This is a genomic window from Nostoc sp. JL31 (genome assembly GCF_017114965.1).
In the GTDB taxonomy this organism is placed as follows: domain Bacteria; phylum Cyanobacteriota; class Cyanobacteriia; order Cyanobacteriales; family Nostocaceae; genus Nostoc; species Nostoc punctiforme_A.
Window position 1 is genome coordinate 1 of record NZ_JABXKO010000110.1, and the last position, 57,195, is coordinate 57,195.

A 57,195-nucleotide genomic window follows, 5' to 3' on the forward strand; every position below is an offset into this window, starting at 1 on the left:
GGATTAGTTATTTCCGGACTGATTACCGTGATTCACTAATCAACGAATCGCACTTCCTCTTTGAATTAGAGGGAGCAGAGGTGATTGCAGCGGCTTCAGCAGACGAGGCTCTAAAAATAATGTCATCTTTTAAACCAGACATCCTAATTAGTGACATTTGCTTACCCGATGAAGATGGCTACTCACTGCTCTTGAAAGTCAGAAATTTGGAAGCAAAGCGGGGTAGAAAGATTCCAGCGATCGCTCTGACGGCATCTATTTTCGAGGACGATCGTAAACGTGCATTATCAGTAGGTTATGATGTACACCAACGCAAGCCGATAGACTTAGAAGAGTTAACTTCTATGGTTGCTACTTTAACTAGAACCGAACAATACGTTTGACATATTTAGATGCAATAAAAGACAAGCCACTAAGCAACAATACTTTAACTAAATTTTATTTATTTTCAAAATGCGATGTCTACGACGAGCTAACCTGTCTTAGACATCGCATTTTTGACGAATGTTTTGACTAATTTTATTTTTTCTTAATTTCGCTATCAATAAAAAATTTTTAAAACACAGTGATATAAAATATACTAAGAATAAATACAGAGAACGATCAAGTAATTCTCTGCGAGTACTCATTTTTTTATATCAAGGAGTGCATTATGGAATATCTTGCTTATTCCCAGATGTTTATTGCTCAAGAAGAAGCATCTGGAAACATTAAGTATCATCTTCCTCAACCTCAATTCAATTGGAAAAAACTGCTTAAATCTTCGGCTTGGTTAGCTTTAGCTGGTGTCGGTGTATTATTTGCTGCTGTAACCCAAATTCAAGTGAGTTCGGCTGCGTATGTAAAGACTAACGGCAGTTGTTTACGTGTCCGTTCTGGCCCAAGCAGCAACTACTCGTATGTGGACTGTGTACCAAATGGCGCAACACTTCCAGCCATTGAACGATATGAAAACGGTTTTGCCAGACTTTCTACAGGTAGATACGTTTTTGCGCGATGGATTGGTGATAGACCTAATAATCGTCCTGTAACTAGACCCGGTGGTGTTGGTGGTTCAGTGATTCTTACCCCCGGTTCTAAAGGTCAGCTCGTCAGAGACCTGCAAACAGCTTTAGGTAATCTCAGGGTTGATGGAATTTACGGTCAAGAAACTGTTAGCCGAGTCCGAAGCTTTCAGGAAAGTAAAGGTCTACTGGTAGATGGTGTTGTAGGCCCCGAAACTCGAGCAGCTCTGGGTATTTAGCCAGAAGCCACCCTTAAAAAATCTCGTGGTTTGGTAAATATTGTCAAACTAGTTTTGAGGGTTTGTAGTAAGCACTTTAGTGCTTGAGAAATAAGGACTAAAGTCCTTACTACGAACTTTTTTACCCATAAATGTAATTTTGGACAATCTGCAAAATGCGCTCTGCTGCATGACCATCCCCAAAGGGATTGATTGCGTTTGCCATCGCTTCATAAGCATCTGAGTCACTGAGTAACTCAGCAGCGGCTGCAAAAATGTTCTCAGTCGTAGTGCCGACAAGTTTGGCTGTACCAGCTACAACAGCCTCTGGTCTTTCGGTGGTATCTCTCAAAACTAGTACTGGTTTTCCCAAGCTAGGGGCTTCTTCTTGCAAGCCACCAGAGTCAGTGAGCAAAAGATGCGATCGTCCAATTGCTGCAACCAATTCGCCATAATCTAGAGGATCTGTCAAGAAAATTCGGGGATGATTCCCTAAAAGTTCCTGCAACGGGACTCGCACTGTCGGATTGCGATGCAATGGTAAGAGCAAAGCTGTATCAGGAAACTTGTCTAAGATTTGTAAAAAGCCCTGAGCGATCGCTAACAGAGGTTCTCCCCAATTCTCCCGACGATGAACTGTTGCTAACAAAACCCGATATGATTCCCAGTCTAAGCCTGGGACATCGCAAACTACTTGGGTTGCAGCGACATTTAACAATGCATCAATTACAGTGTTACCCGTCATGTGAATTTCACCCAAAACACCAGAACGATGCAAATTTTCCACAGCCCAAGGAGTCGGCGCAAAGTGCAACTGAGTAATTTGAGAAATCAACCGCCTATTAGCCTCTTCTGGGTAAGGATTGAAGATATCATCAGTTCTTAACCCTGCTTCTACATGACCAATAGGAATTTTTTGATAAAAAGCTGCCAAAGCTGCGGCAAAAGCAGTGGTAGTATCTCCCTGCACAATTACGAAATCTGGCTTTTCCGCCTTGAATAATGCCTCTAATCCTTGTAAACTACGGCAAGTAATGTCATTTAGAGATTGCTGAACCTGCATAATTTCCAAGTTATAATCAGCCTTGATATTAAACAGTTGCATAACTTGCTCAACCATCTCCCGATGCTGTCCAGTTAGAATTACTTGCAACTGAAATTTTGAAGACTTCTGGAAAACCTGAATAACTGGAGCGAGTTTAATCGCTTCCGGGCGAGTACCTAAGATAATGCAAACGCGTTTTTGATTAGTCATTAGTCAACTGTAATTTGCCATCTATAGTCAATCCTCTATAGTCAATGGTCTATGGTCAATAGTCGGCGGTCAATCCTTACATAAACCATAAATATTAATGGATAAATCACACAAGATATAAAAAAACCCGGCTTAACCGGGCAGACGCACTGTTTGTCTAATTAACCTGTAATGACTATTTAAAAGTTCACATTATAAAACCCATGAAAAAACCCGGCTTAACCGGGCAGACGCACTGTTTGTCTAATTAACCTGTAATAACTATTTAATCTCACAAGTTAGAGGGCAAGCAGCGTAAACAGTAGCCTGCATTTGGTCTGCCTCTCCATGCAGCCAGCTTAACCATTTAACTTCACTAGGATGAACTCCCTTAACAGTTAGCACACCCGCAGCCAATACAACTGCCATGACATTAAACATTATTAGAGCGCCTGCTACAAGCAAAACCGCACTAACAGGCATCACAGATTGCAAGATAATCGACAACAGACATCCGACCGTAGCCATCAAGACAACTAGTGGAAAACCCACAACCAACAAACATACTGCTAATGTAAAAGTCCATATTAAAAAGCTTTTAATCATCAACAAGGAGTAGGTCTTTCCTTGATTAGAGCTTTGAGCAGAAACCATGACTTTTCCTCCCAAAATACACAACAAATTTTAATTTCAGTCATTTCTCGCTTTTCACGAGTAAACTGAATTGTTCTTCAGTGAAATTCAGTATATAAAAACTAATTGAGAAAATGAGCATTTGTTTACTAAAGTTTACAGTTAATTTTTCGTAATTATGAATATAAACTCAACTTTCTATCTATTAAAAAAACTTGTTTACTGCATCTACCTTCAGGTATATAACCTAAAAGGTACGAGCTTTTAACTTTGATCCCCACGATATTACTCCTCTTCAACTTAACATTTCTTATAAAAACTAGTAGTCTTTCTCATAATTCCTAGACGGGCTGAATAAATGAACTGCCTAGTATTTGTACTGTTAATTGCTAGCAATTCGTGCCCATGCCTGAGATAAATTTCTCATCTAAGTTATGAGAATATTTACCTTGAAATAAAAGCATTAAAAAATACTTCTTAACCAATGTGTATTTACTGAGGCGTTTTGACTCCTTACGTGTGTTAAACCAGTTTAGATAGGTTAAATAATCTATCTAAATATTCTGAGTAGTCAAATCTTAGGAAATAAAAGATACCAATTGAGGTGGATGAAATAGATTGACCGTGGTTCTAGAGTTTCAATCGCTTTCTATCACCGCTAAGGCTTGTAGACAAGCATTCTCCAAAAGTCATCAAAGCAAGTGACTTTACTTCTCGTTAATTCAACTTTATTAACTGCCAAATGTGAAGATATATGACAGAATCACAATCTCCATTAAATTCTAACTCTGCTGCCGTACGTAATTTGCCACCGCCACCACCGCCAACGCCAACCTTTAGTACGCAGCGGCAGATGACACAAACACTCGATATGTCAATGGATAGGGGCACTAATCCACCTGTTGCAGGTCATCGTCCAGGTAGTCCACCGCCAATACCTAATTCAGTTCGCCCTCAAAACAGCAGTCCAGAAGTCACTTTAGAGAAGTTAATCAGAGAAGCTTACGATCAGGGATATTCTGACTTGCACTTGGGTGTAGGAGAATCACCCCGCTTCCGCAGCCGAGGAGAAATTCAATCAGGAGATTATCCAGAAACAGATAAAGAAACTTTTATGAGTTGGTTGCGGGAGGTAATGAGTGAGGGAGAAATTCAGCGCTTTGAAGAATCCTTAGAATTTGACGGAGCAACTCAATACGAATTTGCTCGCGTGCGGATTAATGTTTTTGGCTCCCTTAAAGGGCCTGCAATGGTGTTGCGGTTGATTCCGCTAAAAATCTTAACTATGGAACAGTTGAGATTACCTCCGATTTTTCGGGATATTTGTCATCACCATAAAGGTTTAATTTTGGTGACGGGACCCACTGGTTCTGGTAAGTCCACCACAATGGCAGCGATGATTGACTACATCAATAAGGAAATGGCCAAACATATCATCACCATTGAAGACCCGATAGAATTTGTCCATCAAAGCCGCAAGTCTTTAGTCAAACAGCGGGAAGTGGGAATGCATACCCGGAAATTTGACAACGCTTTGAAAGCAGCTTTGCGGGAAGACCCAGATTTGATTCTGGTAGGGGAAATGCGGGACAAGGAAACAGTTAACACCGCCTTAAAAGCCGCTCAGACTGGTCACTTAGTCATGGGAACCCTGCACACCAATAGCGCGGTCAAAACCATTGAGCGGATTCTTAACCTCTATTCTGGTGAAGAACAGGATGCAATGCGGGTAGCGATTTCTGAGTCTTTAGTCGCAGTAATTGCTCAAGGCTTGTGTCGCACAACTGACGGTAAGCGGGCTGCTTTCCACGATGTGCTGATCAATACTGAGGCGATTAAAGAATGGATCAAAGACGGTAAGTATGATGAAATTGGCGAGCTGATGAAACAAGCCGGCTTTGACGGCATGATTACGATGAATCAGTCATTGCTCAATCTCTATCAAGACGGACGAATCACTGAAGAAACTGCTTTGGAAATGTCACCAACTCCTAACGAAATGGCACAGTTTCTCCGAGGTCGAGTTTAGGATTGGGATTGGGGATGGAGAAGAGGCAGAGGAGCAGGGTGTGCGGGGCAGAGGGGAAAACTCTTCTCCCCTGCTCCCCAATCTCAAATATCTTTGCGATCCTGGTTGAGGTTATAGCTAAGGTAAAAGGTAAAAGAGAGAATTTTTACTTTTAGTTCCCTAACCTAACCTCTGTGAATAACTTGACAACAAACAAACTATCTACACCCCAGCTGTTTAAAGGCATTGCGCTATTTACGCCTGGAGGAGATTTAATTTACTGCATCGACCCTAGCAAGCAAGGTCGATGGCATTTGCATTTGTGCTCGGCTTTGCAAGAAATTCTAGATTTACCAGAGCCACCGCACTTTTTAGTGCCTTGTTATACTGCAACTATTGACAATTGGTTAGATCCGCGCACTCAACAAGTGCGAACTTTTGCTGAAGCTTATCCGGCTGTAATTAGACACCAAACTTTGCTTAATGCTGTTTTTGGCACAGGGGAATTAGTATGGCAAGCAGCTCCTTGGCAAGAAGGATTGTGCGATCGCATGGTGTTAACAACCTATCGTTCATCATTTGGGCAGCTTTGGGAAGATCACGATTTAATTGTCCGTCTAGACCTTTCTGAACCTGTGCCAAAATATCACCAACCAGTAATTGTACAAAAAAAAGAAGCCATTACCCAAGGCTATGTTCTCCGGTTGTTTGTTGCCGGACATAGCAGTTCTACTGAACGCATTCTGCAAAATTTACACGAATTGTTAGAGCGATCGCTCGGACATCCTTATACTCTGAAGGTGATTGATGTTTTAAGTCATCCAGAACAAGCAGAACTAAATCAGGTTTCTGCAACTCCTACCCTTGTCAAGGTTTGGCCTCACCCAATTCGGCGAATCGTTGGAGAGTTGGATCATGTAGAAAAGATTTTACAGATGTTAGCTGCTAAGGAAAAATTTTAGGTAATCAGACTAGTTTTTTGCCAAGTGCGCGGTAAGCGTTCAGGGGGTAGCAGGGCGATCGTAAAAAACTGCAACCAGAATCTGGTAGTGTGAAGTCACAAGTGGTTATGGAGTAAGAGTAGTAGCACTTGTCGCATTGCTGAGTGGAGTGTATCGCAATAGTCAAAGGATGGTACAAAGTGCAATGCAAGAAGTGTTTGGGATAGCAATATCACTGGGAACCGTAAACAAACTCAGGTTTGAAGCTAGCGATGCAGTTACGACTTGTGTGGATGAAGCAAAACAATACATCCATTGCTCAAAGGTTGTAGGAGCAGATGAAACGAGCTTTAATCAAGCTAATCTCGACGGTTGTAATCCCCAACAAAGAAAGGCTTGGCTATGGGTTGCTGTCACAACGCCACATGCTTCAAGTCGGCAAAGCCGCCCAACGCAGTGGCTCCCCCTAGTCACATTTTTTGAAATTGCCCTAACTCGTTGCACCCAAGCGGCTGAAAACTTGTTGGGTGAAAACTTTGGGGGGATTTTAAATTCCGACCGTCACGGTGCATACAACTGGGTAGAACTGGAACGTCGGCAATTATGTTGGGCGCATCTACGACGGGAATTTATCAAAATCTCAGAACGTTCTGGAGTCTTTGCAGGATTAGGGATTGCGCTGATTAAACAGCAGGAGAAATTATTTGAGTTATGGCATCGAGTTAGAGATGGCACTCTGGCGCGTTATGAGTTTATTGAATTAGTCAAAGATATTAAGGAGCAAATCTTAACTTTATTGCAACGAGCCGCTGACTACGAGATTGGTTATCGGGAAAAAACACCCCTGTCCAAAACTGGAAGGAGTTCAGGTTTCATCTAAAACAGATTTATTAAAAAACTTAAATAAAAATTTTGTAAAAATTAAAGATTATTTATGGGAAGATGGTACTTTATATTTAGAATAGATATTACTTTCATTACCATAATTTTGGTAATATTATCCCGTATTCCTAGTTTAATCAAGACGACCCCTGATTTTTGATTTGTTTAGATGTAGCTTCCATAAAGTCGATAAAAACTTTTATGAGCTTATGAATTCCCTCGCTACCTCCTGCAATTAAACCTCCTGTCAGCAGTGCATCTAAACAACGGAAAATAACTATTTGTATGGGATTATCTAAATCAATAACTACAAGTGGTTCAATTGAGCGAACACCTATTGCACTCATTAAAAGACCGAATAAAAGGGATGTCCATAGAGCAATTGTCCGTGTATCAGATTTATAGGCTGTTCTTTGGCGCTCTTTTTCATTTATATCATCCATTTGTGGCTGGAAAATTTTTAATGAATCTTGTTGATTCTGTGTAAAATTTTGGATGATTTGCTGTTCTAAACTCATTCCTTCTGGTGGAAGTCCACTGATTTGATTAGATTCCAAAGAAGGAAACTGTTGCTGTTGTCCTTCCATAAATTTTATTTTCTCAGAAATTAGAGCCTTTTCTTGCTGAATACTAATATCTAGTTGTTCAACGAATGGGCCACGCCAAGTAGTTATAAAAACTTCTAAAGAACGCTCTAGCAATAAAGAAATAAATAATTGTAATGTGAGTAACTGGACAATATCATTAACTCCAAATGGTTTTAAAACGAATGGTTTAGATGATAACCAAGTTGACAAAGTTACTACTAGAAAACTAATAATGATTAATACAATAAATAAAGGAGATTCGGGAGAAAGCTTTAGCAACGTATCTATACTCCTGTTTCGCGTTACAATATCTAACACAGCCTGGAGGTGAAAACTACACCTGCTGAGTAACTTAACAACGTTAATTTGATAGAACAGTAAATAATTTATGACCCGTCCCTTTTTTCTAAAAGTGTGATGAGTCACGCCGTTGTGGGAGCAGAAAGCATTTCAGTGCTACTGTGCATGGGAGACGCTAGAGCAAGTAGCAACCGTAGCATCAACTAAAAACCCCTCCAAGGTGTTGGAGGGGTCAAAGTAATTTTTGCGAATGAGATGGTAATTAGGGGGAGACAGCAGCTTTTCCTGCTCGGTTACGCATTTTCTTGTCAAAGCAATCAGATGATAGTACAGCATTTCATAAATCCATTACGAATCTCCGCAAGTCTGTACTTAGTAAGATAAATTATTAGTACTGTCGTCTGATGTCAGGTGCGACTCGACAGCGTTTAGATAACCTTTATCATTCAAAGCTTGTGGTGGTAAATTTTTAGCGTTGACAGCGGCCTTAATCACATTTGGTCCAGTTACATTTCCTGTTTGGTATCTCAATACCAAAGCGCTACCGCTAGGAATACCCTGTGTTTTCAGATTACCTTGAGAAGCTATAAATGCAGCATCAAAAGGCTTTAGGTAGCTAACATTAGTAGAATGAGTAGAGAAATTGTTAGAATTGACAGTTATAGGTTCGCCACTATTGCTAGTAGCTATTTGAGTGCTACCTATTCCAGGCAATAAAGCAATAGAAGTAACAATGAGTACAGAATCGATCAAGATAGAGAGTTTCATAGGATTATCCTTAGTTATAGTAAAGTGCAATTAATGTTATTGAGTAATAGAGTCTTATTTTTTATCTGTCTTAACTTCCTGCACCCAGTTCACCTGAACGGTTGATTTTCTCCTCACCCATTCGGGTGATTTAATCGAGCGCATCCTACGGTTCATTCAAAGTTGCTAAGACCCCAATACGCTTGGCTTAAGGACTTCTTTCTTATCTTTGCGTCTTTTGCGTCCAACTCTTACGAGACGCTGTGCGTAGCTTCCCGAAGGGGTGGTTTATTTCCGCCGTGTTGTACTAGGATTAAGAATTTGCGCAAAATTTAGCAAGGGAAAGAGTTTCATTATTGATGCTGTGTTGGTTGATAAATTGAGAGTTAAGTTCAGGAAAAACTTGAACAGATATATATTTAACTGAGGTTATCTAAAAATTTATGCAGCAATACGCTTGGGTTAGCGCCAAAAGTCTTAAACTGTGTAGGTTGGTTGAGGAACGAAACCCAACATTTCCTGGGCTTTGTTGGGTTGCGCTTTGCTTAACTGAACTGTATTGATTTTTGCAGCCTTGTTACTCAGTTGTAGGCATAGCCCAACTGAGGCATCGTATTTCTGCACTATCCCCTTCAACAGCAGATTTATTAGTTAAGGATGATTGAATCTAACTTATCTATTCGGTTTCCCGAACACACAAATTAGAGTAAACCGTAATCTATTTTTTATGTCTAATTTAGGACGGTAATCATCAATAAATTAGTGCTAATAACCGAATTTACATCAAGCTAAATTTTACATAGTATGAATATGTAAGCACGAATTGAAGTGCAATACTGATTAAATAAAAGCTAATTACTGCGAGGAATAGTTATGACACTAATTCGTTTAAATACTTCAAATCAAATTGACACTGTACAAGATATAATTAATAGTTTATTTCAAGACACGGGATTAGCATCTGTATTGTTGGACAGAGACTTAAGCAATGTTCCTGCTGCTGAAATCCAAGAAACTGAAGATGCAATTCATCTGAAGCTAGAACTGCCAGGGCTGGAAGCTAAAGACCTGGATGTGGAAGTCACAGAAAACGCTGTTCACATTAGCGGTGAGCGAAAGTCTGAAACAAAAACAGAGGAAAAAGGTGTTACTAGAAGTGAGTTTAATTACGGTAAATTTAAACGCGTAATTCCTCTATCAGTTCGGGTTCAAAACACTAAGGTTACGGCAGATTATAAAAATGGTATCTTGAATCTAATATTGCCTAAAACTGAGCAAGAAAAGAACAAAGTTGTCAAGGTTAATTTAGAATAACCTGTTAACTAATGGTTTGCGATCGCATCGCACTACTTTACCTCCAATGATTGATTGAAATAGTTAAGAGCTTGGTCATGCGAGTGACCAGGCTTTTTTCTAAGTAATTTAGTGTTGAGAAAAAAGTACTAAAGACTTTCGAGATTTTTAAGCACCTCTGCGGCTGACTGATATCGTTGAGTGAAGTCGAAATGTACCATTTTATTTAAAATCATAACCAACTCGTCTGTAGCGTCAGTTAATTCGCGCCAATGTTGCCAAATCTGTTGATTAGCATCAGCTACACTTTGGATAATTATTTCACCAGTATTTGTGTCTCTACGAAACTCTCTGGGTTCTACCCCAGTTAAACCTTGTATTCCCATAATTCCCAACGCATAAATATCGCTGTTGAGTTTTGGCAACCCGCTCATTTGTTCAGAAGGTGCATAATTAGGAGTGCCAATTGAAATTGTTTGAGCTTCTTGCTGCTGAGGTTGAATCTGCTTAACAGCGCCAAAGTCAATTAAAACAATGTGCCAATCTGATTCTCGCCTAATTAAGTTGCTAGGTTTGATATCTCGATGGATTACGCCATAGCTATGAACAAAAACAAGCACGTTTAAAACTTCTTTGAGTATTTCCACAACTTCAGCTTGTTTTAGTTGCTTACCAGCAGTTAACTCTTTATCCATAGCGTGTCCTCGAACAAATTCTTGCACTAATGAAAATTGTCGATTTTCTTCAAAAAAAGCTAGGAGTTGAGGAATTTGTGGGTGCTTACCCAAAGTTTCTAAAATTTCTGCTTCAGCGTCGAATAGGCGTCTGACAACATTTAAATATTCTGCATCTTGGCGAGGAGGTCGCAACTGTTTAACCACACACTGCGGATTACCAGGACGCTGGATATCGTCAGCTAAATAAGTATTGCTAAATCCTCCAGAACCCAAGGGCTGAGTAATTTTGTAGCGGTTATTTAGTAGCGTGCCTAGTGCAATTTCTTGCCCGATGGAATCAACAATTACCGTTGGCGCTTCATTTGAGGCGTTGCCACGCTGCCGTAAAAGACCTTGCAATTCCACAATTAATTGTTGGTGTTCTTGAACCCGTTGGGTAATTTCTTTTTGCTCTTGCTTAGTTTGATAAGCACTATAGGCAAGGACGCTGCCGGCGGTAAATACTAGCCCCAACGCCGGAGGTATGACTGGGAACCATCCAGCTTGGGTAAAAATGACAAAATTGGCTCCAAATAATACTGCCAGGGCTGTTGCTGCTGCCAATACTAAGCCTAGCGGATGTTGAATCCGCCATACTAGCAACCCACCAACTACAGTCCATCCCCATATCCAAAAGACTTTACCCCACTCAGGCAAAAACCAAAATAGAGGCTGTTTGTTAAGAACAGCACTGAGAATTTGACTAGCGCTGTGGGCATGAATTTCAATTCCAGCCATTTTGCCAGAATCATCTGACTTACCACTAGCAAAGGGCGTATTAAAAATATCATTTAAACTATTAGCTGTTGAACCAATCAAAACGATGCGGTCTTTAACTAAATCTGGTTTAACTTGATTTGCAAGTACTTCTGTAATAGTTACCTGCTGGGCAACCTGATGACCAGAACGGTAATTAAGCAGGATTTGGTAGCCATTGGTATCTGCTTTTTCATAGCCGCCAGCGCTACTTTGCAGGGGTTTAAATATAGTATTACGTAGTCGTAGTTCCTTTTTGGGGGTAAATTCTGGTTGAATGCCTCCGACTTCTAAATATTTGAGTGCTAGTTGTAAGCTAAAAGAATAGGTACTTTGACAAGAATCGGATTCCTCTGCACTTACTAATAATAGATTGCGGCGAATTGTAGCGTCAGTATCTTCTACGACATCATTAAATCCCACTCGCTCTGCTTCAACGCCTTTTGGGGGCGCTATTCCCGGATTGTTAGAACCAGAATGTTTGCAAATAGGAATGATGATATCGCTCTGTTGTAGGCGTTGCAGTAGTTTGTCATGACCAGGCGGTACTGGTAAGTCACGAAAAATATCTAGACCAATGACTCGCGGTTGATATTCTTCAAGTTTGCCTAACAGCCGGTCTAGAAGTTCGCTAGACAGGGGCCAATTCCATTTTTGGATATCTTTTTCACTTAAAGCGACAATCAATAAACGAGTGTCTGGGCCTGAGTCGGCACGTAATTGCATCATTTGATCGTAGACTTTCATTTCTAGAGGCTCGAAAACCCCCAGTTTTTGAATTCCTATTAACAGAAGTGTTGCGATCGCACTTGAAAGAATAACTGGCTGTCTAAATAAACTTTTAAAATTTACAACCATTTTTTGAAATAGGTTTTACTTTAAAATATACGTATATTTTTAGATTAGTTTTTAATATTGAAATTATTCTACGCAATTTGCAACTTTTCAAAAAATATAGTAATCATATTTTACTTGCAAATACCAATAGGATCAGATACCCGACTTATTTAATAAGTCGAGTATCTGGTTTGTTGTTCGTGACTAATCGAGAATTGCTATATGTGTTTCAGATAATGCACAATCGCCTCTGCTGTTGACAAATTAGTAGCCAATAAAACTTGATTAATAGTGCATAATCTTAACAATGCTTCTTCATTTGCTTGACCAGGCTGAGGTTGCAGCAAATCTCGCAGGAAAATAACTGCTACAATTTCTCCGGCTCCAACCAATGAAGCAATTGTTTGATATCCTCCAGAAGTTGGTGCGGGGGTTTGTTGACTAATAGTTATCCCTGCCTGTTGGTGTAAAACTTCACTAACAGATGGCCAGGTAATTGTAAAACTCTGCGAGAAAAATTCCTGATGTTCAGAAACCAATTCAACAAGTTCTGATTTTTTGCTTTCATGAGCGATGAGTACTATATTCCTTTCAATGATTGCTTGAGGAGACTCACTAACATTTGTTTCTTCTGGAGTTTCATCAAAATTATCTTCTTCTACTTCAGGAAATTCTTCAATAGTTTGACTGATACTCTCAGCCGCTCCACTTTCTCTTGTTTCCAAAGATAGAATATCAGCTGAGTCAGAAACTTCACTTACTTGTGCAGCAACATCATCAACATGTACATTGGCTTCTTCAGTACTTGAATTGCTCAAATCAATATATTGATTGCTTAAAACTTCCGCAACGTTTTCATCAGGTGCAGTTGATGCTTCAGAAACTTCGCTTATTGTTTCATCCACCGCAGAAGTAGGTTCTAATTCGTCAACATCTGCGCTGTCTGCTGCTGTAACTGACGTATCCCAATCTATCGCTTTATCTATATCCTGTGTAACTTGGCTCAATGCTTCTTGTGGCTGAATCTCTTCGTTTTCAACAACTTCACTGACTTCTTCTACGACTGGCGTATCCAAATCTACTACTTCATCGTGAGTCGCTTCGGGAATGTTATTCTCCTCCTCAGATACAGGGTGGAAAATATCGCGCGGCTGGACGGAGGTAACTTCTGCTGCTAGTGCTGCCTGCAACTCTGCATTTTCATTGTAGGTAGCTTCGGGAGTGGCGCTTTGTACAGGAACTTCGTTGAAAATATCACGTGGCTGTACGAAGGTAACTTCTGCTTCTAATGCTGCCTCTAACTCTGCATTTTCGTTGTAGGTAGTTTCTGGAATAGCACTTATATTACGCTGTTGTACGAAAGTAGATTCTGTTGCCAATGCTGCTTCAAAATCTACAGCCTCATCGTGGTTAGCTTCTGGAAGAACACTTTCCTCTTCAGGAGTTTCAATGATGTTTTCAGGTGCAGCTATGGCGTTATCAGGTTCAGTCAAAGAAACTTCTGAGGCTTCGCTAACTTCTGGAACTTCGACTTCCTCACTATCGGCGCTGACTTCTGGTGTAACTAATGTTCGCAAATCCACAATTTCATTACGAACATCGTGTGGAACTTCGCTAACTGCTTCTGGTGGCTGAATGATGTTTTCAGGGGTGATTATCTCAGCAACTGGGATGACATCATCAGATTGAGTAGCAACAACTTTCTCAATTTCGCTGATTTCTGGGGAAGGAGCATTAATTTCAGGTGTTTCTACTTCTTGACTAATTGGCGGTGGAACTTCGCTAACTACCTCTGGGACTGGATTAACAACATTGGCAGCGCTGACATTTTCAGGCGATCGCGGCCGAGAAAACAGTGAAGGATCTATAATTCTAAAGACTGTCTCTGGTTGCTCATAAGCGGGGGCAACTGCTTCTAAAATCAAAACATAATCTGCAATCCGAATAACATCTCCATCACTCAAAGAATATGGTCGATCTTTTTCGACTTGTTTTCCATTAAATATTGAGCCATTTCTACTGCCAAGGTCAGAAAAGTAGTAATTTCCATTTTTAACAAAAAACTTAGCATGTACCCGACTGATATCAGGGCTGTCTAGGAGTAAATCAGAATCAGGAGAACGACCTATTAGCCATTCTCCTCTCGTTGGGGTTTCTGTGGTCAGGTCAACTTCATTGACTTCACTTAGATTTGGTGAGTAGCTAACTTTTACTTTCATATTAATTTTTGGTTAATTTTATTGATTTCTGCTACCCAGCGCTGACGGGTAGTGTGTTCTAAATTTAAAATATCATCTTGTGACCAGTGGAAATGATAAGCAATAAAAGCTACCTCCTCATATAAAGTATCAGAGGGGTAGCTTACGACTCCCCCGCTAGTTCTAGCTCCACTGAAAATTGAGTATTGCAGTGGGGACATTGTGTCGGAATGTGTACATTGCCTTGTTGATTGATTCGATTGTAAAATTCTCGGAGATAGGCAATGTCATGTAAGAGTAGTTCTTCAAGTAAATCAGGGCTAACAGAATTGAAACTGCCCAAGCGAGTGATAACCCTTGCAAGCATTACCAAGACACCGTAAGCCGGATTTTCCTGAACTTTGCGCTCTTGTTGCACCAAAATTTCATCTTTGGCGGTGGCTAAACGCATCACCCCATGACGATGTACTCGTTGTTCGCTATCACTCAATCCTCTAGGAAGAGTGAAGGCAAATTCTGTGCAGAGAGTATCCTTTTTACGGCGCATAGGTTATTTAATTTGGGCATTGGGCATTGGGCATTGGGCACTTGTACTGAGTTTCGACTGCGCTCAACTACCGCGAAGTCGTTGGCGCAGCCTCTCGTAGAGAAGTATTGGGCATTGGGTATTGAGAATAGGGTCATTAATTATTGGGCATGGGGCATTGGGCATTGAGAATAGGGGATGAGTCTTTTAGCTCCATTAATGAGTCTTTTAGCTCCATTAATGAGTCTTTTAGCTCTATTAATGAGTCTTTTAGCTCCATTAATGAGTCTTTTAGCTCCATTAATGAGTCTTTTATCTCCATTAATGAGGCTTTGCTCTCTGCTCTCCTGTTCCCTGCTCCCCACTCCCAATGCCCCATGCCCCATGCCCCATGTCCCATGCCCAATTCAATTATGAAGAACTGCTTCGGGAGCATTTACTGTATCTTCCGGTATGGAAGTTTCGCCTTCCAAGCCATTGATTCGACGGTAAAAATCTTGGAGGTAATTTAAATCTTGAGAAAAAAAGTTTTCCACGATTGCAGGGGTCACTTCTGATAAAGCACCCAAGTGGGTAATCACTCGTGACAAGATAATAATTGTGGCATAAACGGGATTAGCTTTAACGCGTGGGTCACGCAAGGGTGCAATCTCGTCTATCGCCGTTGATAACCGCATTACACCTTTGCGGTGGAGGTTGCCTTCAGAGTCTAGATACCCTTTTGGCAATGTAAATTCAAACTCTGTAGGAAACATACTCCTCCTAATTACTTCACGCGTTTAAATTCCTCAAAAGCAACCTCCACCTCCTCAATTTCGATGTCATGGCTGCGGGCGTTGACATCGGCAATCTTGTAACTTGCAGGCCAAGCACCGGCTAACTCAAATCTAGCTACTTCTTGATTTGCCTGATTATAAATAGACAAAGCAACAAGTCTACGTTGCTCAGACCAATTACCCTTTTCGACTTTCTCAAACCACTTCCAAAAATCCATAGAGTTGGTGGTGCCTCTACGCAGAATGAGATTACCACTCTTGGGATTGCTAGGAAGCTTGGTTCTCACCACCTGACCTTTTGATTGCCCTTTTGTACCCCAGGTTTGAGAAGTGACTTCAGTAATTTCAATAACCTCTTGTGTTCTTTTAAAGCCTTGACACTCCAAAAAGAAACAATTGGCATCGTTTTGACCTTCTAGTGTCAGTTCTAAATAGAACCGATGGGCTGTCAGAACTTCTGGAATTCGGCTTGCGGATTGTACCACTGTTAATTACTGCAAATGCTAATTATTTGATTCGTTTAATTCCTTCGTGAACCAATTCAACAGTCTCATTTGCCATATCACCACCAGAGGCTGTTAAGGTAGGCCCGGTGTATTTACAGGGATAACAATTGACAATGTTCCAGCGTGCTTTTTCAGAGCCTTGTTGGTCGTAAGCAACCACTGAACCAGTCTTACGATTCTGTGCCCACTTCCGAGGGTCTCCCATATCTTCGTTACAGTCTTGATACCATTTATAAAGGTCTATATCATCAGTGGCGATGACTTTTACTGTAATGTTGGTAAATTTAACAACAGTTGGTGTAGCTTGACGCATTAGTTTAGCGCCCTTAGATGAACCGTGAACTTCTTGCGCTGGTGTATTTTCAACGCCTAGTCCGCTAATTTCTTTAATGAATTTATCAGTAATTCCGTCAGCTTCAAAGTAAAACTTACAAGAGGTTAAAAATTCGCCTGCCATACTTTTAGACTCCTTTGTGTGTAATTAATTTTGAAATGGGCAATGGGGAGAGACGCGATTTATCGCGTCTCTACAAGAGGAGAATTCTTGGTCTATTCGCTATCTTCAATGCCATTCCATTGGCTGATGCGGAAAACAACAAATTCAGCTGGTCTGACGGGACAAACTCCAACTTCAATATATAAACGTCCTAAAATTCTGGTTTCTGGTGGGTTCAATTCTTCGTCGCACTTGACATAAAATGCTTGGGCTGGAGATGCACCAAATAAAGCACCTTCACGCCAGATACGCTCTAAGAAGTTACTGACGGTGCGGGTGACACGCGCCCATAAATCTTGGTCGTTCGGTTCAAAAACTACCCACTGAGTCCCCAGTTCTAGGGATTTTTCGATATAGCTAATTAATCTACGCACACTGATGTAACGCCACTCTGTTTTATCTGGCTCAACTAAAGTGCGTGCGCCCCAAATGCGGATACCTCGATTGGGGAAGCTGCGAATACAATTTATCCCCAAGGGGTTTAATAATTCTTGTTCGCGGAAGTTGGTGTCATAACCCAAACCAATTACGCCTCTGGGAACTTCATTTGCAGGGGCTTTGTAAACTCCTCTGGTTTCGTCGGTGCGGGCCCAAACACCCATCACATGACCACAAGGAGGTACTAAAATTGGATTACCGCGATCGCGTGGATTCGGTACTTTGATCCAAGGATAATAAAGGGCCGCAAACATCGAGCGACGGTTAAACCTATTCAACCATTCCACTACTTGTTGCGGTTTGACGGCTTCCGGTGGCGAATCAAGTACAACCATCCGGTTGGGCGGGTTGGGAATATCGCCACTGGCAGAACCTTCGCACATACTAATCATCAGTTCGATGATGCCGTGAACTTGATCTAAATTCAGTACTTGCTCTTGATAAGCCCGCATCACATCAGGACAAGCCAGCATTGTGATTTCATCAACTTCAAAGATACCGCGTACCCCGGTGCGATCGTCTCGAACCCCTTCTAAATTTTGCGAAAATCTATCGGGTGTGGCAGCAACAATGGGTGGCGCTAGTTCATATTGACCATTAACCGGACGACGAGCTAAAGGCTGTCCACTTTGAGTTATGTCTTCTACAGTGACATACATCGAATTTCTCAATGCCGCCAGCGCATAAGTTGCCGTTTGACCATTAGGCTCGCGGTTCATTGTCAAATTCTCATATTCCTCTAAAAGTTCATCTCCCCGACGAATTTGGATGGTGAAATACTCGCCCGTATTTGGAGGTGCTTCTCCTTCAGTACCTTCAGGTAGGGCACGCGGTGAACCATCTATAATAACGATATTTACTAATCCGCCTGCTGCTTGCTCAGGGCGCAAAGTAAAACGCAGGGCTGGACGATTACCTCGAGCGTTGATTCGTAAGTTAGCTGGTTCTGGAGTCGCGGGTTTGGGTGCGCCTGGTAACTGAGTCCCAATGCTTGTTACCCAGCAACGACCGCCACCATTCATAAAGTAGCCGTAGACTGAAAAGGGTAAATAGGCGTTGAAGTCGGTGAAGCCGTCAGAGTTGGGACGCGCAAAGTAGTTTAAAAATTGCGTCCAAGTGGTTACTAGCATGGGCTTGTATAACTCAGCCCCACCGCGAACGTCTTCTGTAAAGCCTACAAATCCGGCAACTGCTGTGCTAACACCTTCAATTGGTCGGCTACCCCGGTCAATTTCTTCGATATAGACACCAGGAGCAAAGTAATCAAGTCTAGCCATGAAAGTCTCTCCAAGTCAGTAAAAATCTAATTATTCAGGAGTTAGAAATATTTCTTTGAAAGTATTACTTTGGTTATCTACCAATGCATTGACGTTTTGGGGTAAATAGCCAGGATGATTCAGAGTCAAAACATAATTACCTAAATGAAGGTCTTCAAAGAAGAACAGCCCTTCTTTAGTAGTTGATATGGACTTGTCAGTTCCCCTCACAGCCACTTCTGTCGCTACCAAGGGCAGATTTGTCACCGCACTTTTGACAATACCCGCGATCGCAACTCGCCTGGTTAATACTAGACTGTCACTATCGCGAGACAATTGATTTCGCAAATTGAAAATTCGCTCCCAAACCAAAGGCACTGGAGTCGGTTGTGGCTCGAAGGGTATTGTGACTGTCAAATATAAGGCTGAACGCAACGGCACACTCAGAGCGCTCCATAAAGAGCCAATCTCAATTGGCGGCTCTAGGGCAACTGTCATGTTCAAATTACCATAGCCCCGTAATTCAGGAACCAAAAACTCCTCTTCCAAGGTGCGATGGCGCAACAGCACAGTCAACGCCTCACTAATAAAGTGATGCTCACCTAAAGCTGTTCTATCCCAGGCTGTTAATAGCAGCGAAACATCAAACCAAGCGGGTGCCCAATTTACAGTGGCAGGTTGTAGAGCGCGTGTTAGCTTGCGTTCTACTTGCCTGCCAGAATGTTGTACCTGCTTACTCTCACGTATATCAAAAATATATAAATTGAGAGTCGGGCCTGCTCCCTCTTCCCTACGATTACCAGGATGGCTAAAGTCAATTTGCTCTGTACTGGTAAGTGAGGTTCCTCCAGCTAGAATTTCGGCTAAAGTTTGAAGAACGAAGATAAGCATGAAGGTGTTCTGCTGGTAGCTAATCCAGATGCATCTACAGTATATGTATCGGGCTTCTAAAGTTAATTAGACTTTTGTCGATATTTTGAAATGGCGTATTGGGTCAAGAATCCGTAAAGCAGCAACTTCAGTTTGTAGATTAATCTGGAGCAGTTCTTAATTAGACACACTACATTTTTTCTTGTGGGGTGGGCTGAAAAGCATTAGTGTCAAGTTAAGACAGAAGCCCAAATTTCAAAGGTATATTCATCGAATTCGGGGTGTCGTTTATTAAATTCGGGCAGTCGTTCATCGAATTCGGGGTGTCGTTTATTGAATTCGGGGTGTCGTTTATTGAATTCGGGGTGTCGTTTATTATTTTTGTTCAATTTTAATTTGAGGAGGACAAAACCTAAACACAAAAAGACTTTTCATCCAGTCCCCAGTCCCTAGCTATACTAGTTGACCCCAGTGATTTCATCTTAACTTGACACTAATGGCTGAAAAGCCGACCCAAGTAGTCCATTAAGCTAACGAAAGCTTGGGTACATAGTAAGCATTTCAGTGTTTAACATCAGGACTTTAGTCCTGACTACAAACTTGTTTACACAGCAAAGTTAGCTTGATACACATGTCAATACAAACCTTAATAATTATTTGTATGAATTATCTCAAAAGAGAACTTAACAAAAAAATAAACATTCCTGAGACTGCATAATTTTATACTGGTCAGCAGAAGAGTAAAAACATTTGGTTGCAAAAAGCGAGTGAAGCTATGACACTAGGCTTTTCTGTCCAAAAACTAGACAATGGCTCGAATTATTTGAATTCCTCAGACATCCAAAGCTTTTGTCAGCTTGAGTCTGAGCAGTTAACTAGTCAGTATCCAATTTTTTTCGCTCGGATTGTCTATCATGATTCATTATTGAGAGCTAATCAAGAGGTGATAAATTATGGCCAAGACCAAGTTCCTTTTTCCTCAAAAACTTTAGCTTATTTGCGTTCAGAAGCATGGCTTACAGATTTTCCGCCTACTTTGACTTTACAGGAATTTAAACTTAAGGACTTTTCATCCATTTCTTACATTTGCCCCATATCCTATAGAAATCAAAAAACTGAATATATTCAAATCATTACTCATGAACCTCTTTCGTCGAGTTTACAACTATATGTAAAACGCTCTGCTATGCTGCTGAGTAAGTATGTAGATATTTCCTTGGACTATGACAGACAAAAAACTGAAATTAAACTCCTAGAAGATATCTTGCATCGAGTAGGTCATCAATTGCGTAACTCTCTAGGACTTATAGGATTGTATGCACATAATTTATGCTTAGGTTTAGAGGATAGCCCTTGGCAAGAGCAAGCAACAATCATCGGCGAAAGTATACAAGATTTAGATACTAACTTAAACGAACTGATTGATTGCGGTCAAAGTTCAAAGTTAAGAGTAACGTTTCAAGATTTAAGAAGTTTGGTGGCTGAAAGTATCACAAATTTACAACCTTTAATTAATCAGAAAAAACTTAAAATATCGATTCCCGATACATCGACAATACTGAAGATAGATAGATTACAAATGAAACAAGTTTTTGATAATATCCTCAGTAATGCCGCGCATTTCAGCCCTAATTCAGGAACTATTACCTGTAGCTGGCAAATTTTCCAAGATGAAGTTTTAATTAAAATCTCCGATCAAGGGCCAGGATTGTCTCAAGAAGACTTACAAAAAATATTTACCCCATTTTATTCTCGACGGAAAGGAGGTACAGGACTGGGTTTAACTATTGCTAAAAAAATTATTCTAGATCATCAAGGAAGTATCTGGGCACAAGTTTTATCAGAAAGTGGGGCACAATTTTCGATGATTTTGCCTCGTTCAAGGAGCGTGAATTAATTTATAATTCATCATAAAAATATGATTAATGATAGTAATAAACTTTCAGTTTTACTCGTAGATGACGAAGAACGCTTCCGTCAAGGATTACGTACTCTCCTAAATTTTTATAGTATTAATTCTGCGTTACCTGTAGAAGTTATTGGTGATGCAGATTCTGTTGAGCAGGTTTTAAAGTTTACAACCCAGAAGTGTCCAGATTTAATTTTGCTGGATATGCAATTGAAAGGATGTGATGGAATTACAGTTCTGGCACGTCTTAAAGAAGCTGCTTACACTGGCAAGGTTTTAGTATTGTCGGCTCATCAAGAAGATGACTGGATTTTTAGAGCGATGCAGGGAGGAGCCGCAGGTTATGTATTTAAAAATCGTGTGGCAACCCAATTATGTGAAGCTATAGATACTGTAACTAGGTCAGAAATTTATCTACCTTCAGAAGTTGCTAGTCGATTTTTCCGGTTTTTTCAAGCTTATTCAGACTCTTGTGTAAAAGCATGTCATGAGGTGCATTTAACCGAAAGAGAACAAGAGGTTTTATACTGGTTAACTCAAGGTGCTTCTAATGAAGAAATCGCTAAACATTTGTATGTAACAGTTGCTACTGTTAAGGCGCATCTCACCAGTATTTTTGAAAAATTGAAGGTTACTAGCCGGACTCAAGCGATTGTGACTGCCCTCAAGCTAGGATTAGTTCATGCTTGAGCGCGACGGAAGTAGTCGGCGCAATTCACGAAACTTTTTGTATATGGCTTCATTTGAATCTTTTTATCAAGAATACCCCTGCTCGTACAATTCTCCCTTAAGTTGCGATCGCCCTTTCCAAACGGCACAGCAAATCAAGGGTGCTAAGTTTTGCTTGGAATGTGGTTTTCCAGCAACTTTACCACAGGAGGCTGAGATTAAAGGAAGTCAGGGAACTTATCAAATAGCTAGTTTTATTGGTGTGCGGGGTTTAGGCCGCTTATATTCAGGTGTTCAACTTAAAGACAAACAACCTGTAATCATCAAAGAATACCTGCTCCCTAATCGTTCTTTTAATGAAAGTGAGACTCAAAAGCGGAAAGAGACTTTTAAACGAGTGGGTGGGGTAAGTTTAGCCGATAGTCGAATTCAAAATTTCCGTCTGGTGGAAACAAAAGAAGCGATCGCAGATGAAAAAGGAGAACGCTGTTATTTAATTACTCAAGGAATAGACTCATCCCAAACTTTAGGTAAGTATCTCATAGAAAAGGGAGCAATGACATCTCTTGAGGTGCGTGAGGTACTAAATCAAGGTTTACAAACTCTCCAGTTTCTCCACACCCAAAAGCTGCGTTTTCCCTCCAATCAAACACAACTGGGTATTACTCACGGAAATATCAATTTAGACAGTACTTTAATTAAAGTAGAAAACAATCAAAAGTTTTCTATATACTTTTGTGATTTAGCTATCTGGGAAAACTTATTTATTCCCACAATTATTCCTCAACCTGCTCCCGCCAGACCTGACCAAGATATAGAATCATTAGGATTATTAGCCTTTTATTTATGGGTAGGGCGGACAACTAATTTTTCATCTAACCAGCCTCTCGACCCTAGAGATAATCAACAATGGCCGGATACCGATAGCAATTTAAAGCACTTTATTTATCGTTTAATTGGGCTGGAAACTCCTTTTGAGAGTGCAGAAGCGGCTCGTAAAGCACTACTAGAACTTCCTCAAGAAGATCGTGCTAAAAGTTCAAATTCAGCGCGTTCGTCGAAGACGTTGGCGCAGCCATCGCCAGGTTATCAAGAAATAAAAAAGCCTTTGCCAATGCCCTTGCTTTTGCTAGTAATCCTGTTCTTATTACTACTTGGTGGCGGAATTTGGTATTGGCTTTGGGGCAGGAAAACAGATAATCCTAATCAATATATCCAATGGTCTAGACTTGTGCGAAATTTTTCAGAAGTAACCAACGTTCCTTCTGGACAATTTACCTACACAGGAGAAAAAGATAGTACATGGAGTTTTGTTTTAACGCAATTGGTGGACAATAGTCGTTTAGGAGATTTATTGACCAGACCAAAGCCAGATGCAACAGCAACCTTTGACTATAAATCTGTTTTGTCATCAAATAGAAATAATCCGATTAAAAGTATCGAAGAAGTCCAAATAAACAAAAAAGATTTTGCAATTACTAGTTTGGTAGACAACATTACAGATAAACTTGCGAAAAAAGCAGTAGCCTATGATGGGTTACTTGTTTTTGTCGCATTTAATAAAAGAGACTCAAATCTTGCCAATGCTCTTGGGGGGCAAATCAATATTGAGCAATTGCGTCAAATTTACACAGGTAAAATTACTAATTGGCAGCAGATTAATCCCAAACTTCCAAATCTGCCGGTGAAACCTTTTGCCCCAACTGAACCGGAAGCAATCAGTAAATTTCAACAAATAGTTCTGCAAAATGCCCCTCAAGACGAAGCTTTATTTGCAGCGAAAGTTACTAAACTTGATACAACAAAAACCCAAAATCTAATACGTAGTGAAACTTTAGATGGGCGAACTACTGGTATTATCAGTTTTGGGATTATCAGTAAAACTTCGAGTCAGTGTACTGGCTATCCTCTAGCGATCGCAGATGGTAAAAAGTCCGCTATTCAACCTCTGTTTCAAAAGCGCGATCGTCGCTCAATAAATCCCTCAGATGATTTGTGTCAACATGATGATTATTATGTTGATGTCACAACTTTCCAAAGCTACCCCTTGGGATACCCTATTTTTGTAGTGTACCCTAAAGACAGCAACCGCCTACCTGGTGGTTCTACATTTGCCCAGATGCTAACTACTCGTCAGGGTCAGTGTTTACTTAGTAAAGTAGGTCTTGTAGCTTTACAACCTATGCCTGATGATATAAATTCTTATGCCTGCAAATCGGTGCCCTAATCCTAGTTGCGAATATTTTAACCGCGCCCTGCCTAACAATGCTAAGGTTTGTCCCTGGTGTTCCACTCCTCTGGGTAATGTAGTTTCCCCTACACCACAACCGCCTAGTCAACCTCCGCCTATTCAACAACAACCTAGTCAACCACCTGTTCAGTATCAGCGACCGCCTACAGAGCAACCTAATTACCAAGCTCCCCAACAAGCCCCCATTGATTATTCAACAGTCTATCAACCACGAGTTTCCTATCAACCAACACCGCCTGTTTATACTCCTCCGCCTCAAAGAGCGCCAGCCTTAAAGCTGATTCATAGCACTGGCAGAGAATTTCACCTCATTGGAGAAGGCGGTTATATTGGTCGCCGCAGTCAGAGTCCAGGAATAGCGCCGCCAGAAATTGACTTAACCGGTATTCCCAGTGAGGGAATAGTCTCTCGTCGTCATGCGCGAGTCGATTGGGACTGGTCGCAAAATTCTTATATGATTGTTGATATGAGTACAAATGGTATTTATTTAAACAACAATCCTCTAACTCCCGGTATGCAGTATCGCCTGCTAAACGGCGATTCACTACGATTTGGTCAAGATAACCTAGTTAATTTCACTATATATATAGTGTAGTAAAAAGCTGATTTGGTAATCAGCATTCTCTGTTTTGGAAAGAGACGCGATTTATCGCATCTTTGGGATTATTGAGAATTAAGTCAATCAAGCGCTATACATCTTACAGTGATTTTCAATCGCGCACTTGCCTTCTATTGTTTCGCAATACTGACCTTAATTTTAATACCGTCTTCTTCTTGCAGTGCTTGGCGTAGACGATCGCGAACCTCTGTCAAATCTGGCTTTAGTCCGATCGCTCGCTGATAGTATTTGATTGCAGCCTTGATATCTCCTGATTGGTTGTGAACCTTGCCCAAATCGTAATTAAGTGCAGCATAGCGATCTCGATCCCCTGCGGATAGTTTATCTTGTGCATAGAGGACGGTTGCGATTCCTACCTCGGCTTCAAAGTAGTTGGGTCGAAGGGCTTGGGCGCTTTGGTAATGTGCGATCGCGGCTTTCCATTGATTCTGTAGAAGTATAAAAATTTTGGTTCTTCAGTAGATAGTATGCCAAATACCTCTGTAAATCGCTTGAAACCTTTGCTGGGAAATAATAGCAGTCGTTATTCTTAGCGTTTTCGGCTTGATAATGAAATTGAAGCTAAACCTGACTGTAAGTCCTGATTTTCAAGGCATTTTACGGACTTTAGACATCGTAGTGTTTTCAATTTAATTGTCAACTTAATTGCGGGTTTGACTGCTTATACTTATTTGCCTTAACAACCATTTATTGACATCTACCCCAAAGACTTACCTGCTCTACATCCTGCTATTTTTAGTTCGTCGAACTCGCATTTCTTTGTTAAATCCAAAATCCAATATTCGGTCATGAGTCATTTTCGGTTATCACGAAAGACAAAGGACAATAGACAAATGACGGTGGACAGAGGACAAAGGAAAAATGAGCAATCTATTTCGGGAATTTCTGCAAAAAGTAGGCAGTGGAAACCACACAGCCGAGAATTTAACTCGCGCCCAAGCAGCCACCGCTACTAAAATGATGCTGCTGGGTGAAGCCACACCAGCCCAAATTGGGGCGTTTTTGATTGCTCATCGAATCAAGCGTCCAACGGGAGAAGAGTTAGCCGGAATGTTGGATGCTTATGAGGAACTGGGGCCAAAACTGCAACCTATAGCCTCTGGGCGACCTGCGATCGCTCTTGGCATCCCTTATGATGGTAGGACACGTACAGCACCAATTAGTCCCGTCATAGCTTTATTACTTGCCGCAGTTGGACAACCAGTGGTAATGCATGGTGGCGATCGCCTACCCACGAAGTACGGCTTACCTCTGATAGATATTTGGCAGGGTTTAGGAGTCGATTGGACTACCTTACCCTTAGCACAAACCCAACAAGTGTTTGAGCAAACGGGAATCGGCTTTATTTATCTACCTCAGCATTTTCCCTTAACTATAAGTATTTGGGAGTACCGCGACCAACTTGGCAAACGTCCGCCCTTAGCGACAATGGAGCTAATCTGGTGTCCTTATGCTGGCGATGCTCACGTAATTGCTGGGTTTGTCCATCCGCCAACAGAAGGGATGTTTCAGATCGCGCTCGGACTACGAGGAGTGACAAAATTTACATTAGTCAAAGGATTGGAAGGTAGTTGCGACTTACCGCGCGATCGCACTGCAATCATCAGCTTATCTTCATCCGTAGCACCCCAAGAGGTAGAACGATTGCACCTCGTACCGCGCGATTACGGTTTTACTACCAAGAACGTACCCCTTGGAACTACTGAAGAACTGGTGGCAAATATTCAAGAGGTTTTGGCAGGTAAACCAGGTGAATTGATGCAAACAGCCTTGTGGAATGGCGGATTTTATCTATGGCGGAGTGGTATTTGTTCAAATATGGCAGAGGGTTTAGCTAAAGCAGAAGAATTATTAACCAATGGTGTAGTAGCAGCTAAACTCCAAGAACTGAGCCAAGTAGTAAATTCAGTGTCAGCAGATATATTTTTTAGGGTGTCAACGACTTCTCCAAAATAGATTTTTGTTCCAACCAATCTTTACCTACCTGGATACTGATATCTGAGCCAAGGTTGCCAGTGCTTTCCACGCGCACTTCTCCAAATCCCAAAGTGCTGCGAATTGATTCGGCACTGTCGCCATCTCCTTGTTGGGCGACAATGTGAGTTACGTCTAGAGGTTCACCCCATGCCTTGGCCACATAGATATTGCGATATCCAGATTTTTCCAAGGCTCTAATTAACGGTTGCAGGTTAGAGCGATCGCCACCTGTACTATCTTGAATTGCTACACGTAAAGAGCGGGGGTTAGTTGTAGTTGCCAGCTGTTCCTGTTCTGACTCCAAACCAAAGTGTTGAGCCATCAGTTTCGCAATCCCATCTTTGTTGGGCAACCAATAGCTAGCATCAAACTCGCCTTTTTCGCTAAAGCGACCTGGCAGCATTAACATTTGCATATTAGAGCGATTTGTCCGCACCCCAAAACCCATTAGCGCCACTAACTCTTCAACCGTCAAGTTAGTATCAATGTGTTCTTTTACTACATCAAGAACTTTAGGTAATTGAGCAACAGTAGCTGGGTTGAGTGTTTGCTCCATCAAAGCACGCATGACCATTTGCTGGCGCTGAATCCGACCAATATCACCGAGTTCGTCATGGCGAAAACGCAGCAATTGCAATGTCTGCTCGCCATTGAGATGCTGCTTACCAGCCTTCAAATTGATGTATAAATGCTGAGAATCATCTTGATATTTCATATCTTTAGGGACGTAGACAGTCACGCCACCCAAAGCATCAATCAGCTTGGCAACTCCCAAAACGTTAATTCGGACATAGCGATCGATTCCCGCTCCTCCTAAGAGATTACTAACAGTTCTGGCAGTCAAAGCTGGCCCGCCTTCAACGTTGGCGGAGTTAATTTTTTTCACTCCATAACCCTCTATTTGTGTGCGGGTATCTCTGGGAATGGAGAGCATATTTATTTTTTTCGTCTCTGGATCAAATTTGACCAAGAGCATCACATCGGAAAGACCATCAAAAGAGTTGACTTGGGGTAGGTATTTGAGATTTTTGGTATCTTCAGGAGGGTTTTGGATATCTGGGGGAAGTACGCTCATTCCCATCACCAAAAGATTCACTGGACGAGTTAATTCTGAAAATCGCAGCACACCTCCAGAAATGCGATCGCTATCAAAAGCCGCCTCATCCTTTGGAGTTAGCTGCGCTTGTTGCAAAGGCGTACTGGTCAAAGACACCGCCAAAAGCGCCCCCGCAGTTGCTGATACCATCGCAATACCACTCATACCTACCCAAAACCACAGCCAACGTCCTGATGTCGAGTTTTGGGGAATTTTTTTATTGGATTTTGAGGCTTTTCCCGACTGGTTTTCTTCCGCCGAACTTCTTTGAATGGTCACAGACTTCCTCACACTTACTCACTAATCAAATTCAGTAATTTTGCAGACTAAAAACACCTAAACAAATCAACCCATAATAGCTAACTCTTAATTATCGGTGCTAACTTTTTTAATGTAGTGTCAACCACAACACTTATAGCAGCATTTATTCTTTTTTTGGGACAACCTGGAGATGTTTTACTGAAGTATGGCAATAATAAACTGGATTTGACTAGATATATAGAGAAATCAGCCAGAAAATTTTCAAAAATCAGTAAAAACACCGATAAATTATCACCATAAAAAATTAAGATAAATACTTGCCAAGCACTCGTTCAGCTAAATTACTAAACCCTGGTAAACGACTAGATTTGCCCTGCATTAGGCGCAAAATCAACCAAATACTTACTAAAAAGTAACCTGACGTGAGAAAGCTATTGAGGATAAATAGACGTAGCGGAAAAAAATCTGAAGCTGCTGCTCCGGTAGCTAATAATAGATAACTCAACAACCAAGTAAGTGCCAAAGCAATAGACAGACGACTAATAGCAAGTTGTTCCCGACTACCCTGGCCCCGATAGAGCGTCCACAAGGATGGAAAAAAGCCGACGATCGGAACTAAATGTAAAAGCAACTGTGTTTTGGGCATTGGGGATGGGGCATTATTATTCTCCCCCTGCTCCCCCTGCTCCCCTGCTCCCCACTCCCCATTGCCCCTAATCCCCAGAGGGGGCCCCGAGTTCCCCATTCCCCACTCCCCATTCTCTTTTGGTTCAAAATTCTTCATTGGGGTTAGTCTAACTCCTAAACTAGAAGGATGAATAAGACTCATATAGTTAGAGATAATAAGCTGTAAAGAAAAATTTCATCTAGTTCTATTCCAATCAGCTCAAAATGCAGACACGCAAGCTACTCGACTGGTGGCAAAGATTCACACCAATAGCGCGAATCGGGGCGATCGCGTTATTCCTTCCGCTGCTAGTTCTCAATGGTTGGGCACTTTCGGTATTCTTTAATTATTTCCATTCTCTCATAGTGATTTTAGTTGGAGCCTCAGTGCTAGCATTTCTGCTCAACTACCCCGTGAGCTGGATGGAGCATCATGGTGCGAAGCGAGAGCAAGTTGCTATTTTAGTATTTCTCTTGGCTTTATCGATTTTATTGGCGTTGGGTGTGACACTTTTTCCCCTGGCTCTTACCCAAGCTGAACAACTGGTGGCTCGTTTGCCAGAGCTGATCGACTCTGGACGCTCTCAGTTAATGATATTAAACGAAAAAGCTGAGACTTTTGGCTTGCCGATTAACCTTGATGCTCTGGTAGTGCAAATCAACGATCGCGTCAAAGGACAATTACAAGCGATCGCTGGACAAGTTTTAAATCTGGCTGTACTCACAGTTACTAGTCTGCTAGATATTCTCTTGACGATGGTCTTGACTTTTTATCTTTTACAGCACGGGGGTGAACTCTGGCAAAGTTTAGTCGAATGGCTACCTAATAAATTTCGCGAGCCTTTCTCCAAAACAGTCCGCTTAAGCTTCCAAAATTTCTTCATCACCCAGTTGATTTTATCTACCTGTATGGCTTCAGCCCTTATTCCTACCTTTTTGTGGCTGAAAGTGCCATTTGGATTGCTATTTGGACTAACTATTGGTCTAATGGCTCTCGTACCCTTTGGCGGTTCTGTAGGCATCGCCCTGACTACACTGTTGGTCGCGTTGCAAGATTTTTCAATGGGTGTGAGAGTGTTGATCGCAGCCGTAATTGTACAGCAAATTCTCGAAAACTTAATTGCCCCTCGAATTTTAGGCAGTTTTACCGGTTTAAATCCAGTTTGGATTTTAATTTCGGTCTTAACAGGGGCAAGAATTGGCGGACTGTTGGGTGTAATTGTGGCAGTACCTACAGCTGTTGTGATTAAGACTGCTTTAAGTGCCTTGCGTCCTGGTAGTGGGACAAACGACAGCGCCATTGGGGAAATAACTGCATCCGTTCCAGCAAATGAGTCCTCGAAAGCTGACGCCAACAAAACTTTGAGCATTTCTGAACCGACATTGCCCTAATACAAGAAGGCAGGAGCAGGAAGTGTATCATCAGTTATTTATAAAAAACGGTAAGGGGCAAGGGAAAGGGCAAAAAGCTATTGCTTTTATGGTCAGAGTTAGCGCGTCTCAAACCCTATTGACAGGTGGATTTGAGCAGAGTGTTGAGTTTGGGAGAGCAGCTGCCAAAACAGAAACCATATATTAGACCTCTTGCAAAAGTCGGTCAGGAAGATTGGGTTTGGGGGAGAAGAAGCTCGTAATTGTAGAGAGTAGCAATCAGATTAAACCTCAAACTAAATCTTTTTCGACGATTTCTATAAGTAAGGGACGAAATTTTAAACACCTTCAACTTCCGATTGATATGCTCACCTAAAACTCTGATTCTGGCTAATTCTTTTTTAGTGGCAAACTCTTTAAGAATACGTTAAAAACGCAAGTAATTATCCATCACAAAAGTAGTCAAATCATTTGTTTAGCGCATGGTTTTGGGAAAATTCATGGATTTTCAACTATTTAAAACCAGTGGTGTTAAGATTTGGAGAATTACTCAAATTGATAGCGGATAAAGGCTATCAAGGAATCACTAAAATTCATCAATTAAGCCAAACACCAATTAAAAAACCGAAAGGGAAGAAGTTAACAACAGACCAGAAGAAATATAATCGAAAACTTAATCGATAAAACTGAAATTAGAACAACCTTTAATCATACCACAAAATATTTATGCAAGAGTTCTAATATGTGCTAGGCGTTACTGCCAACTGCATCGATCGCAGCTTCCAGTGCGATCGCTACATGAGTCCAATGAGTCCCCCCCTGGCAATAAACTACATACGGCGATCGCAAAGGACCATCTGCTGATAATTCCAAAGTACTCCCTTCAATAAATGTCCCCCCAGCCATGACGACCTGGCTCTCATACCCCGGCATTTCATCTGGAACAGGGTCTAAGTAGGAACCTATAGGAGAATGCTGTTGTATAGCTTTACAGAAAGCAATTAGCTTTTCAGCAGAACCGAGTTTAATTGCCTGAATCACATCTCCACGAGGAGCTAGGGGAGCAGGATTTACTGGATAACCGAGTTTATCAAATACATAACCAGTAAGATAAGTCCCTTTCATTGCCTCTCCTACCATCTGCGGCGCCAGAAATAAACCTTGGAATAGCAGGCGATTTTGGTCAAAAGTAGCGCCGCCATAACTACCAATACCGGGAGCCGTGAGGCGACAAGCAGATGCTTCTACTAAGTCGGCGCGACCAGCGACATAACCACCAGCGCTGACAATGGTGCCACCAGGATTTTTAATCAATGACCCTGCTATTAAATCAGCACCTACATCTGTGGGTTCCCTGGTTTCAATAAATTCGCCGTAGCAGTTATCTACAAAGCAAACGGTGTTTGGGTTTTGCTGTTTGACTAAGTGGACAATTTTTTCAATATCGGCAATTGATAGACTAGGACGCCAAGAATAGCCACAAGAGCGCTGAATTAAGACTAAACGAGTATTTTCAGCCACACTAGTTCTTATTGCTTGCCAATCTATAGTTCCTTCTAGGGTTAGCTCCAATTGGCGGTAATTTATGCCAAACTCGATAAGGGAACCTTGACCTTGACCCCGTAAACCAATGACTTCTTCAAGCGTATCGTAAGGAGAACCGACCACTGCTAACATTTCATCTCCAGGACGGAGAACACCAAACAAAGCACAGGCGATCGCATGAGTTCCCGAAACAAACTGCACTCGTACAGCCGCAGCTTCAGCACCCATAACTTCGGCAAAAACTTTATCTAAAGTTTCTCGTCCTAAATCATCATGGCCATAGCCACTTACACCAGCGAAGTGGTGTGCCCCTACACGGTGATTACGAAAAGCATCCAGCACTCGTTTTAGATTATGCTTGACCTGAGTGTCAATTCCAGAAAAAATTTCTAATAGTGCCTGTTCTGCTTGCCGCAGCTGTTCTAAGCTGTTCATCAGTTCCTCGTTCAAAAAATTAAATTATAGATATGCGGATTTTAAGATCCCACAGACTAGGCTGGAAAATTCAAATTCAGGTTACTGCATGACAATTGCTACTTCAACCAAACCTCAAGTTAACTGGGTTAATACCCTGTTTTTCATTGGACTGCACATTGGCGCTTTATTTGCCTTTGTTCCTGGTAACTTTAGCTGGACAGCAGTTGGTGTGGGTTTCTTGCTGTACTGGATAACAGGTGGCTTAGGAGTGACTCTAGGATTTCACCGCCTTGTCACCCACCGCAGCTTTCAAACTCCCAAGTGGCTAGAGTATCTCTTGGTTTTCTTCGGCACACTCTCGTGTCAAGGAGGCCCAATTGAGTGGGTAGGGACACATCGTATCCATCATTTACACTCGGATACTGATGTCGATCCCCATGATTCTAATAAAGGCTTCTGGTGGAGCCACATGGATTGGCTGATTCACTATTGTCCCGCTCACGCTGATGTTCCTCGTTTCACCAAAGACATTGCCGAAGACCCAGTTTATCAGTTTTTAGAAAAATATTTCATTTTGATCCAGGTTGCTCTAGGTGTATTGCTTTTGCTTCTGGGTGGCTGGTCATTCGTTGTCTGGGGAATTTTTGTTCGCATTGTCTGGGTTTACCACTGCACTTGGTTGGTGAACAGCGCGACTCATAAATTTGGCTATCGGAGCTATGATTCTGGTGATAGATCGACTAATTGCTGGTGGGTAGCCGTACTAGTTTTCGGTGAAGGCTGGCATAATAACCATCATGCTTTTCAATACTCAGCTCGTCATGGGCTGGAATGGTGGGAAATCGATTTAACCTGGATGACAGTTCAATTGCTACAAGCAGTTGGTCTGGCTACTAATGTGAAGTTGGCCCCAACAAAAGTTAGTTAAGAGTTAGGAGTTAGGATGTGTAGCCTTTTTAACTCATAATTCATCACTTCTAACTCCTAACTTTTCAAAAAGCTATTTACTTACGGGTGCGCTTGTGTCGGTTAGGTTGCTATAATCCGAAGCGCTAATGTGAAGAATTTTTACGGCAAGTTACTTTTTGGTGACTTGGTGGAGGAGTTTGTTGTTTTTTAGGTGTCCATGACTACATCAATAATTAATAGCCAGAAACTAAGTGACGAGCCTAGTAATTCCGACTTTCGGCTCAAAGATATTGTCAAAACCCTGCCACGCGAATGTTTTCAGCAGAACCGTCGCAAAGCTTGGACACAAGTCCTGCTGAGTGTCTTGGCAGTCGCCTTGGGCTATTACAGCCTGATTATCACTCCTTGGTTTCTTTTGCCCCTAGCTTGGATTTTTACGGGCACTGCTTTAACAGGTTTTTTTGTAATTGGCCATGATTGCGGTCACAGGTCTTTTGCCAAACGTCGTTGGGTAAATGATTTGGTAGGGCATTTGTTCATGATGCCGTTGATTTACCCTTTTCATAGTTGGCGCATTAAGCATAATTATCACCATACTCATACCAACAAACTGGATGAGGACAACGCTTGGCATCCAATTAGACCAGAAGTGTTTGAAAATTGGGATAAAACCCGACAGTCTGCTTTTGAACTATTCATGCGTAAACGCTTCTGGTGGGTAGGTTCCATTGGACATTGGGCTGTGGTGCATTTTGATTGGCGGAACTTTAAAACTAAAGACCAATCGAGTATCAAGCTTTCTGTGGCTGTAGTAGTTGTGTTTGCAGCGATCGCTTTCCCGCTTCTGGTCGCCACAACTGGTATCTGGGGATTTGTCAAGTTTTGGCTAGTACCCTGGATGATTTACCATTTTTGGATGAGTACTTTTACTATTGTTCACCATACTGCCGCAGATGTTCCTTTTGTAACAGCGAACAAGTGGAACGAGGCTCTAGCACAGTTATCTGGCACTATTCATTGCGATTATCCACGTTGGATAGAAGTCTTGTGCCACGATATCAATGTTCATGTCCCTCATCATATTTCCACTGCTATTCCTTCTTATAATTTGCGGTTAGCTTACAGCAGCATCAAAGAAAATTGGGAGCCTTATCTACATGATGAGTGTCAGTTTTCTTGGTCTTTAATGAAACAGATTACAGACCAGTGTCAACTATACACAACTGATATTGGCTATAAGACTTTCGACGAACATTATACAGAGCGATAAATAGCGCTGTGACTACACTCACGCTCTTGAACTCAACGAGAGCGTTTATTATGCTGTGTTTAAATAGAATTTGGCGACTTTTTACTAACTAAAAATTGTTAGGTAAATTGCCAAAATTTATCTTCTTTGGTGTTAGCGATCGCTAGTTTCGTGGGCATCCTAGAGGTGAGATTATCTTGTCTCAAATAAAGTTCCGATTTATATCCAACAAAAGAATCCAGTGCAATCAAATCTCGTCACGTTCAATAATCCTACTGGCTACGAAACGTCTGAGGATACAACTAAATTACCTTTCACTCTTCAAGATTTAAAATCTGCAATCCCCGCTGAATGCTTTCAGCCCAATGTAACAAAATCACTTTTTTACTTTTTTCGTGACATCCTGATTATCGGTTTGCTTTATGCAGTAGCTAATTACCTGGATTCTTGGCTTTTCTTCCCGATTTTCTGGCTAATGCAAGGAACGATGTTTTGGGCTTTGTTTGTAGTCGGGCATGACTGCGGACACCAATCTTTTTCTAAGCACAAATGGCTCAATGATTTGATTGGACATCTTTCTCACACACCAATACTTGTTCCTTATCATGGTTGGCGAATCAGCCATAGAACCCATCACAAAAATACTGGCAATATCGATAATGATGAAAGCTGGTATCCTGTGACAGAATCACAATATAAGGAGATGCCCTTAGCGCAAAAGATAGGCAGATATTATGTTTTTCTCTTGGCTTATCCTGTGTATTTGTTTAAGCGTTCTCCTAATAAGGAAGGCTCTCACTTTTTGCCCAGCAGTCCCCTTTTCAAATCATCAGAAAAATGGGATGTTCTCACTAGCACTGTACTTTTGATTGGTATGGTAGGCTTGCTAGGATTTCTCACCTACCAATGGGGTTGGATGTGGTTGCTGAAATATTATGCTGTACCCTATCTTGTGTTCATCATTTGGCTAGATTTGGTGACATTCTTGCACCACACTGAGGCAGAGCTTCCCTGGTATCGTGGAGAAGATTGGACTTTCCTGAAAGGTGCAATTTCTAGTATTGACCGTGATTATGGTTTGGTTAATCATATCCATCACGATATTGGTACTCATGTTGCTCACCATATATTCCTTAACATCCCTCACTACAATTTGTTGAAGGCAACTGAGGCAATAAAACCAGTGATGGGTGAGTATTTCCACAAATCGGAAGAACCTATTTGGAAGTCATTATGGCGTTCATGTGTCAGCTGCCATTTTGTACCTGATACTGGTAGTAAGGTTTACTACACATCCAACAACAAGTTAGCTAAAGACTAGAGCCAATTTCAAAAGCCCTCTCCCAAGCTTGGGAGAGGGCTTTTGATTCATGCAAGAAGTCTAATAACTTAAGCTGGCTGGCTTGCTTTTGATGTTGTTCATCATGATGGTTACAGCCATCCTAATGATTATGGTGATGATGACCAGGACCGTGGGAGCAGTTTTGCAAATCTTGCTTCATCAGCTTGTCGCTGATTTCTTGCAAGGATTCATCCACAGCTTGTAAGCCAATCCAAGTATCAATCTTTTGTACATCAAATCCTACCTCACGGCGATCGCCTACTTCTAACAAAGGACGGCGAATTAGCAGTGGTTCTTTCAGCATCAACGTCAAGGCGGTTTGGGCATCGATTTTTTCAGGAACCACCTCACCAGATTTTACCTTGGGGGCGGAAAGATTAAACCATTCGGCTACGGGGCGATCGCCAAAAAAAGAACGCAACCGCTCAACTGTCCAAGCTTCTGTTAGCAGGTTCTGTGGTATCACCTCATGACCAGCAGCTGTTAGCAAAACTTTTTGCTTAGTACCACCTTTACAGCCTGGTTTGCTATAGAAAATTACTCTTGCCATTTAACTACCTCTTAGTAGAATACGATTCGTTTCTAGGGACGCACGGCTATCATTGGTGTCAACTTAACGTGAAAGCAAGTCTAGAACTAGCTTTTAGATTGCCTCGTTCCCAGTCTCCGACTGAGAATGCTCGTTCTTGAGGCTCCGCCTCTCTTGCTGGCGGCAGAGCCGCTTTTGAGTTGCATTTCCAGCAGAGGCTAGAAACGAGTTTTTAAAGAAGTTTCAGCTTAAGTTGACACCAATACACGGCTGTGCGCCCCTACTGCATGATGCTAAAAGTTTTTAGCACTATACTTAATCGGGTCAAACTCAAATCTCTCATTCGGATCGGTTTCGCCGTAGATATTAAAAGTCACAGTTGGTTCATCACCTACTGCTTCTACACAGTGAATTGCATCGGGAGTAAAGCTAATAATGTCTCCTGGGGATAGAGTTACCTCTCCTGTTTCTTCAATTTTGTCCTGAAATTCGGGGCTATTAGTGCGTCGCCAAAAAGTATTTTTTTCCTGACCTTTTAACACCGCGACTATTCCCCATGTCCCATGATTATGAATGTTTGATCGGGTTCCCGGTGCAAATGTTACTGTTTGCACAGTCAAGGGAAAACCCAATTCATCGTATAGGAGTAAAACAGAGGTTCCCGTTTTGGGCGAAGGCTCTAAATGTTGACTTCGTACCCAGTAGGAATTTACTATTAAGCGCCTTACGAGCATCCGAATTTCTGGCAGACAACTGACTTCATTATCGCCACTATTGAGAACATCTTCCACCTCAGTTAAAAACCGATAAAGGCGGTAATTTTCTCTCAATAAATCCCACGCTCTCACAGATTTACAAGCTTGATGCTGACCATCCCCCGTTAGCAGCCAATCCCTACCTTTCATAACTTTTAAATTGATAACGGAGAAGATTGGACGATCAGAATCGGAGAGACATTAGGAATATTACCTACAGGAAGTTTAGTAGGTATAGTGATAGGAGGAAAGATAGAGTTACTATCAGTAGCTGCTCCTAATAAGGAGTAAGACGAGTATGATCTGGTAGATAACCAATTGTTCATGATTTTTCACAAAAAGGGCATTCATTGGGCACTTGTACTGAGCGTATCGCTAAAGCGAAAGCTCCGCTAACGCATAGCGTCTCGTAGAGAAGCTGTTGGCGCCGCCTCTCGTAGAGAAGTATTGGGCATGGAGAAGAAACAAGGTAGACAAGGAAGAGGGGGGAGACAAGGGGGAGACAAGGTAGAGACTTGTTCAATAATTGCCCCTTGTCTCCTCTGCTCCCCTGCTCCCTCATCTCCCCACTCTTTCTTGTCGAGAAGTGCATTGACTAATTAGTCGTCTTCTTCTGCTGGACGTGTCAAAATATCCAGCAGAATCCCAGAACCAAAATCATTCTTATCGTCTATTTGTTTGACTCTGGTGCTGATCTGTTTTGCTTGCTCAATTTCTCCTAACTTTGCTAGTACTAATCCAGAAGCAGCATAAGCATTTAAGTACAATCGAATTTGTGGTTCTTCTTTGCGATTGACTAGTATAGGCTTAAGTTGCTCCCAGTCATCAGGAAATTTTTCTAGTTCTTTAATTTTATCTAATAATTTGGCTGTTGTTTGTAGTGCAAGAGAATAATTATTTTTATAATAGAAAAATCTATATGCTGCTACCAAGACATCTGTATTTTCACCAGTTTGTGCTAAAGCTTGTTGAATATATTTTTCGGATTCTGATGTATTGTCCCAGTTTTGTGCAGCTAAAACTAATAAGTTTTTAATGTCTTCTGGAACCTGGAACCATGAGAATTGGTTTGTATTAGCTTGCATAATAAAGTCCTGGAGAGTTAGGAGTTAGGAGTTATGAGTTAGAAGTTGTGAATTACGAGTTAGAAGTTATAAATTCTTAACTCTTCACTCCTCACTCCTAACTTTTGTTAAAACAAAGTAAGAACGTACACCAAGGTGAATAAAACAATCCAAATAATGTCTACGAAGTGCCAGTAAATTTCTGTCATTTCGATGAAAGTATGATTGGTTGCAGAATATTCACCGGGAAGACGCGATCGCCACAATGCACGTAATATCAATAACAGTCCCACAAAAACGTGCAAACCGTGGAACCCAGTCATGATATAAAAGCAGTTGGCGAAGACGTTGGTAGTCATTCCGTATCCTAATGTTGAATACTCATAAACCTGACCACCTAAGAAAATTGCCCCCATGATTGCAGTAATTGCATACCACAGTTGCATTCCCTTGAGGTTATGCTTTTTAATCGCTGTATCACCGAAGTGAATCACGAAACTACTAGACACCAAAATAATGGTGTTAATGGTCGGTACAAGTAGTTCTACTTCACTCCCTTCTGGAGGCCAAACCGCTGTAGTACCTCGGAAAAACAAATAGGTGGCAAAAAATCCTCCAAACATCAGGGATTCAGAGGCGAGGAATGTCAAAAGTCCCCAAACCCTTAAATCTGGATGTTCTTCGTGTCCTGCACTGTGATCTTCGCTTGTGGTTGTAGCTATAGTCATAGATTTTTTGACAATATTATCCACTGTGTCTGTTGTGGAAGCTTGAATGAAGAATGAAGTCTGAAGCGGCAAAATTTTCATTCTTCATCCAAAATCCTTGTTTAACTTAACTCTTGACTTGTTCAGGAATTCTCAAAATTCCGAGTTTCGAGTTCTGAAGCACAAGTTTTGAGTTCCAAGCTCGGAGTTTCGAGTTCCAAGCTCGGAGTTTTGAGTTCCAAGCTCGGCCTTTCATGTTCTGAACTCGGAGTTCCGAGTTCCAAGCTCGGCCTTTCGAGTTCCAAGCTCGGCCTTTCATGTTCTGAACTCGGCCTTTCATGTTCAGAACTCGGCCTTTCGAGTTCTGAACTCGGCCTTTCGAGTTCAGAACTCGGCCTTTCATGTTCTGAACTCAAATGAATAAAACTTGCAGTCACCTTGAGAGCGATCGCATCACTCACTTTACGAACTAAGCACTAGCTTCTGGTGTTGCAGATGGCTGTACTTCTGTACTATGACCATGACCGTAGTCATAAGGGCCATGAGTCACAACAGGCAATACTTCCCAGTTTTCAATTGCAGGTGGTGAGCTAGTTGTCCATTCTAAAGTCAAAGCTTGCCAAGGATTATCACCAGCCAAAGGCCCCTTCAGCCAACTGTAGATCATGTTGATGGTGAAAGGAATTACCGATATCGCCAAAACAAATGAACCAAAGGTACAAATTTGATTAAGGTCGATAAATTGGGGGTCATACATTGCCACTCTTCGCGGCATTCCTTTTAAACCCAACTCGTGCATGGGTAAAAAGGTTAGATTAGTACCGATGAAGGTAAGGGCAAAGTGAATGCGTGCCAAGTTTTCATTCAGCATTCGTCCGGTCATTTTGGGGAACCAGTGATAAATACCGGCGTAGATGCCAAACACGGAACCGCCAAACAGAACGTAATGGAAATGTCCTACTACATAATATGTGTCGTGGACATGAACATCAAAGGGGGCTGTTCCCATCGTCACACCACTTAAGCCGCCCATGACAAACATTGATAACAAGCCAATGGCGAAAAGCATCGCACCTGTGAAGCGGATTTTACCACCCCAAAGGGTAGCAACCCAAGCAAAAATCTTCACGCCAGTGGGAACTGCAACTATAAGAGTGGAGATAGTGAAGAACATCCGCATCCAGCCGGGTGTGCCACTGGTGAACATGTGGTGTACCCAGACGAACAAACCGACAACGCAGATGGCTACACTAGAATAAGCGATCGCTTTATAACCAAAGATTGGTTTGCGGGCGTGAACTGGAATTACCTCCGACATGATGCCGAAGATGGGCAGAATCATTAAATACACTGCCGGGTGAGAATAAAACCAGAACAAGTGTTGATAAATTACAACGTTACCGCCTGCATCTGGTTTAAAGAAGGAGGTGCCAAAGTTGAGGTCAAACAACAGCAGAACTAAACCGGCTGCTAATACAGGTGTGGAGAGAAGTGCCAACAGTGAGGTAGCCAAGATTGCCCAGCAAAATAGGGGTACTTGATCCCATTTCATGCTGGGAACCTTCATCATCAAAATGGTGATCACAAAGTTCAGTGAACCCAAAATTGAAGAAGTTCCTACCAAAACGATCGCTAATATCCACATAGTTTGAGCGATTGGTGCTGTCACCAAGCTCAAAGGTGGGTAAGCTGTCCAACCAGATTGCGAACCACCAAAAATGAAACTACCTAAAATGAGCGCACCTGCTGGTGGATTTAACCAAAAAGCGATCGCGTTCAGCTTGGGAAACGCCATATCCCTGGCACCAACCATCAAGGGCACTAAATAGTTACCAAATCCCCCAATGGCGCTTGGGACAATCCACAGGAAGATCATGATCGTCCCGTGATTGGTCATGAAAGCGTTATACAGATTGGGGTCGAGTACGTCTGCATCTGGTGTTGCTAATTCCACACGGAGAGCAACAGCCATCAGTCCGCCGATGAGATAGAACACAAACGCCGTCACTAGGTATTGAATGCCAATAACCTTGTGGTCAACATTAAATGTAAAATAGTCCTGCCATTTCCACGCCTTCGGATGGGAGGTGTGGCCAGTCACCATTTTCGGTTTATTTTCTTCTGGTGGAGTATTTCGTGGAAATTCTACCTGCGTCATATTTTTATCCTTTATCCTTTGTCATTTGTCATTTGTCCGTTGTCATTTGTCCGTTGTCATTTGTCCGTTGTCATTTGTCCGTTGTCATTTGTCAGTTACCAATGACTAATGACCAATGACTAATGACCAATGACTAATGACCAATGACCAATAACTAATGACCAATAACTAATGACCAATGACCAATGACTCTAAAGTTGCTGCACTAATTCCCATCTCATGGGTGTGGGGCGCGAGAAACTCTGATGTTGATAAGTCGGCTGGATTAACTGCAACGACTTGATTTAGGTTTTGCTGTTGAGCAATCTGGTTTTCTGTCCGCCAGCTATCATATTCTTCTGGTGTGTGGACAATTACCTGTGTCCGCATTGAACCGTGATAACCACCGCACAACTCAGCACAAACTACGGGATATGTACCTGGCTTGGTGGCGACAAATCGCAGTTCGGTAGGGATACCAGGAAGCGCATCTTGCTTCAGCCTAAAGTTTGGCACCCAGAATGAATGAATTACATCTTGTGCTGAAAGGTTGAGTTGCACATCAGCACCGACGGGTATGTGCAATTCCCCAGAGGTAATGCCACTATCGGGATAATTAAATATCCAGGCGTACTGTATCCCTTTGACATCAACAACTAAATCAGCTGGTTTGTTTAGGGTTTGAGGAGACGCGCCAATACCAATTGTCGGGGCGATTGCTGGGGCAGTTGTTGCTTCAGAAGTATCGCTGAGTGTAGCAGCAATCGCACTTCCCGGTATATGAGCAACATGAGCTGCTGAATGAGGATGGCCGGCAGGCTCAAAGCCGCCCATTCGATTAAAAACATCTACACTGTAGATGCCCAAGCCGAGGACAATCACTGTGGGAATTGCTGTCCAAAAGATTTCTAAGGGAACGTTGCCTTCCACCCGCACGCCATCGGTATCGTCACCCCGACGGCGACGAAACTGAATCAAAAACATTACAATTGTTCCTTCTACCACCAAGAAGAGTGCGATCGCAATGGTAAACATGACGTTGAAAAAACCGTCTACCAAAGGCGCTTGTAACGATGCCTGCACCGGCATGAGAGTGTGGTTTTGACCAATCCAAATGCTGATTGCTGTAACTACTATCCCAGCAACCAGAGTCCATAGTGAAACAGGAACTTGTTGCATACATGCTACCTGCTTTGTAAACCGTCTTTTGAGGTGTTATTTTCTGAGAATTGGGCATTGGGCATTGGGGAGGCAGTGCGGTCTTGGGGTCTCCCCAAGTGGAGCAACTGCCGTCACTAGGCATTGGGCATTGTTACCTACTCCCCATTCCCTATTCCCCATTTCCTATTTCCTTTTCACTTATTAACTTTCTAACGTGCAGCCATAAAAAAAGGGGGAAAATTCCAGATTTTTTCCATATCTTTCCCCCAGAAAATTACAAATTATATTTCAACTCCTATGAAAAAGTTAGCCCCCTGCTTTCAAAAAAGCTAGTTATTCCAAGAGGGCACTGTTGACCTAATATTGATTAGGCTATATTAGCAGCAAGTTTAAATTTGTTAATAGTTAACATTTTACGATTTACGGATTTGTTTACCGTGAACTATTTATTAGTTGCAGTAAACACTTAGTATTCCCCTCAAGTTACCTTGCCTAGCGCATTTTCGCTTTTTACAAACAGTGCCTCCTTGAATTAACAAAAATTTTGACTAACTCCAAATATCTTAATTATTTACTGCAACATGGGTGTAGCAATTCTTCGGACAAATCCGCGAACACGCTTCACAACCAATACAGTTTTCTGGAGAAGTAACTGCCATTACTTTCCGTTCAATTTCTTCATCATCTTCATCTTCCACAAATTCGCCTTCTTCATTGAGTGCTTTCAAACCAAGCACATTGTAGCCACATACTTTAACGCATCTGCCACAGCCGATACATTTATCCTTGTCGATTTCCTGAGCAAATTTTGGTGTCCAAGCCTTACCGCCAAATGTCAAACCTGTTAGTTGTGCCATGAATAAATCCTCAGCAATTTTGCCTGTCAATCTGTTTGTGCATTAATCATCATATTATCCTAATCTTTTATTCTTTTGTATTCAAAAATTACTTTTATCACATAAATTTTCGATGACTTTGAACACAATGCTGAATTGTTTTTTATTTCAATTTATAGATAAAATTTATTGCAAATAATTCTTATGAATATTTAGTATTCCTGCTTCCCACGCTCTACATATAAACGCATTCATTGAGTCAGAGGCTTAATGTCTAACTATAGGTAGCAGCCCATGAGCAGCGAATTCCATTCGCCAGGGCAGGCGTGTTTTTACACTCATTGAGATGCTCCCGTAAAGCTTCATGTCTATGTGATTTATAGCTGCTGATTTAACTATTATTTCCAGCAAATGCAACTATATCTCTAAGAGTAATGATATTCTTTTTCAAATATTTTTTGATTTAGGCAAATAAAATTATATAAACAGTATACATATATACCATAATAAATGTTCGCCAGTTACATTTTGATATATGCAATATGTATTTTAGAAAGCAACAATTTTCAATTTATTTTGATTTAAATATTTAGTTAAATGGTGACAAAAGCAATATTCTTATTTCATCTGAATACACAGAATTAATTTATAAAGGAACTGTAAACTTTATGGCAGAATATTATGATGCCTTAAATATTAAAATTATTAACAAATCAGAGGGTGTTCAATTGCAGGAGGCTTAAACATTTCCTAAAAATACTTTGCATAAGGTTTTATGGTCAAAGCTAAAATGTTCATTAATTACCTAATTAAATAAATGTTAAGATTTTTTACTAAGCTCAAGACGAACAAAATAATCATTTTTTTCATGAAATGTATAGTTAATAAGAAGTTTTATTAGGCTGTTTTCAGAGTCTTAAATAGCTTGCAATAAGATGCGAATTTAACAAGTGGATGTGGGAATCGAACGTAGTGAGAAAAGATTATTCTCACTAGAAAGATCATGTGGTAGGGAGTCATGAATAAACAGGACTCATCTAGGGGAGACCTGAGCCAGACATCTCAACGATTAGAGTGGGAAAAGAGCCAAATGCCTTATACAATTCCTAACAACAGTTGCGTTGGATGTGACAACTGCCGCCCCCAATGTCCTACGGGTGCAATCAGAATAGAGGACAATGAATACTGGGTTGATCCTGGTCTTTGTAATAATTGTGAGGGCTATTATTCAGAACCACAATGTGTAATAGCTTGTCCAACTAATTCTCCTATTCCTTGGCAGGCGAAAAAGGGGAGATGCAAAGTTGAACCAAGAGATGCTAGCAGCTTAGACTTGTTTTCTAATGGTAAGAATAATCCATTTGCTTCAGCGATCGCAATTTGGGAAGCTTGTAATGTACTAGCGCAACGCACATCCCTACATTGGGAAACCGATGAAGAAGGCTATATCAGTTACAGCCGACAAGTCAATCAAGGAAGAGGTGCGATCGCCTTTCACATCCAAGATCCATTCCAAGTTAATGACAAAGCCACCGATATAGCAGCAATTGAAGGGCTTGATATTAGAGCCGCTTGCATACATCTAATTTTTGCAGGTTATGCCACAGCCTTAGAGCAACCTTGGGAGCAAGAATTTGCGATCGATGAACGACAAATCGAGAAATATTTGGGGATGGAGAAACGCAAAGACTTAAGCAAAGCTGCCAAGCTAGCTTTAATGAAAAATCTTGTCCAGCAAGCTTGTTCTCTAATTATCTCCATTGACTGGCCGCAACAAGGTCGAATTAACGGATTCTCTCTTGTCAGCAGCCGCTTATGGCACTTAGTAGATATTCAGCACCACTTCCAAGAAGACAATCATGGATGCAAATATCTGATTGGGCTAACTTTTAAAGTAAAAGCAGGCTTATGGGCACAATATTTCTTAAATAAACAAGCATGTAAGGAACGAACCGCATTCTATCAATACGGCAGTCTCCCTAAAACGCTGCTAACCACAGTTATGAGTATTTGGCAGCAACATGAAGGCGCAGTTCGGTTAATGCTGTGGTTGCTGTTTAAAACCAAAATGGGCAAAGAACAACGCATTACCATTCCTACCTTGCTACGTATTGCTTACGGTGAAGAAAAAGTCGCTCTTGCATCCAGACAACGGGAAGAACGCAAACGTCTGCTGCGAACCTTTGAAAGCGACTTGGAAATTCTCAATCACTATGGAATGAAGCCACTTTTCGATCCAGTTACTTACCCACCAGAAATTCAACCTTTGTGGGCGAAGTTAATTGATCTTCCCGAAGATCCAGATGAAGCATTAGAATTTTGGACTAATGACGGTGGTGCTGAAACTCGCCTCACAGACACAGGCCCCCGTGGTAAGTGGAATCTACTAATGAATGCACGGATTTTAGCTTTTGAACTCCCACCAGAATGGGAACAGCAAATCTCAGAATCGGAAAAAAAGCAACGGCGAACTGCTAAAGCCAAAAAGAAGCCCAAAGCTACAAACGATTTGTTAGGCGAACAGATTTTGCAGGCGCGAAAAAATTTGAATCTTTCCCAAAGAGAATTGGCAAAACTCACAGGTAAAAGCCAAAGCTGGATTCGAGATATTGAAAATGGCCGTTTAAAAGCCAAATTAGAAGACCAAGTACTATTACGAAAAGTCTTAAATATGACTTCATCTTGATTTGGAATTTAAACGCAGAAGGACACAAAGATTTTATTACGAATTTGTGTAGCGTTATACTAAATACAGTATTTAATTAATTCGTAGCGAACTAAACTTATTAATACTCTGCGTTCCTCTGCGCTTCCCTTTGCGTCCCTCTGCGTTTAAAAACTCTCTCTCTACTTCTATGTACTATAACTCATTACCTTACTAGAGGTAATCCAAAAACTACCAACAGCATATTTAGTAACTACCAACTCTCGTGTAGCATTACATGAACTCTTCAGTTGTTGAGTCTTGGTTTCATCTTTCACAAGTTTAGCCTGGTAAGTGTAGAGAGAACCACAAGGTTGTTCAAAACTAAGTTCAGCTAAGATAGTACTATTGTCTAAACTTTGCTCTAAAATTTTGCCTGCAACTTTGTAGTTAAACCAATCCCATCCTTTACAGAGGATTAACTCTCTTTCCAAAACCTGAAGTGCAGCAGGTAGAATTCCCCAGCCTCGATAGACTTGATTTAAGCATTGAATATCACCAGTACGAGTCAAAATCGATCTAAACGAATCTCGATCTAGACGACCGTAGTATCTTCCTTCTGGCAAGTCTATGACTGTTGGTGCAAACCGATGTCCACCAAAGTGCGATGATTTCCAAATTCGCACATTATCTAAGCACAAATCAGCATTACTCGCTGTCACATGGAAGTAAAAAGGAGCGCCATATCTCGCACAACACTTATCATGGCTACCGTGGGTACAAACTAAAATATCTCTAGTTGTACTAGTTTCGACTTCAAAATTAGAATCGATACCCCATATCCACTTTTGGACAACTCCTGCTACTTGCTCAATATTTGCTAGCTTAAACTCTTGCTTATGGTATCCATTACTTAGACCCTCTTCTTTTTGATAAATCAAAAGTGTAGTGTGATTTACCTTGTGTGATACATCATTAGCAATTAAAAGAAATCTAATCGGTAGTTTCGTACGCTTCACTTCTTCTACCAAAATCCTCAAATTCTGGGGTACCCATTTGGAATTAAAGGCTTCTGATGTCCAAGGTAAAGGACACTCAACTAAAATATAAGTTTGATAATTGGTGGCGCTACCAATAACATCTTCTCCTATTTGCCGTGAATCGTCAGAACAAAAAAAAGTATTCATCTCGCTGTACTCATTAGCGTATTTTATGGACAAAAGGTATTACCAAATACATTTGTGTTCTTCACTACAATATCCTTGGCTAAAGGAGATAAAAAAGAACAATATTCATTTCCCTATTAAAACTAGGTAGCCACTTTATAAGATCATTATTGATCGAGGTCTTTCCGGTTAATAAATTCTCCACAATAAAGATAAATAGTGTCAAGATAGATTTTTCCGTATGAGCGACGTTAATTTTGTATCTAGTTTTATTGTTCTTTGGTATTTTATAAATTTTCACTTGCTGAAACTCGGTTTTTATGAACTTGCTTTCTTGAGTAAAATCAAATAAATTCAATCTTTTAGATAAATGCAAACCTACTTGGAGAGTTACCAAGGATTAACTTGCTGACAATATCAATGTAGCCGATACTACAACCAAAAACATTGCTGGCTATAAGATACTTGTTTAAAGTTTTGCTAAAGTTATTTATATAATTAGTTAGCAATCCTGTTTTTAAATATAAAAATCTAGTTTTTTGTCTTTCTTTTGAAGAAGATATTCCTAAAGAGCGATGCGGAATCAGCCAATACGAGTTTAAAAATCTTTCTCCCCTATCTGCTTTTAATATATCTATAAGTTTATACATATTGCGAATAATTCTCAATTAAATTAGAAAAATAAAAACAACCCAATTAGGGGTAAATGCTTTAGTGCCCCATATTTCATGAACGATAAATCAATGTTGAAAACTAGTGACAAATTATTAACAGCGTCACTGACATCAACATTGACAGTCTTGTTATTTACCTTTTTACCTAATCTAACTTCCTGAAGCTCATGTCAGAGTTTGATGATAGGCATCTGATTTGACTGTAACTGAACTCAATAATAAATGCAAGTATTTGAGAATCTTTATGGTTTCAATTAAGGTAAATGGGCATCTTATAGTAGATATACCTCACTTTAACAAGTATTGATTTTTCCATACAATAGATAGAGTTTTGCAATTGTGACAAATTGTTGCCAGTAGGTAATCCAAATGTCTGTGGCTATGGCGATCGCATATTTCTACTTCCATGCAGAATTGAATCATTTTTTACCACGGCATCACAAGCAGGTGAAAATATCTCATTTTTTTGAGGAGAAAGCTTCAATTAAGGACATGATTGAGTCGTTAGGTGTCCCTCATCCCGAAGTTGATTTTATAAATGTTAATGGTGAATATGTAAATTTTTCTTACATAGTTTCGGATGGAGATACTATCAATGTTTATCCAATTTCAGCTAGGAGTGTCATTATACCAAGCATTTCTGTTTTGCCAAAACCGCTCAATATTATCCGCTTTGTGTTAGATATTCATTTGGGGAAGTTGGCGACATCGTTACGACTTTTAGGTTTTGATACCTTATACCGCAATGACTACGAGGATGAGAAATTAGCCCAAATATCCTCTAGCCAAGAGCAGATTCTCTTGACTCGTGATAAGGGTCTATTGATGCGTAGTTTGGTAACGCATGGGTATTACGTTAGAAACACTAACCCTGAACAACAAATTATAGAAGTACTACAACGCTTCGACTTATTTAAATTAATTGCACCATTTAAACGGTGTTTGCGTTGCAATGGATTATTAGAATGTGTAGATAAGCAATCCATTATTGAACAAGTGCCAGAAAAAGTGCGAGCGCAGATCGATCAATTCCAGCGTTGTCAAGACTGCGATCGCATTTATTGGAAAGGTTCACATTATGAACGATTGCAACAGTTTATTGATGGAGTACTCAACTCACAAAAAGGTGAGTAACTATTTACCCAGCTGAAATATTTCCACTGATTATTTGACTACCCCCGATTCTGGGATCTTCATCTTCGCGATTCAAATCATCTGGAGTGGGATTTTGCTTGCTCTGTCCACTAACTTCTTCTGGTTCAATGGGATCTGCCTCTTGAGCTTTATCAATATCAAGAGAGCGAGGAGGTTCTTTGGCCTGAGAGAAATCGATAAGTGGATCGGTTTGATCGGGAGTCATGAGTTGCTAAATAATAGTGTAGTTTTTTCTAGTGTTAAATGTATCTTGAGTGCAAACATCTTTCTTCAGAAAGAAACTACGTTGTGTGATGGTGTAATAAAAGGTGAGTGAATGACATTAATTTTAGCTCTCGATTTTGGCGGAACTAAGCTGGCGGCAGCATTGGTAAATGTTGGTTCGAGAAAGTGGTTGCGTTATGAACGTCGTCTATCGCCAGTAGGTGCAAATGCTAGCACTGACTTGGAAATTATGCGATCGCTCATTTACTTTCTGCTAGAAGATTCAAAACCTGCTGCGATCGGTGTCAGTTTTGGCGGCCCGGTTGATGCTTCCACGGGGACGGTGCGGCTATCTCATCATGTGGCTGGATGGGAAAATATTCCTCTCAAAGCCTTATTAGAGGAGGAGTTTGGTGTTCCTGTTGATGTAGATAATGACGCTAATATTGCTGCTTTGGGAGAACATCGCTTTGGTGCTGGTCAAGGATACGATAGCCTGTTTTATATAACTGTCAGCACTGGCGTAGGTGGTGGTTGGATACTCAATGGCCAGCCTTGGCGGGGTGCTGGTGGGATGGCTGGCGAAATTGGACATATCGTTGTAGATCCGGCTGGGCCAGTTTGTTTGTGTGGTAAGCGGGGATGTGTGGAACGTTTGGCTTCGGGGCCTTATATGGCGCAAAATGCTAGAGAAATTTTGGAAAACGTAGACGCACCAGCGGCTTCCCGGAGGGTACCGCAGAGGCGCGGAGGACTCAGAGATGGAGAGATTTTGAGGGGTTTAGTGGGGGGAGATTTAACTTTGTTGACGGGACAGTTGGTAAGTGAAGCGGCGGCGGCTGGGGATGATTTGGCTAAGGAAGTTTTACACAAGGCTGCTTGGGCGCTGGGTGTGGGTATTGGCAATGTGGCGAACTTGATGAATCCGCAGCGCTTTGTGTTGGGAGGCGGTGTGACGAAGGCGGGGGAGGATTTTTGGCGGGTGGTGCGTCAGGTGGCACGGGAGACGGCTTTACCGGAGGTTGATTTTGAAATTGTGCCGGCGGTGCTGGGTGATGATGCGCCTTTGTGGGGGGCTGTGGCGATCGCTTCTATGACAATCCCAAATTTGTAAATGAGTGAGGCATGGAGTGTATTAGTGCAAACAGAATTAGTTATTTTTGATTGTGATGGAGTGTTAGTAGACAGCGAAAGATTAGGCAATCGCGTTTTTGTAAAATTTGTCGCTGAGTTTGGGCTTGCAATGAAACTTGAAGAAGCTATTTTCTTATTTAAGGGTTGCAAAATGGCTGATTGTGTTGCTGTCATTGAGCAAAGACTTGGTAAGAAGATGCCACAAGATTTTGTAACTCAGCTTCGTACCCGTACTGCTGAAGCATTCGAGCGTGAATTACTTCCTGTAGAAGGAATAGAAGCAGCTTTAGACAAGATTAATCTACCTATTTGCGTTGCTTCCAGTGGCCCACCCGAAAAGATTAAGTTAGCTTTGCGTGTCACTAATCTATTGTCTCGATTTGAAGGACGTATCTTTAGCTCGTATGAAATTGGAAGTTGGAAGCCAGCACCTGACTTATTCTTATATGCAGCTAAAAATATGGGATTTCAAGCTCCATCTTGCACTGTTGTCGAAGATAGCGTTTTGGGTGTACGTGCAGGTGTTGCTGCTGGTATGAGAGTTTTAGGATACACCGAGCAAAGTGAGGCTCATCTACTTGAGGCATCTGGAGCGCATATCTTTTACTCTATGCACCAACTGCCTTCATTGTTGTCGCACTATTAGACTTATAATTATGAGTTTAATGAAAAAATTAACACTCTGAACGATATTAAAATATTTTCTTTCATTTAAACCTACTATTACTGTTGAATATTTTGACGAAACTCCCTAATTGCTTCCAAGGGAGACGATAACAAAAGACAACGATTGAGCAGAGATAAATCTAATTCTGCTAGCAACTCACTATTAGCAACTTTCTCATATTCTTGCTCTCGTAAGCAGTAAACTTCAAATGTACTATCTTCCCAAAACCAAACTTCCGGGACTTGCATTAATTTGTATTTCTGTAATTTGATGGGACAGCCGCTAGTAATCACTACTTCAATATACAAGTCTGGTACAGGTTTGTCCGTTCCAAAGCAATAAGAATAAATCTGCTTGATATTCTACTATCTTGGTAATAACCTGGCTAAAACTCCCACTGGGAAAAATTCAATGCCCTGTTCCACGAAATACTGCCCCAAGAGCAAACCAATTAAACACTTAATTGCCTCATGAGGCTTACCAATACTCACAATTTCTAAAATTCCCTCACAATAAAATAAGCGCACTCCTGGTACATTTTCAAAACTAGCTTGAATCGCTTTAAACTGTTCCCAACTTAACCCATGTCGAAAGAAGCGTTGTTCTTCTGGTAAGTTAACAGCATTTTCTAACGTTTGAGTCATAAATTTTTACTCTCTCAGTTAGTAGTCACAAAGTTTATCTCATTTCCATTTTAAGTCAAAACCAAATTATCTCGATGAATCACCGTTTCTGCACCGGCATAACCTAAAATTGTGGAAATTTCCCGTGAATGACGCCCACAAATCTTTTGCAGTTCATTGCTGTTGTAATTTACAAGTCCTCTGGCAATTTCATTACCGTCGGTGTCACACAATTGCACGGCATCCTGTGTCTCAAACTCTCCTTCTACTAGCTTAATTCCCGCTGCTAATAAGGATTTTCCTGCTAGAGAAATTGCCGCGATCGCACCTTCATCTAAATACAATTTACCCGCAGGTACAAGCCCGTAAGCTATCCAACGTTTACGCGCCGAAGTTGGTTCGGGTTGCGGTTCAAAATGCGTTCCAATCAGTTCGCCTTGGATAATTTTTTCGATATTCCGGGGAAATCGCCCTTGGGTAATTACGGTACGTACTCCCGCAGCGATCGCAATCCTCGCAGCCGAAATTTTTGTCACCATCCCACCAGTACCCCACTGAGAACCTTGGGAACCGATTTGTAATTGAGCTAATTCTTTAATGCTACTAACTAGAGCTATCGGCCGCGCATCTGGCACGGAACGGGGATCGGCTGAGTATAGCCTATCGACATCGGTAAGTAAAAATAGCCAATCTGCTTCTACTAAACTGGCAACCAATGCCGAAAGGGTATCATTATCACCAAATTTTAGTTCGTCTATCGCTACAGTATCATTTTCATTGACTATGGGGATCACTCCCAATCCCAATAATTCCTGAAAGGTGTTGTAGGCGTTGAGATAGCGGCTGCGCTGTACCAAGTCACTACGAGTTAATAATACTTGGGCGATCGCCTGTTGCAAGGTAGTAAATAAATCATCGTATATCCGAATTAACCTCCCTTGTCCAACTGCTGCTACAGCCTGTTTGAGTGCGATCGCTTTAGGACGTTCAGTTAAACCCAACCGCGCACACCCCACGCCTACAGCACCAGAAGAAACCAAAATCACCCGATGTCCTTGGCGTCTTAAATTGCAGAGTGTTTCCGCCAAGGTAGCAATAGTAGAAAGTGCTAATTGTCCCGTTTCTGGTTGAGTTAGGCTGGAAGTACCGATTTTGACAACAATTGTTTTAGTCATTGGTCATTAGTCATTGGTCATTAGTCATTGGTCATTGGTCATTAGTAACTGACGAATGACAACGGACAAATGACAAATGACTAAAGAAATTGTAAATCGCCAATCCCTCTATAATGAAGGTTGACGCTTTACGGAAGTATATTTACTTAGTATGAGTTAGGGTCTTTTTTGGCTGACCCCATGTTATTAATACTTATGATCCCCGATTTTTTGGTTCCAGTAAGATTCCTTAACTATTTCTTTAGATTTACTTTCCTGACGATTTCTCAACTTTTGTGAATCTTGGTTTTCTTGGGGGTAATAGAAGCTCCCAGAATTTCAGATATCCAGACTTCAAAGTTGCGGATGGGATGAGAGCGGAGAGCCGCGTCGGCATGAACAATCGGTTCGACTAGAATGGTAAACATTCCCAGGCGATTACCTGCTATGACATCGGTAAACAAGCGATCGCCTACCATTCCCACTTGATGCACTGGTAAATCCATTCCCCTAAGTGCTGCTCTAATTTTGCGTCGGGAAGGCTTGGCTGCACCTAAGTAGTAAGGCAAATTGAGCGATCGCGCAATTCCACCAATTCTGGCTTCACTGAGGTTGTTACTCACCAAGCACAGTGCAGTACAGGTACGGATTTGCTCTACCCACTCTCGTAGTTCTGGGGAAGCTATCCCGACTGTAAAGGGTACTAAAGTTTCATCTACATCCAATACCAGCCCTTTAAGCCCGTATTTTTGGATAATATCTGGTGTTAGGTTCAACACTGAACCTTCTAAAATCAAGTCAGGCTGTAAAAGATTGTTCCAGACCATAAGTCAACAGTCAAATTTAGATAGCTAAGACAAATGAGCATAACCCAATATAGTTTAGTTAGTCGAACTCCATCCTGGAATGTCTCCCTGAACATTTTGAGATAAAATCCCTAAAATTTTATCTATCTCTTTGATGTAATAATTATTCAAATCAATAAATATATCGTTTTCTTCTAACTTCAAAAACTTCCAAATATCACCTGTTGTTACCGCACCATAAATTTTTCTGATTTCATTGCCTTCTTGTTGATTAAACAATTGTGCTGCCAACATTGCGGCTGCACATTGACCTAATCCACCTTTAATATTTTCATTTTTGGCTTCAATAATAACCACCACTGGCACATTATTCGTTAGCTGCTCTTTAGAACGACTGATGATAAAGTCACAGTATCCAGTCAGACCTTTTTCTGCATCTACATTAAAGTCTGTTCCCAAAAATAAGCTAATTGGATAATTAGCCCTGCGTCTTACCTCCAACAATATCGGAGTGATAATCATTTCTGAACGAGCTTTTTCAGTATTAATTGCTAAAGCCAGTTCTGTAGTTTCTTCTAAAGAATTTTTGAGTTTCTCACTTGCCTGTAAAGGTTTTATGTCAGCACATAAATCAGTTTTTTCATGAATGCAGATGCTGAATGACTTTTTAAATTTACTTAATGTAAAATCGCTATAAGTCATTTTCAGCAACTCATAACATTTCTTTGTGAGGCTGCGCCAAATTTTCTTTCTTTCTCTCTCTTTCTTTGTGTACTTTGCGCCCTTTGTGGTTCGTTTTTTTCTTATACTTCACTCCTAATATGGTTTAGCGTATCTTCATACAGAATTGGTATCATACCAATTTTGGCTTTAGATCGTGGAATTGAAAATCACGACCAAAATGCTTATTCCCGAATCTTAAACAATACTAATTGTCCCAATTTAGTGTCAATGTTTCATAGTTTCCACATTTAATGGGACATGGTAAAAAGTTTAGGTAGATTTTGATTACAATGAAAACTCTCAATTAAAAATTCAAAATGAAAATTTTACATTTTGAATTTTTAATCTTATTCCACTTCATTAAAAAGATGTTCTTCTAACAGAGGTTGCACTTTACGAAACTCCTCTGGAGAAAGTAGTTCAGGCTCACCTGTTTTCGTTATCCGTGCAAAAAATAACAGGGGATCTAAAGGTGTATAAATTGCATACTCCTGATCTTCATCATAGAAGCTAGCGAGTAGCTGTAATTGTTCTGGCTCTAAATCTTCCCCTTCGTCTTCGATTTCTAAGGTGAAGAGTTCTGATTCTTCCACTGGCGGTAAATCACCTGCAACAGTCAGAGCATAAGCTGTGTTCTTCAATATCAGGTTCTGTTCAGATAGTACAGCTTGGGCATTAGCAAAAATTTGCTCAATGATGGCGTCATCTTCTACCAGAACCGCTTCTTCTTCCTCACCGTCACCTTCCCAAGAAAAAATTTCTACAGGTGAATCTACAGGAAGAAGCAAAACGTATTCTTGCTCATCAACCTCAAGGCGATGCTCTATATAACAGTCGAGCGATCGCCCTTTGTCATCGGTTAAAGTGATGGAACCCGCATGAGCGTTATCATTTTCTTCAGGAAATGGAGAGGAAAACATAGCCGAAATGTAGAAATTTAATAAATACCAGCAAGTTTGAAAATCGCTTAACTATAAGTTAATGACATATTATTATGTCAAGCAAATAGCTTTATACGTAGATACAACTGCTGGCTAATCGTTTTCAGAATATCATGTTAAAAGGTATCAATATTCAATAGCCGCAACTGAACTGCGGGAGTTGGCACGCTTAACATCCAGCCATTGTTGTAAAATCAAAGCGGCTGCCTTGCGGTCAATCAAACCTTTATGGCGTGATGGGGAGCGGTTTTCAGCTATCAGCAGTTGCTCTGCTTGAAATGAAGTTAATCGCTCATCCATATATTCCACAGGCAGGTTTAGTGCTTTAGCAAGTCTTGTAGTAAATTTATGAACTTGACGAGCCTGAAATCCTAATGAGCCATCCATTGAATAAGGTAAGCCCATAACTAGAATTTGCACCTCACGTTCATTAACTATTTGTCGGATTCGCTCGACATCTTGCTCAAAAGATGCGCGCTCAATTGTGGTGATACCCGTGGCAATTAAACCCGTGCGATCGCACCCAGCCACACCAATCCGCTTGCGACCAAAATCTAGTCCCAAGGCTGAAATAAACGGTTTTGGTTGCTCTTGGGATATCACACTAATTCTCCTGCTGTCCATCTGCTGATTCAGCAATCGGCGATGTTTCTATACTAGGGTTTTTTACCGAAAAGTTAATCGGTTCTGGCTTGCTTGGCAGAGGTTTATCTGATGATGGCAGCTTTCCTGGTTGTATCCATGACATTCCACCTGGTATAGGTTTACGAGTTGGTTGTAAACCTTGTAGCATATCAGTCCACTGGATTCCTTCTAAGGAGACGAATTTCGACTCTCGTAACTTGTGCCACACAGAGCGAGACATCACTAATGTATGTTCTATGCGTTTTGCCCCAATTCGCTCCAAATATTCTTCTCGCTCTGCCTGATAGTCTGAAGAGGCTAGTTGTAACCCTTGCTGGGGAAAATCTTGGGCAATGCGAGCCAGTTGAGAGAGTAATTCTGGATAAAGCCAGGTGTAAGCAGGATGAACTGTCAGCGTTGCAACATGGGGAACTTCACCCTTGCGATCGAGTTGCACCTGAAAATAGCCGATCGCGGCTTTGCGTTGCGGTTCAAACACGTAACCACTGACTACTTCTGTTTTAGTCAGCCATTGCTTCACTGCATCAGTTAAAGCACCAAATAAACTGGTTTTAAAGTCGCGGGTATTACGGTCAAAAACCTGACGTACCAAAGGTGGCATCGATGCTGTATCTAGTTGATATAGCAACTGGGCATCAGCATTGCTCACTGGCAAGAGGTTTGGTAAGTCTGGCTCTGCTTGTGCTAATTCAGCCAGTAATTCTGGCTCAATTTCCCAGTACGTCATTTCTGCCAGACGCTGGAATCCATTTTGCCGATATAGTGCCAACGCCTCAATGTCATTGATATTAACTTCTAGTAGCCAGGTGCGAGCTTCTAAAATCGACTCAAAGCAATGACGCAAAAGTTGCGAACCAATTCCTTGTTTATCGACACCACGCTCTAATAGCACTTGATCGATCCGCCAAGTACTGCGTGTCCGGTTAAAGGGTGAAACTTGAATCATTCCTAAAAGTATCCGCCCTTGCTCTGCAACAAAAGCACACAGTCGATACTGTAGCGGGTTAGGAAACCAACTTAAAAATTTGAGTAATCCATACCAGCGACGCAGCCTTTGCATCTGGCTGATGGCAAAACCTGCTCCCTTCGGAGTAAGGGCTGCGAATGACTCTTGAGTTATGCGCTCAATGCCGTCCAAATCCCGGTATTGGACTGGTCGGATGACAACGCTGAGGTTTCTGGGAAGTAATGAAGTCATTTTTATTCGAGCCGCCATTTAGCCTTAACTAACTGCTCTTCAAAGGAAGCAACTGCTTGCAATGATCTTAACTAGTTTCTGCTCTTTACTATTGTGCCAAAAGGGTGATTTTAGTAACTTAATACTTAAAAAGCAGAAAAAGCAGACCTTGTGAGAACACCATTGGCATTGACCCAACAACATCTGCCCTTATTTTATTTGAATTTTGATTAAAATTTGTATATATTTTATAACCCTTGCCGAGAAACTAGCTTTTCAAAGTGGGCTTGGGTTTGATGGAGTAATTGGTGGCGACTATCTACCAGTGTTTGCTTGAGCGTTGGAACAAGATTGCGAGCTTGCAGAGTCATGTGAAGTTGCAGGTTGGCAACATATTCACTGAAATCTTGATTCACTTCATCTGCGCCCGCATCTGTTAATAAATTTGATTCCATTGCCACTGTGTTCTCCTGTGTTAATCCTGTGCTGTCTCTCTTCATGACCAAAAACTATCACGTTGTTTGGACTAACTTCTTAATTTGCAATGAAGTTTAACGCTTCTTAGGCATAGCGTACCCCTTAAAATCTCAAACCAACACCACCTTGTACGGAGATAGCTGTACCACTACTATCTCGGTAGGCATCAAAAGCAATAATAGCATTGCCAAAAAGGACAGTATTGCTATTTGGGATCATATAATCGATGCCTGGTTGTAAAGCAAAACTAATTTTGTCGCCCACAGGAGAAGATCCACCACCACCAGCCAACACTAACCCAGCACCCAGGTAG

58 protein-coding genes and 3 pseudogenes (1 of these 61 only partly in view) are annotated in these 57,195 nt (G+C 41.3%); 21 read left to right on the forward strand and 40 right to left on the reverse strand.

The features are described 5' to 3' along the window. Positions 1 to 2: 2 nt before the first annotated feature. Complete coding sequence (locus tag HWQ43_RS27510) at positions 3 to 383, forward strand: response regulator (RefSeq protein ID WP_292739567.1); 381 nt, start codon at positions 3 to 5, stop codon at positions 381 to 383. A 269-nt stretch (positions 384 to 652) separates the two neighbouring features. After that, entirely contained in the window at positions 653 to 1,243 is a 591-nt protein-coding gene (locus HWQ43_RS27515) for a peptidoglycan-binding protein (RefSeq protein ID WP_292739569.1), read from the forward strand. A gap of 121 nt (positions 1,244 to 1,364) precedes the next feature. Here HWQ43_RS27515 and wecB read toward each other — a convergent pair whose 3' ends face one another. Both wecB and HWQ43_RS27525 read right to left on the reverse strand, forming a co-directional pair. Then, on the reverse strand, positions 1,365 to 2,477 hold the full coding sequence (gene wecB / locus HWQ43_RS27520; RefSeq protein WP_292739571.1) for a non-hydrolyzing UDP-N-acetylglucosamine 2-epimerase: 1,113 nt from the start codon (positions 2,475 to 2,477) through the stop codon (positions 1,365 to 1,367). Positions 2,478 to 2,738: 261 nt separating this feature from the next. Then, on the reverse strand, positions 2,739 to 3,110 hold the full coding sequence (locus HWQ43_RS27525; protein ID WP_094349008.1) for a hypothetical protein: 372 nt from the start codon (positions 3,108 to 3,110) through the stop codon (positions 2,739 to 2,741). 733 nt (positions 3,111 to 3,843) lie between these two features. On the opposite strand from HWQ43_RS27525, the gene HWQ43_RS27530 reads away from it, so the two are divergent. From HWQ43_RS27530 to HWQ43_RS27540, 3 genes and pseudogenes are all read left to right on the forward strand, one after another. Further along, a complete protein-coding gene (locus tag HWQ43_RS27530) occupies positions 3,844 to 5,118 on the forward strand; it encodes a type IV pilus twitching motility protein PilT (protein WP_292739574.1) in 1,275 nt (424 codons plus the stop codon). Positions 5,119 to 5,291: 173 nt separating this feature from the next. Continuing rightward, entirely contained in the window at positions 5,292 to 6,059 is a 768-nt protein-coding gene (locus HWQ43_RS27535; RefSeq protein ID WP_292739576.1) for a circadian clock KaiB family protein, read from the forward strand. Positions 6,060 to 6,177: 118 nt separating this feature from the next. Beyond that, positions 6,178 to 6,918 (forward strand): annotated as a pseudogene (locus HWQ43_RS27540) (transposase); the annotation flags it as partial. Between the two features lie 139 nt (positions 6,919 to 7,057). Here the strand turns inward: HWQ43_RS27540 and HWQ43_RS27545 are convergent. Continuing rightward, positions 7,058 to 7,786: a hypothetical protein gene (locus HWQ43_RS27545; protein ID WP_292739578.1), complete on the reverse strand. Its 729-nt coding sequence runs from the start codon at positions 7,784 to 7,786 to the stop codon at positions 7,058 to 7,060. A 393-nt stretch (positions 7,787 to 8,179) separates the two neighbouring features. Next, entirely contained in the window at positions 8,180 to 8,575 is a 396-nt protein-coding gene (locus HWQ43_RS27550) for a hypothetical protein (protein ID WP_292739580.1), read from the reverse strand. A gap of 852 nt (positions 8,576 to 9,427) precedes the next feature. On the opposite strand from HWQ43_RS27550, the gene HWQ43_RS27555 reads away from it, so the two are divergent. Then, on the forward strand, positions 9,428 to 9,868 hold the full coding sequence (locus HWQ43_RS27555; RefSeq protein ID WP_292739582.1) for an Hsp20/alpha crystallin family protein: 441 nt from the start codon (positions 9,428 to 9,430) through the stop codon (positions 9,866 to 9,868). Positions 9,869 to 9,996: 128 nt separating this feature from the next. On the opposite strand, the gene HWQ43_RS27560 is transcribed toward HWQ43_RS27555, so the two are convergent. The 10 genes from HWQ43_RS27560 to HWQ43_RS27600 all read right to left on the reverse strand — a co-directional run bounded on the left by HWQ43_RS27560 (position 9,997) and on the right by HWQ43_RS27600 (position 19,243). Further along, positions 9,997 to 12,177: a CHASE2 domain-containing serine/threonine-protein kinase gene (locus HWQ43_RS27560; protein ID WP_292739583.1), complete on the reverse strand. Its 2,181-nt coding sequence runs from the start codon at positions 12,175 to 12,177 to the stop codon at positions 9,997 to 9,999. A gap of 197 nt (positions 12,178 to 12,374) precedes the next feature. Further along, positions 12,375 to 14,375, reverse strand: a complete 2,001-nt coding sequence (locus HWQ43_RS27565; protein ID WP_292739584.1) for an FHA domain-containing protein — start codon at positions 14,373 to 14,375, stop codon at positions 12,375 to 12,377. Further along, positions 14,372 to 14,575, reverse strand: a complete 204-nt coding sequence (locus tag HWQ43_RS33920; protein WP_313931140.1) for a DUF6760 family protein — start codon at positions 14,573 to 14,575, stop codon at positions 14,372 to 14,374. Before HWQ43_RS33920 ends, HWQ43_RS27565 begins: the two co-directional genes overlap by 4 nt. Further along, complete coding sequence (locus HWQ43_RS27570) at positions 14,518 to 14,901, reverse strand: phage tail assembly protein (RefSeq protein ID WP_292739585.1); 384 nt, start codon at positions 14,899 to 14,901, stop codon at positions 14,518 to 14,520. Before HWQ43_RS27570 ends, HWQ43_RS33920 begins: the two co-directional genes overlap by 58 nt. 136 nt (positions 14,902 to 15,037) lie before the next feature. Continuing rightward, a complete protein-coding gene (locus tag HWQ43_RS27575) occupies positions 15,038 to 15,316 on the reverse strand; it encodes a hypothetical protein (protein ID WP_292739587.1) in 279 nt (92 codons plus the stop codon). Then, positions 15,288 to 15,635 carry a hypothetical protein gene (locus tag HWQ43_RS27580; RefSeq protein ID WP_292739589.1) on the reverse strand — a complete coding sequence of 116 codons (348 nt, stop codon included), beginning with the start codon at positions 15,633 to 15,635 and terminating at the stop codon, positions 15,288 to 15,290. The genes HWQ43_RS27575 and HWQ43_RS27580 overlap by 29 nt, the downstream gene beginning before the upstream one ends. Before the next feature lie 11 nt (positions 15,636 to 15,646). Beyond that, positions 15,647 to 16,141, reverse strand: coding sequence for a phage tail protein (locus HWQ43_RS27585; protein ID WP_292739591.1), 495 nt, complete (start codon positions 16,139 to 16,141; stop codon positions 15,647 to 15,649). Positions 16,142 to 16,163: 22 nt separating this feature from the next. Then, the gene (locus tag HWQ43_RS27590; RefSeq protein WP_094331970.1) at positions 16,164 to 16,619 is read right to left on the reverse strand and encodes a phage tail protein; all 456 of its coding nucleotides are present in this window, start codon (positions 16,617 to 16,619) and stop codon (positions 16,164 to 16,166) included. A gap of 92 nt (positions 16,620 to 16,711) precedes the next feature. Then, positions 16,712 to 18,373 (reverse strand): phage tail sheath C-terminal domain-containing protein, encoded by a 1,662-nt coding sequence (locus HWQ43_RS27595; RefSeq protein ID WP_292739593.1) that lies wholly within the window; start codon positions 18,371 to 18,373, stop codon positions 16,712 to 16,714. Between the two features lie 30 nt (positions 18,374 to 18,403). Then, the gene (locus HWQ43_RS27600; protein ID WP_099100382.1) at positions 18,404 to 19,243 is read right to left on the reverse strand and encodes a Pvc16 family protein; all 840 of its coding nucleotides are present in this window, start codon (positions 19,241 to 19,243) and stop codon (positions 18,404 to 18,406) included. Positions 19,244 to 19,997: 754 nt separating this feature from the next. Here HWQ43_RS27600 and HWQ43_RS27605 point away from each other — a divergent pair. Genes HWQ43_RS27605 through HWQ43_RS27620 form a run of 4 tightly spaced genes read left to right on the forward strand, consistent with a single transcriptional unit; the run spans position 19,998 to position 24,646 of the window. Continuing rightward, positions 19,998 to 21,119, forward strand: coding sequence for a HAMP domain-containing sensor histidine kinase (locus tag HWQ43_RS27605; RefSeq protein ID WP_292739596.1), 1,122 nt, complete (start codon positions 19,998 to 20,000; stop codon positions 21,117 to 21,119). 21 nt (positions 21,120 to 21,140) lie between these two features. Next, entirely contained in the window at positions 21,141 to 21,821 is a 681-nt protein-coding gene (locus HWQ43_RS27610; protein ID WP_099103916.1) for a response regulator transcription factor, read from the forward strand. Beyond that, a complete protein-coding gene (locus tag HWQ43_RS27615) occupies positions 21,814 to 24,027 on the forward strand; it encodes a substrate-binding domain-containing protein (RefSeq protein WP_292739598.1) in 2,214 nt (737 codons plus the stop codon). The genes HWQ43_RS27610 and HWQ43_RS27615 overlap by 8 nt, the downstream gene beginning before the upstream one ends. Continuing rightward, positions 24,005 to 24,646 carry an FHA domain-containing protein gene (locus tag HWQ43_RS27620; RefSeq protein ID WP_292739600.1) on the forward strand — a complete coding sequence of 214 codons (642 nt, stop codon included), beginning with the start codon at positions 24,005 to 24,007 and terminating at the stop codon, positions 24,644 to 24,646. Before HWQ43_RS27615 ends, HWQ43_RS27620 begins: the two co-directional genes overlap by 23 nt. Positions 24,647 to 24,780: 134 nt before the next feature. On the opposite strand, the gene HWQ43_RS27625 is transcribed toward HWQ43_RS27620, so the two are convergent. Then, positions 24,781 to 24,945, reverse strand: coding sequence for a tetratricopeptide repeat protein (locus HWQ43_RS27625; protein WP_292739602.1), 165 nt, complete (start codon positions 24,943 to 24,945; stop codon positions 24,781 to 24,783). Between the two features lie 11 nt (positions 24,946 to 24,956). Here HWQ43_RS27625 and HWQ43_RS27630 point away from each other — a divergent pair, with 11 nt between their 5' ends. Together HWQ43_RS27630 and HWQ43_RS27635 are read left to right on the forward strand one after the other, a co-directional pair. Then, positions 24,957 to 25,112 carry a hypothetical protein gene (locus HWQ43_RS27630; RefSeq protein WP_292739604.1) on the forward strand — a complete coding sequence of 52 codons (156 nt, stop codon included), beginning with the start codon at positions 24,957 to 24,959 and terminating at the stop codon, positions 25,110 to 25,112. 419 nt (positions 25,113 to 25,531) lie between these two features. Next, positions 25,532 to 26,626: an anthranilate phosphoribosyltransferase family protein gene (locus HWQ43_RS27635; RefSeq protein ID WP_292739606.1), complete on the forward strand. Its 1,095-nt coding sequence runs from the start codon at positions 25,532 to 25,534 to the stop codon at positions 26,624 to 26,626. Here HWQ43_RS27635 and HWQ43_RS27640 read toward each other — a convergent pair. After that, on the reverse strand, positions 26,598 to 28,022 hold the full coding sequence (locus HWQ43_RS27640; RefSeq protein WP_292739608.1) for an LCP family protein: 1,425 nt from the start codon (positions 28,020 to 28,022) through the stop codon (positions 26,598 to 26,600). The two genes, HWQ43_RS27635 and HWQ43_RS27640, sit on opposite strands and share 29 nt — an antisense overlap. Positions 28,023 to 28,308: 286 nt before the next feature. Continuing rightward, positions 28,309 to 28,650 carry a hypothetical protein gene (locus HWQ43_RS27645; RefSeq protein ID WP_292739611.1) on the reverse strand — a complete coding sequence of 114 codons (342 nt, stop codon included), beginning with the start codon at positions 28,648 to 28,650 and terminating at the stop codon, positions 28,309 to 28,311. A 245-nt stretch (positions 28,651 to 28,895) separates the two neighbouring features. Here HWQ43_RS27645 and HWQ43_RS27650 point away from each other — a divergent pair, with 245 nt between their 5' ends. Next, a complete protein-coding gene (locus HWQ43_RS27650; RefSeq protein WP_292739613.1) occupies positions 28,896 to 30,062 on the forward strand; it encodes an AI-2E family transporter in 1,167 nt (388 codons plus the stop codon). A gap of 205 nt (positions 30,063 to 30,267) precedes the next feature. Here HWQ43_RS27650 and HWQ43_RS27655 read toward each other — a convergent pair. Continuing rightward, positions 30,268 to 30,441 (reverse strand): annotated as a pseudogene (locus HWQ43_RS27655) (IS5/IS1182 family transposase); the annotation flags it as partial. Between HWQ43_RS27655 and HWQ43_RS27660 the strand changes: the two are divergent. After that, positions 30,439 to 30,722 (forward strand): annotated as a pseudogene (locus HWQ43_RS27660) (transposase family protein); the annotation flags it as partial. The pseudogenes HWQ43_RS27655 and HWQ43_RS27660 sit on opposite strands and share 3 nt — an antisense overlap. Before the next feature lie 66 nt (positions 30,723 to 30,788). On the opposite strand, the gene HWQ43_RS27665 reads toward HWQ43_RS27660, so the two are convergent. Further along, positions 30,789 to 32,021, reverse strand: a complete 1,233-nt coding sequence (locus HWQ43_RS27665; protein WP_292739615.1) for a methionine gamma-lyase family protein — start codon at positions 32,019 to 32,021, stop codon at positions 30,789 to 30,791. A gap of 88 nt (positions 32,022 to 32,109) precedes the next feature. Here HWQ43_RS27665 and HWQ43_RS27670 point away from each other — a divergent pair, with 88 nt between their 5' ends. The 3 genes from HWQ43_RS27670 (at position 32,110) to HWQ43_RS27680 (ending at position 35,482) form a co-directional block, all read left to right on the forward strand. Next, positions 32,110 to 32,931: an acyl-CoA desaturase gene (locus tag HWQ43_RS27670; RefSeq protein WP_292739617.1), complete on the forward strand. Its 822-nt coding sequence runs from the start codon at positions 32,110 to 32,112 to the stop codon at positions 32,929 to 32,931. Positions 32,932 to 33,129: 198 nt separating this feature from the next. After that, the gene (locus tag HWQ43_RS27675; RefSeq protein WP_292739619.1) at positions 33,130 to 34,182 is read left to right on the forward strand and encodes a fatty acid desaturase; all 1,053 of its coding nucleotides are present in this window, start codon (positions 33,130 to 33,132) and stop codon (positions 34,180 to 34,182) included. A 220-nt stretch (positions 34,183 to 34,402) separates the two neighbouring features. After that, positions 34,403 to 35,482: a fatty acid desaturase gene (locus HWQ43_RS27680; RefSeq protein WP_292739621.1), complete on the forward strand. Its 1,080-nt coding sequence runs from the start codon at positions 34,403 to 34,405 to the stop codon at positions 35,480 to 35,482. Positions 35,483 to 35,603: 121 nt separating this feature from the next. On the opposite strand, the gene HWQ43_RS27685 is transcribed toward HWQ43_RS27680, so the two are convergent. The 8 genes from HWQ43_RS27685 to fdxB all read right to left on the reverse strand — a co-directional run bounded on the left by HWQ43_RS27685 (position 35,604) and on the right by fdxB (position 42,713). Then, positions 35,604 to 36,053: an ArsC/Spx/MgsR family protein gene (locus HWQ43_RS27685; RefSeq protein ID WP_292739623.1), complete on the reverse strand. Its 450-nt coding sequence runs from the start codon at positions 36,051 to 36,053 to the stop codon at positions 35,604 to 35,606. A gap of 272 nt (positions 36,054 to 36,325) precedes the next feature. Next, the gene (locus tag HWQ43_RS27690; RefSeq protein WP_292739625.1) at positions 36,326 to 36,937 is read right to left on the reverse strand and encodes a cupin; all 612 of its coding nucleotides are present in this window, start codon (positions 36,935 to 36,937) and stop codon (positions 36,326 to 36,328) included. Positions 36,938 to 37,386: 449 nt separating this feature from the next. Then, positions 37,387 to 37,872, reverse strand: a complete 486-nt coding sequence (locus HWQ43_RS27695; RefSeq protein WP_292739627.1) for a hypothetical protein — start codon at positions 37,870 to 37,872, stop codon at positions 37,387 to 37,389. Between the two features lie 107 nt (positions 37,873 to 37,979). Next, complete coding sequence (locus HWQ43_RS27700; RefSeq protein WP_292739723.1) at positions 37,980 to 38,579, reverse strand: heme-copper oxidase subunit III; 600 nt, start codon at positions 38,577 to 38,579, stop codon at positions 37,980 to 37,982. A gap of 122 nt (positions 38,580 to 38,701) precedes the next feature. Continuing rightward, a complete protein-coding gene (locus HWQ43_RS27705; RefSeq protein ID WP_292739630.1) occupies positions 38,702 to 39,019 on the reverse strand; it encodes a hypothetical protein in 318 nt (105 codons plus the stop codon). 8 nt (positions 39,020 to 39,027) lie between these two features. Continuing rightward, entirely contained in the window at positions 39,028 to 40,716 is a 1,689-nt protein-coding gene (gene ctaD, locus HWQ43_RS27710; RefSeq protein ID WP_292739633.1) for a cytochrome c oxidase subunit I, read from the reverse strand. A gap of 168 nt (positions 40,717 to 40,884) precedes the next feature. After that, entirely contained in the window at positions 40,885 to 41,874 is a 990-nt protein-coding gene (locus tag HWQ43_RS27715; RefSeq protein WP_292739635.1) for a cytochrome c oxidase subunit II, read from the reverse strand. A 545-nt stretch (positions 41,875 to 42,419) separates the two neighbouring features. Then, positions 42,420 to 42,713 carry a ferredoxin III, nif-specific gene (fdxB, locus tag HWQ43_RS27720; protein WP_012407144.1) on the reverse strand — a complete coding sequence of 98 codons (294 nt, stop codon included), beginning with the start codon at positions 42,711 to 42,713 and terminating at the stop codon, positions 42,420 to 42,422. Between the two features lie 1,069 nt (positions 42,714 to 43,782). Here fdxB and HWQ43_RS27725 point away from each other — a divergent pair. Beyond that, positions 43,783 to 45,378 carry a helix-turn-helix domain-containing protein gene (locus HWQ43_RS27725; protein ID WP_292739725.1) on the forward strand — a complete coding sequence of 532 codons (1,596 nt, stop codon included), beginning with the start codon at positions 43,783 to 43,785 and terminating at the stop codon, positions 45,376 to 45,378. Between the two features lie 167 nt (positions 45,379 to 45,545). Here HWQ43_RS27725 and HWQ43_RS27730 read toward each other — a convergent pair whose 3' ends face one another. Next, positions 45,546 to 46,523 carry a sucrase ferredoxin gene (locus tag HWQ43_RS27730; protein ID WP_292739638.1) on the reverse strand — a complete coding sequence of 326 codons (978 nt, stop codon included), beginning with the start codon at positions 46,521 to 46,523 and terminating at the stop codon, positions 45,546 to 45,548. 341 nt (positions 46,524 to 46,864) lie between these two features. Continuing rightward, positions 46,865 to 47,152 carry a hypothetical protein gene (locus HWQ43_RS27735; RefSeq protein ID WP_292739640.1) on the reverse strand — a complete coding sequence of 96 codons (288 nt, stop codon included), beginning with the start codon at positions 47,150 to 47,152 and terminating at the stop codon, positions 46,865 to 46,867. A 405-nt stretch (positions 47,153 to 47,557) separates the two neighbouring features. On the opposite strand from HWQ43_RS27735, the gene HWQ43_RS27740 reads away from it, so the two are divergent. Then, positions 47,558 to 48,310, forward strand: a complete 753-nt coding sequence (locus HWQ43_RS27740; protein WP_292739727.1) for a Mut7-C RNAse domain-containing protein — start codon at positions 47,558 to 47,560, stop codon at positions 48,308 to 48,310. 4 nt (positions 48,311 to 48,314) lie between these two features. Here HWQ43_RS27740 and HWQ43_RS27745 read toward each other — a convergent pair whose 3' ends face one another. Further along, positions 48,315 to 48,536, reverse strand: a complete 222-nt coding sequence (locus tag HWQ43_RS27745; protein WP_292739642.1) for a hypothetical protein — start codon at positions 48,534 to 48,536, stop codon at positions 48,315 to 48,317. A gap of 111 nt (positions 48,537 to 48,647) precedes the next feature. Between HWQ43_RS27745 and HWQ43_RS27750 the strand changes: the two genes are divergently transcribed. Together HWQ43_RS27750 and HWQ43_RS27755 are read left to right on the forward strand one after the other, a co-directional pair. Beyond that, positions 48,648 to 49,649 carry an ROK family protein gene (locus HWQ43_RS27750; RefSeq protein WP_292739644.1) on the forward strand — a complete coding sequence of 334 codons (1,002 nt, stop codon included), beginning with the start codon at positions 48,648 to 48,650 and terminating at the stop codon, positions 49,647 to 49,649. Next, positions 49,650 to 50,315: an HAD family hydrolase gene (locus HWQ43_RS27755; protein ID WP_292739646.1), complete on the forward strand. Its 666-nt coding sequence runs from the start codon at positions 49,650 to 49,652 to the stop codon at positions 50,313 to 50,315. A gap of 77 nt (positions 50,316 to 50,392) precedes the next feature. Here the strand turns inward: HWQ43_RS27755 and HWQ43_RS27760 are convergent, their stop codons facing one another. The 10 genes from HWQ43_RS27760 to HWQ43_RS27805 all read right to left on the reverse strand — a co-directional run. Beyond that, entirely contained in the window at positions 50,393 to 50,644 is a 252-nt protein-coding gene (locus HWQ43_RS27760; protein WP_292739648.1) for a Uma2 family endonuclease, read from the reverse strand. Between the two features lie 57 nt (positions 50,645 to 50,701). Then, positions 50,702 to 50,980 (reverse strand): hypothetical protein, encoded by a 279-nt coding sequence (locus HWQ43_RS27765; RefSeq protein ID WP_292739650.1) that lies wholly within the window; start codon positions 50,978 to 50,980, stop codon positions 50,702 to 50,704. A gap of 50 nt (positions 50,981 to 51,030) precedes the next feature. Beyond that, positions 51,031 to 52,134: a glutamate 5-kinase gene (proB, locus tag HWQ43_RS27770; RefSeq protein ID WP_292739652.1), complete on the reverse strand. Its 1,104-nt coding sequence runs from the start codon at positions 52,132 to 52,134 to the stop codon at positions 51,031 to 51,033. A gap of 266 nt (positions 52,135 to 52,400) precedes the next feature. After that, complete coding sequence (locus HWQ43_RS27775) at positions 52,401 to 52,940, reverse strand: YqeG family HAD IIIA-type phosphatase (protein WP_181930350.1); 540 nt, start codon at positions 52,938 to 52,940, stop codon at positions 52,401 to 52,403. 54 nt (positions 52,941 to 52,994) lie between these two features. Further along, the gene (locus tag HWQ43_RS27780) at positions 52,995 to 53,621 is read right to left on the reverse strand and encodes a hypothetical protein (protein ID WP_292739656.1); all 627 of its coding nucleotides are present in this window, start codon (positions 53,619 to 53,621) and stop codon (positions 52,995 to 52,997) included. Positions 53,622 to 53,989: 368 nt separating this feature from the next. Continuing rightward, the gene (locus tag HWQ43_RS27785) at positions 53,990 to 54,562 is read right to left on the reverse strand and encodes a DUF3727 domain-containing protein (protein WP_292739658.1); all 573 of its coding nucleotides are present in this window, start codon (positions 54,560 to 54,562) and stop codon (positions 53,990 to 53,992) included. Between the two features lie 147 nt (positions 54,563 to 54,709). Then, a complete protein-coding gene (ruvX, locus tag HWQ43_RS27790) occupies positions 54,710 to 55,207 on the reverse strand; it encodes a Holliday junction resolvase RuvX (RefSeq protein ID WP_292739661.1) in 498 nt (165 codons plus the stop codon). Beyond that, positions 55,188 to 56,444: a GNAT family N-acetyltransferase gene (locus HWQ43_RS27795; protein WP_292739664.1), complete on the reverse strand. Its 1,257-nt coding sequence runs from the start codon at positions 56,442 to 56,444 to the stop codon at positions 55,188 to 55,190. Before HWQ43_RS27795 ends, ruvX begins: the two co-directional genes overlap by 20 nt. Positions 56,445 to 56,653: 209 nt before the next feature. After that, the gene (locus tag HWQ43_RS27800; RefSeq protein ID WP_094352643.1) at positions 56,654 to 56,860 is read right to left on the reverse strand and encodes a hypothetical protein; all 207 of its coding nucleotides are present in this window, start codon (positions 56,858 to 56,860) and stop codon (positions 56,654 to 56,656) included. 124 nt (positions 56,861 to 56,984) lie between these two features. Then, positions 56,985 to 57,195 carry the 3' portion of a hypothetical protein gene (locus tag HWQ43_RS27805; protein ID WP_292739666.1) on the reverse strand. Its footprint extends 281 nt past the window's final position, so the window shows 211 of its 492 coding nt (coding positions 282–492); its start codon lies off the right edge, out of view — the gene reads right to left on this strand; the stop codon is at positions 56,985 to 56,987.

Bases quoted from the DNA above. Each gene is read 5' to 3' on its own strand.
- HWQ43_RS27555 (WP_292739582.1), top strand. From the start codon at position 9,428: ATGACACTAATTCGTTTAAATACTTCAAATCAAATTGACACTGTACAA.
- HWQ43_RS27685 (WP_292739623.1), bottom strand. From the start codon at position 36,053: ATGGCAAGAGTAATTTTCTATAGCAAACCAGGCTGTAAAGGTGGTACT.
- HWQ43_RS27560 (WP_292739583.1), bottom strand. From the start codon at position 12,177: ATGGTTGTAAATTTTAAAAGTTTATTTAGACAGCCAGTTATTCTTTCA.
- HWQ43_RS27515 (WP_292739569.1), top strand. From the start codon at position 653: ATGGAATATCTTGCTTATTCCCAGATGTTTATTGCTCAAGAAGAAGCA.
- HWQ43_RS27580 (WP_292739589.1), bottom strand. From the start codon at position 15,635: ATGTTTCCTACAGAGTTTGAATTTACATTGCCAAAAGGGTATCTAGAC.
- HWQ43_RS27675 (WP_292739619.1), top strand. From the start codon at position 33,130: ATGACTACATCAATAATTAATAGCCAGAAACTAAGTGACGAGCCTAGT.
- HWQ43_RS27570 (WP_292739585.1), bottom strand. From the start codon at position 14,901: ATGCGCCGTAAAAAGGATACTCTCTGCACAGAATTTGCCTTCACTCTT.
- HWQ43_RS27595 (WP_292739593.1), bottom strand. From the start codon at position 18,373: ATGGCTAGACTTGATTACTTTGCTCCTGGTGTCTATATCGAAGAAATT.
- HWQ43_RS27750 (WP_292739644.1), top strand. From the start codon at position 48,648: ATGACATTAATTTTAGCTCTCGATTTTGGCGGAACTAAGCTGGCGGCA.
- HWQ43_RS27665 (WP_292739615.1), bottom strand. From the start codon at position 32,021: ATGAACAGCTTAGAACAGCTGCGGCAAGCAGAACAGGCACTATTAGAA.
- HWQ43_RS27730 (WP_292739638.1), bottom strand. From the start codon at position 46,523: ATGAATACTTTTTTTTGTTCTGACGATTCACGGCAAATAGGAGAAGAT.
- HWQ43_RS27615 (WP_292739598.1), top strand. From the start codon at position 21,814: ATGCTTGAGCGCGACGGAAGTAGTCGGCGCAATTCACGAAACTTTTTG.
- HWQ43_RS27605 (WP_292739596.1), top strand. From the start codon at position 19,998: ATGACACTAGGCTTTTCTGTCCAAAAACTAGACAATGGCTCGAATTAT.
- HWQ43_RS27700 (WP_292739723.1), bottom strand. From the start codon at position 38,579: ATGACTATAGCTACAACCACAAGCGAAGATCACAGTGCAGGACACGAA.
- proB (WP_292739652.1), bottom strand. From the start codon at position 52,134: ATGACTAAAACAATTGTTGTCAAAATCGGTACTTCCAGCCTAACTCAA.
- HWQ43_RS27755 (WP_292739646.1), top strand. From the start codon at position 49,650: ATGAGTGAGGCATGGAGTGTATTAGTGCAAACAGAATTAGTTATTTTT.
- ctaD (WP_292739633.1), bottom strand. From the start codon at position 40,716: ATGACGCAGGTAGAATTTCCACGAAATACTCCACCAGAAGAAAATAAA.
- HWQ43_RS27525 (WP_094349008.1), bottom strand. From the start codon at position 3,110: ATGGTTTCTGCTCAAAGCTCTAATCAAGGAAAGACCTACTCCTTGTTG.
- HWQ43_RS27650 (WP_292739613.1), top strand. From the start codon at position 28,896: ATGCAGACACGCAAGCTACTCGACTGGTGGCAAAGATTCACACCAATA.
- HWQ43_RS27690 (WP_292739625.1), bottom strand. From the start codon at position 36,937: ATGAAAGGTAGGGATTGGCTGCTAACGGGGGATGGTCAGCATCAAGCT.
- HWQ43_RS27765 (WP_292739650.1), bottom strand. From the start codon at position 50,980: ATGACTCAAACGTTAGAAAATGCTGTTAACTTACCAGAAGAACAACGC.
- HWQ43_RS27695 (WP_292739627.1), bottom strand. From the start codon at position 37,872: ATGCAAGCTAATACAAACCAATTCTCATGGTTCCAGGTTCCAGAAGAC.
- fdxB (WP_012407144.1), bottom strand. From the start codon at position 42,713: ATGGCACAACTAACAGGTTTGACATTTGGCGGTAAGGCTTGGACACCA.
- HWQ43_RS27670 (WP_292739617.1), top strand. From the start codon at position 32,110: ATGACAATTGCTACTTCAACCAAACCTCAAGTTAACTGGGTTAATACC.
- HWQ43_RS27550 (WP_292739580.1), bottom strand. From the start codon at position 8,575: ATGAAACTCTCTATCTTGATCGATTCTGTACTCATTGTTACTTCTATT.
- HWQ43_RS27745 (WP_292739642.1), bottom strand. From the start codon at position 48,536: ATGACTCCCGATCAAACCGATCCACTTATCGATTTCTCTCAGGCCAAA.
- HWQ43_RS27785 (WP_292739658.1), bottom strand. From the start codon at position 54,562: ATGTTTTCCTCTCCATTTCCTGAAGAAAATGATAACGCTCATGCGGGT.
- HWQ43_RS27740 (WP_292739727.1), top strand. From the start codon at position 47,558: ATGGCGATCGCATATTTCTACTTCCATGCAGAATTGAATCATTTTTTA.
- wecB (WP_292739571.1), bottom strand. From the start codon at position 2,477: ATGACTAATCAAAAACGCGTTTGCATTATCTTAGGTACTCGCCCGGAA.
- HWQ43_RS27600 (WP_099100382.1), bottom strand. From the start codon at position 19,243: ATGCTTATCTTCGTTCTTCAAACTTTAGCCGAAATTCTAGCTGGAGGA.
- HWQ43_RS27610 (WP_099103916.1), top strand. From the start codon at position 21,141: ATGATTAATGATAGTAATAAACTTTCAGTTTTACTCGTAGATGACGAA.
- HWQ43_RS27715 (WP_292739635.1), bottom strand. From the start codon at position 41,874: ATGCAACAAGTTCCTGTTTCACTATGGACTCTGGTTGCTGGGATAGTA.
- HWQ43_RS27575 (WP_292739587.1), bottom strand. From the start codon at position 15,316: ATGCTCCCGAAGCAGTTCTTCATAATTGAATTGGGCATGGGACATGGG.
- HWQ43_RS27795 (WP_292739664.1), bottom strand. From the start codon at position 56,444: ATGGCGGCTCGAATAAAAATGACTTCATTACTTCCCAGAAACCTCAGC.
- HWQ43_RS27620 (WP_292739600.1), top strand. From the start codon at position 24,005: ATGCCTGCAAATCGGTGCCCTAATCCTAGTTGCGAATATTTTAACCGC.
- ruvX (WP_292739661.1), bottom strand. From the start codon at position 55,207: ATGGACAGCAGGAGAATTAGTGTGATATCCCAAGAGCAACCAAAACCG.
- HWQ43_RS27645 (WP_292739611.1), bottom strand. From the start codon at position 28,650: ATGCCCAAAACACAGTTGCTTTTACATTTAGTTCCGATCGTCGGCTTT.
- HWQ43_RS27775 (WP_181930350.1), bottom strand. From the start codon at position 52,940: ATGGTCTGGAACAATCTTTTACAGCCTGACTTGATTTTAGAAGGTTCA.
- HWQ43_RS27780 (WP_292739656.1), bottom strand. From the start codon at position 53,621: ATGACTTATAGCGATTTTACATTAAGTAAATTTAAAAAGTCATTCAGC.
- HWQ43_RS27735 (WP_292739640.1), bottom strand. From the start codon at position 47,152: ATGTATAAACTTATAGATATATTAAAAGCAGATAGGGGAGAAAGATTT.
- HWQ43_RS27590 (WP_094331970.1), bottom strand. From the start codon at position 16,619: ATGGCAGGCGAATTTTTAACCTCTTGTAAGTTTTACTTTGAAGCTGAC.
- HWQ43_RS33920 (WP_313931140.1), bottom strand. From the start codon at position 14,575: ATGTCCCCACTGCAATACTCAATTTTCAGTGGAGCTAGAACTAGCGGG.
- HWQ43_RS27800 (WP_094352643.1), bottom strand. From the start codon at position 56,860: ATGGAATCAAATTTATTAACAGATGCGGGCGCAGATGAAGTGAATCAA.
- HWQ43_RS27725 (WP_292739725.1), top strand. From the start codon at position 43,783: ATGCCTTATACAATTCCTAACAACAGTTGCGTTGGATGTGACAACTGC.
- HWQ43_RS27635 (WP_292739606.1), top strand. From the start codon at position 25,532: ATGAGCAATCTATTTCGGGAATTTCTGCAAAAAGTAGGCAGTGGAAAC.
- HWQ43_RS27565 (WP_292739584.1), bottom strand. From the start codon at position 14,375: ATGAAAGTAAAAGTTAGCTACTCACCAAATCTAAGTGAAGTCAATGAA.
- HWQ43_RS27530 (WP_292739574.1), top strand. From the start codon at position 3,844: ATGACAGAATCACAATCTCCATTAAATTCTAACTCTGCTGCCGTACGT.